This is a genomic window from Sedimenticola hydrogenitrophicus, assembly GCF_029017505.1.
GTDB lineage: Bacteria > Pseudomonadota > Gammaproteobacteria > Chromatiales > Chromatiaceae > Sedimenticola > Sedimenticola hydrogenitrophicus_A.
This window is the reverse complement of the sequence record NZ_JAQGEI010000004.1, coordinates 1-57,671: the sequence shown is the minus strand read 5'-3', so window position 1 is coordinate 57,671 and position 57,671 is coordinate 1. Positions and strand designations below refer to the sequence as shown.

The following is a 57,671-nucleotide window of genomic DNA, read 5'->3' as shown; positions in this document are numbered from 1 at the left end:
GATCACCGGCTGTTCAAGCGGCATTGGCCTCTGCGTAGCCAGGGGCCTGAAACAGCGAGGTTACAAGGTGATTGCCAGTGCCAGGAAAAGCCGGGATATGGAGCAGCTCGCTGCGGCCGGGTTGGATGCCGTGGTGCTGGATCTCGCCGACTCCGGCAGTATCCAACGCGCCGTCGACCGGGTGCTGCGCATAACAGATAATCGACTCTACGCGCTTTTCAATAATGGTGCCTACGGTCAGCCGGGGGCGGTCGAAGACCTGAGCCGTGAGGCGTTGCGCGCCCAGTTTGAAACCAACCTGTTTGGCTGGCACGAACTGACCTGCAGAATCATCCCGGTGATGCGCGCGCAGGGCGGGGGCCGGATTATTCAGAACAGTTCGGTACTGGGCTTCGCCGCGTTACCGTATCGCGGCGCCTATATCGCCAGCAAGTATGCCCTGGAAGGTCTGAGCGATACCCTGCGCCTGGAACTGCAGGGCAGCGGGATATCGGTCAGCCTGATCGAACCGGGACCGATCGAAAGCCGTTTCCGGGCCAACGCCTACGTCATGTGGCAACGCTATGTCGATCCGACCGGCAGCCACCATCAGGCCGCCTACCGGGCGATGCAGGAACGGCTGACCCGGGATAGTCCGGCGGTGCCGTTTACCCTGCCCCCGGAAGCGGTGCTGAAACGGGTAATCCATGCCCTGGAGAGTCCCCGGCCACAGATCCGTTATTACGTCACCTTTCCCACCTATCTGTTCGGCACCCTGAAACGACTGCTCCCGCATCGGCTCATGGACTGGGTGCTGAAGCGGGTGTGAGGATTCGGGAAGTCGCCCCTCGTTGGGGTTGCCTTGATTCGGAGCAGAGCCCCGGGGAATCTGTAGGATGCGGTGAGTGAAGCGAACCGCATCAAAGGGGCGCTGCCGTTTCCAGCGCGGTTTGGTGCGGTTCGCAAGCTCACCGGCACCCTACGTCCCACAAACACCCGCTGAATGACAGATGAGCTCCCGCCAAGGTACCAAGAGCGCGGAGTTTAAACTAGAGCACCTGCTCTCCCCGACACTCTTGGCATCGCTGCAGTCGTTGCCCGGAATACTCGATCTAACGCTGGGCGAAATAGTCCGCCAGGAATCCGGCAAAGTCGCCGCTGTCCTGCTGCTCCATCTCCTGTTGCCGGATCAATGATGTCTCGGACTCACGCAGCAACATCTGATAACGCTGCGTATCCGGGACAAAACCGTTGAAATAGTCCCGATGCTGCAGCGATTTACGCCGGGCAAAGTGAAAGAACCCCTCGCCCTGCTCGCGCATCTCCTGCAGCATCCGCGCGGAAGGTGTGCGTTCCGGTTCCGCAACGCACGCCCGCTGCTGCACAAGCGCCTGACGGTAGGGTTGGTCCCCGTCCCATTTATCCAGCAGTTCGCACACCGGCTCCATCGCCTGCAACAGCTCCCCGGCCCAGGCATTCAACCGGATATCCCGCCCCTGACGCGACAGGTAGAGTAACGGATCACGCCCCCGGTGTGCGGCGCCACCGATGTTCTGATCGATCTCCCGGCGTTCCTGTACATTGATCGGCGGACTCTCCAGCAACAGGCAGTACACCATGAAGGCACGCAGGAAGTGGAGCTGTTCCTCACTCACGCCCAGCGGGTGAAAGGCATTGACGTCCAGGGAGCGCAGTTCAATATAGCGAACCCCGCGGCGACGCAGGGCCAGTGTCGGCTTCTCCAGCCCCTCCAGCACCTGTTTGGGACGCACCGTGGAGTAGTATTCGTTTTCGATCTGCAGGATATTGGCATTCAACTGCTCATATCGGCCGTCCACCTCCACACCGATCTCCTCCCACATGGGACAGGGGGTTTCGATGGCATGGGTCAGGCTCTTGATATAGCCCTCCAGGCTGTTGTAGTTGGCCTTGATGCCGACCCCTTTCTCCTTGCTGTTGGTATAGCCGATATCCCCCATGCGCAACGAGGTCGCATAAGGCTCGTAATAGGTGTGCCGGTCGAACTCCCGCAGCGCGGTCGGCTTGTTACCCAGGAAGGATTTGCATACCGCCGGCGAGGCACCGAACAGGTAGGGGATCAGCCAGCCGAACCGCTGCAGGTTGCGGATCAACCCCAGATAGGCGGCGTCGGCGAAGTCTCGCTGCGCCAGCCGGCTCTCCCGGAACTCCCGATAAAGGGGCCAGAAGGCGTCGTCAAAGGAGAAATTAAAATGCACCCCGGCGATCACCTGCATGGTCCGGCCGTAACGATGACCAAGCCCGCGCCGGTAGACATTCTTCATGATCCCGGCATTGGAGGTGCCGTAATAGGCCAGGGGGATGTTCTCCCCTCCATCCAGCACGCAGGGCATGCTGGTGGCCCACAGGTACTCATTGTCCAGGTGGTCGTAGACGAATTTCTGGGTGTCGCGGAGAAACTCCAGGGCCTGCCCGGTACGCGCGAAGGGTGGCGTTATCAGCTCGGCGAGGGCCTCGGAGTAGTCGGTAGTGATATAGGGATGGGTGAGTGCCGAGCCCAGTGCCGGCGGGTGCGGGTGCTGCGAGATGCCGCCGTCCTCCGAGACCCGCAGGCACTCCTTCTCAAGACCTACCGCCCCACCGGTGGAGAGATAGCGTCCGATATCATCCGGCAACTGGCGGATACGGTTTTCTACTGATCGATACAATCGTTTGGTCCCAGGTATGGTCTGTTCTGGTTGTTCGTCCCACCGGCACCGGAAACGACGCTGGATTGTCTGGCAGTGAGGCTGCTGGCATTATAAGGGCCTGTCAATAAATAACTATCACATCTTGCTGGTCTTTTCGTCCGCCTTCGGCGTTACGGCAAGGCTTACATAGAGCGGCTATGCGCGCCTCGCCGTGCCTTGAAGGCAAACGAAAATCCGGCGCAATACATAGCAGTTATTTCTTTCCAGGCCCTAACCGGCGGGGCGGCCTTCTGTCCGATGCGTGATCGCTACTGCCGCAGGACACCCCCTGGGTGTTTTGCGTTTACCCTCAGGTTGGGCAAAGATAACCGAAAATCAATAGCCAGGATAATCCAACTTTGAAGATATCTATTTTTTTCGCCCTGCTTCTGGCCTTCGGTCAGTTGCAGGCAGGGGAGCATCCCGGGCAAATCCAGCCACAATCCCGGACGCAAGGTCAAACTTCCGCCACCCTCTCCCAAGCCGGCGGCGAAGCCTGGAGCGGCCTGGACCGCAAGAAACTGAAACTGCGTTCCGCCTCCGCGCTGATCGTGGACGGTAGTGGCAACAAAATCTACAGCAAACAGAGCCAGACCCCGCTGCCGATCGGCTCCATCACCAAGCTGATGACGGTCATGGTCATACTCGACGCACAACTGCCCCTCGATGAGAAGATCCGCATTACCAAGCAGGACCGCGACCTGATCCGGCTGACCGGTTCAAGGCTTCGCTATGGCGCCACGCTGAGTCGCGGCCGTCTGCTCGAGCTGGCGCTGATGGCGTCAGAGAACCGGGCCGCCAGCGCCCTGGCGCGGACCTATCCCGGCGGCAGCGGGCGGTTTATCCAGGCGATGAATGCAAAGGCCAGACAACTGGGGATGAGTGACAGCCGGTTCACCGATGCGGCCGGACTGGATGCGGGTAACGTTGCCAGCCCCGAGGACCTGGTCAAAATGGTCAGGGCGGCCAGCGAATATCCGGAAATCGTGCAAGCCACCACCCGCCTGAAGCTGGATGTCCGCCCCTACCCCCGGCTTGGGCCGCTGACCTATGGCAATACCAATCGCCTGCTGAAGAACCGGGCCTGGGAGATCTCCCTCAGCAAGACCGGTTATATCAATGAGGCGGGGCGCTGTCTGGTGATGCTGGCCAGGGTCAACGGCCGTGAACTGATCTTTGTGCTGCTCAATTCATTCGGCAAGCTGACCCCGTTCGGCGATGCCAACAGGGTCAGGAAATGGATCGAACGGGGTGTTTCGGGATAGGGCTAGGGCTCGCGCAAGAATAATTCCGAAGTACCGAGGGCGTTCCTGGGCCCCGCTGGCAAGGCACGCTTTGCAGGGAATGACCGCTCCCGGCCATCCATGGCCTCCGCGGCATAAGTCCATCCATGGACAAAGCCGCTCCCTTGGCAAAAAGCGAACAAATCCGCCGGGAGCGGATTTGGACGGCCGCAGGCCGGCCCGAAGGGTGGACTCCAGGGATGGAGTCCACAGCGCCGCCAGCGGGGTCCAGGGGCGACCGAATACCGGAACTTATTCTTGCGCGGGCCCTTAGTTGACCATGGCCGACCGGGTCTGCCCGCCGATGTAGTCGGCCAGGATATGCGCCGCCTCGTTGAGCATGATGCGGGCGACCGGATCATCCCGGTCGGCCGCCGGATCGGCACGCTCGGCACGCTCCGCCTCCTCATCCACATCATCGGGTTCCGGGTCGAGGCCGATGGCCGTCAGGAAACGATTCTTCTCCGCCTTGCGGCGTTGTTCCCGCTGGTTCCACTCGATCTCCCGATCCTTCTCCAGCAGCGACACCGTCTCCTCGGCCTTGATCTCCTTCAGCATCGCCTCAACTTGCGAGAGGTAGATGAAGCCGGGGTCCTCCTTGATGCGTAACTGATGCATCTGGCGATAGCGCTCCAACGGCCCCAGGCCTTCTACCTGATAGTTCACCGCCGCTATTTTGGCCCAGGGGAGTGAATTCTCCAGGCTCCGCTCGCCCTGATCGTCAGACTGGACCGCGGAGGGATAAACAATATCCGGGACAACGCCCTTGAACTGGGTGCTGCCGCCGTTCACCCGGAAAAACTGCGCCATGGTGAGGCGCAGACGTCCCAGGTTTTTGTCGCCGTAGCGGACAAACCGTCCGAGATCGACCAGGGTCTGCACCGTTCCCTTACCAAAGGTGGGCTCACCGATGATAATCCCGCGGTGATAATCCTGTATCGCCCCGGCAAAGATCTCCGAGGCGGAAGCGCTGTGCCGGTCGACCAGGACCGCCAGCGGTCCGTTATAGACCTGCTCGGGATCGGGATCGCGCTCGATATCCAGATCGCCGGAGGCGTTCTTCACCTGCACCACCGGGCCGGACGGGATAAACAGCCCGGTCAACTCGGTGGCTTCAACCAGGGAACCACCGCCATTTCCACGCAAGTCGATGACAATGCCGTCCACCCCTTCCGTTTCCAGTTCGTTGATCAACCGGCGTACATCGCGGGTGGTGCTGGTGAAATCCTCTTGCCCCTGGGAGTAGCCCTGGAAATCCCGGTAGAAGGCGGGGACATCAATCACCCCGATACGCAGGTTTCCTATCCCGCCCAGGTCCGTGATAATGAACTTCCTGGCCGCCTGATCCTCCAGCTTGATCTGATTGCGCACCAGCGTCACCTGTTTGGTGCGGCCAGCGGACCCCTCGTCCTCGGGTAACAGCTGTAACCGCACGGTGGTCCCCTTGGCACCGCGGATAAGATCGACCACATCCTGCAGCCGCCAGCCGATCACGTCCTCGATCTCCCCGTCGGCACCCTGTCCGACCCCGACGATCCGGTCCCCCGCACCGACCTGTCCGCTCAGGGCGGCCGGGCCGCCGGCGACGGTGCGCTGCACCACCGTATACTCGTTCTCGCTACTCAGCACGGCGCCGATCCCTTCCAGGGAAAGCCGCATGCTGATATCAAAATTCTCCGACACCCGCGGCGACATATAAGAGGTATGGGGCTCCAGGCTCAGGGTGTAGGAGTTGATGAAGACCTGGAACACATCATCCGTATCCATCTGCCGGGTGCGGCGCTGAATGCCGGTATAACGCTTTTCCAGGGTATCCCTGATCTCATCCAGCGGTTTCTCCTTCAGCTTCAGGTTGAGGATGTCGCTTTTCACCTTCTTGCGCCAAAGCTCATTCAGTTCCGCGGCATCGGCGGTCCACGGGGCATCCTCGCGATTGAATTGATAGCTTTCGTTGATGGTGAAATCGTAATCCCGGTCCAGCAGCTTCAAGGCGTATCCGACCCGTTCATCAACCCGCTGGCGATAGACCCGGAAGATATTGAACGCGGAATCGAGCCGGGCATCCTTCAGATCGTCATCCAGCTGGTCACTGACCACATTGAAGCGGTCTATATCGCCCTGGGTGAAGAAACTCCTGTTCGGGTCCAGCACCCCCAGATAGCGATTCAGGATCGCCCGGGACATCTCATCGTCGAGGAGCTGCTTCTTGTAATGATATTCGTTGATCACCTTGAGAATGATCAGGGTGGATTGTCGTTGCGAGCGGCTCGGCTGCAGCTCTTCCGACGGAACTTCGCGGACGCTGGCCAGGACGGGCAGCAAGCCCAGGAGCAGGAGCAATGCCGAAAGCAGTAGATATCTGATTTTCATAGAGTTAGGTCACATCCGTTAATCACCCGTTGGACCTTGGTTTTGTCCATTAGGTTTCATCACATCTAAATGCAGTGTAACACGACGTTATAAGAAGTGGCGGGGAAGTGGCGGCATAGGGGGATGCAGCGCCTCGAGCAGCGCCAGGTACTCCTCGTCTTCGGGACCGATATAGCCGTGGCGAATAAGAAAATCGATAATCACCAGATTGCAGTTCAGCTTGAACTCACTGCTGTGCTTCACCAGCTCCATCACCTGTTCTACCGGCCAGAGATAGAATGACTGCACCTCGCCATCCATGCAGCGCGGGACAAATTCCTCGGGCAATTCAAGGTCATAACAGAAAAGGGTATCGGGCTTGAAGCCCGTTTCCGTATCCATATGGTAGGTTACCGCCCCCACCGGAGTCGCCTGATGAGCCAGCTGCGCGGGGATCCCCGCCTCTTCCCAGCACTCCTTGGCCAGGTTCTCGACCAGCGAGAGGCCATAAGGCAGCCCCCCCGCCGCCAGATTGTCCAGTCGGCCGGGGAAATGCCTGCGGTCGTCGGCACGGCGTCCGATCCACATCTTCAGTCCCGCCCCGGTGCGGACGAATCCATTGACATGCTGGCCGTAGGCGCGGATGCCGAAACAGGGCGCCATGGCGCGGTCGATCAGCAGCAGCGGTTCCCGTCCACCCTCCGCCACGGCCGCGTAGCGCTCGCCGTGAAATTGACCCAACACGCCCTGGGCGATCAGTTGTTCGAGGACCCCGGCCACCAGGGCGGAGCGTTCCTGCAGCCCGCTACCCCGGCAGTTGAGGGCGACAGCCTGCCCGGTCACGGAAAAAATCTCCGGCCAGGATCGCAGCAACCCGGCAAATGCGGGCCGTACCCGCCCAACCGGTTGGTTCTCTATCGCAAAGGGGATGAAACCGCTTGCGTCATGGTCGTTGCAGGCGGCCACATGATGCATAAAACCCATACCAGTGCTCCGTCAATGTGATAATTGCGATTTCAGTGAGCTTGTCAGCGTTCATGGCAAGGCGCGCCTCGCCGGCAATGGCCGGCTCCCTTGGCAAGAGGCGCAACGCCGTCCATGGGCGCTGACAAGCTCACCCTTCGGGCGTCCCTGTGGCGTCCCGCCGCCGCGTTGCAGCGCTTGACAAGGGAACCCGCCATTGCCTGCGCGCTGCGCCTTGCTGCAAAACGCCACAGGGACGCTGAATCCGTAATTATCACATTGACGGAGCACTAATTTCCTGGACAGGCCGGCTTTTCATGCCGGCAAACTGGCTCACAGCTTACCAACAAACCGGATACAGGAGTGGTAATCAATCCACAACAACCGCACCGACGATGCGACTCTCCCAGCGGTTGAGCTGGCCGCCATCGGTCAGCCGGATATCGGTGCGCAGCGCCGCCGTTTTTCCGGCGCCCAGGGTTCCCGGGAACCGGTATTCCCCACGCACGGCCACCCCGCCGCCGCTCCCCCGCTCGCCCAACTGTATGCGAATATTCCGGGCCGCGACAGGGGTCGGGTTTTGCAGCTGGATCACCACCACGCCCGATCGGTCGATCCCCAGCCGGCTCCTCAGATAGCGTTGCGGATTGGCCGGCAGGTCCAGCCGGACCAGCGCACTGGACGCCGCCTTGCCGGTCGCGGTCGAAGCCCCCGAGGCATGCTGAAAATGGGAGATGGCCGCCGGCCGATCCCCTCCCCGTAGCGCCAGTCCACCCAGCAGGTAATGGGCATCCGCCGTCGGCAGCAGCTCCAGGCTGCGATTGAGATCCTGGCGGGCGCCGGATCGGTCCCCCAGTTCGGCCTTGAGTGCACCGCGTCTCAGGAAGTGACGGAAGAAACCGTCATCCAGGGCCACCGCCTTGTCATAGGCGGCCAATGCCTTCGGATAGGCCTTCTGTTGCCCCAGGGCATCGCCCCTGAGTCCGTAAAACAGCGCCTCGCGCGGCTCCAGGGCAATCGCCCGGCCAGCCAGTTCGAGCGCTTTGCCAGGCTGTTTCTTCCCCAGGGCAGCCAGCCCTTCGCTATACGCCTTGTAGGCCGGGGCGGATTTTTTCAGCACACCGACTATCCGCCGGTAACGCTCCGCCCCCAGTTCCCCGCCGTTGCCGAGTTCTCGTGCCCGCTGGCGGTTCTTCTCCACCCGTTCGGCGGAGGGGGGATGGCTGGCGAACAGCCCGCTCAGCCAGTTCTCCTTGCGATCCCTGGAGAGCCGGACAAAGGTCTCCTGAAGCCCGACCGCGGCCAGCGGATCGTAACCCGCCTGGGCCATATAGCTCATGCCGTAATAATCTGCCTCCAGCTCGGCACCCCGGGAATAGCTCTGGTTGAGCAGGTTGGCCCCGATCGCTGCCCCCCCCACCGCCAGCTGCGAATAATCGCTGTCGCGGGTGGCAACCCCGGCCGCCAGCAACACGCCCTGCAGCACCACCCCGCGCTCGATGCCCTTGGCGCCATGCCGCGCCGCCGCATGGACGATCTCATGCCCCAACACGGCGGCCAGTTCCGCCTCATTGTTGAGCTCCAGCAGCAGTCCGCGGTTGACCGCGATCTTGCCCCCCGGCAGGGCCCAGGCATTGGGAGTGGAGTCGTTCAGCACCGCGAATTCGTAGGGGAGTTTGCGATCGCTGACGGCCGCCAGGCGCTGCCCCACCTGTTGCACATAGCGGGTTACTTCCGGTTCCAGCTTGTAATCACCGCCCTGCATCTGCCGACTCGGCGAATACTGCTCGCGGCCGATCTCCAGTTCGGTCCGTTCCGAGATCAGCGAGAGCTCACTTTTGCCGGTGACGGGATTGGTGCCACAGCCGGCGAGACCGGCCAGCAGCAGCGCACCCCCCACCCCCCTCAACACGATTTTAACGAATCCAGACCGTCCATTCATGTTTCACCCTCGTTCCGTTTGGCCTCGTCCCAGGCCGCATCCATGACCGATAGAGCCGCCGCCAGCGGCGTTCCCTGCTCTTGCAGGATAGCCTCCATGGCGTTGAAACGCGCCTCAAATTTATCGTTGGCCGCCCGCAGCAGACTCTCGGCATCGAAGCCGAGATGGCGCGACAGGTTGACGCAGCTAAACAACAGGTCGCCCATCTCGTCCGCGACTCGCGTCTGCGCCGCCCCGGCCCGGTTGAGTTCGGCCTCCAGTTCCGCCAGCTCCTCCCGCACCTTGGCCAACACACCTGCCCGGTCCGGCCAGTCAAAACCGACCTTGGCCGCGCGCTTTTGCAACTTGCTCGCACGCAGCAGGGCCGGCAGGGCCCGGGCGACGCCCGCCAGGTGACCGACCCGCCCCTCCGCGGCACCTTTGCGCCGCTCCTCGGCCTTCAACTGTTCCCAGGCGACACTCTGCTCCTCGGCATCCGCCACCCGGGCATCGGCAAATACATGGGGGTGCCGCCGGACCATTTTTTCGCAGATGCCGCGGACCACGTCATCGAAGTCGAACTGCCCCTGCTCACTGGCGATCCGGGCATAAAAAACCACCTGGAACAGCAGATCCCCCAGTTCCCCGCACAGCTCCCGCATATCACCCCTGGTGATGCTGTCGGCCACCTCGTACGCCTCCTCGATGGTATGGGGAACTATAGTCTCCAGGGTCTGCTCCCTGTCCCACGGGCAGCCGTCTCGGGGGTCACGCAGTTGCGCCATGATCGTTACCAGTCGCTGTATGCTCATCTCTTTTCCGGATAATCGCCACGGGTGGCGGAACGGATGGAAAACAGCCCGATTCCAGGCCGTTCATGTCGCTTGAAACTTATGCCGTCAACCAGCGGTCTTTATATAAAACCCACGGTTTTTTTACAAACATACACGGCAGCCCTAACAAACATAAACAACATAAACTAAGCTTCGTGTGTAAGGTAGTGCCGAATACAAATCGGATAATACTAACAACAAGGTTACGCTGACTGCGCAAAAAGATATCAGGCAGCGGGCAATCTGGGCGAGGAGACTACTGACACCATACTGCGGTAAATGCGGATGGCAGTACCGTATAACACTATCAGGAGGGACGACTCCATGACCATCTTTGACCATTATCAGGGCCGCTACGAGGCCGTCCAGGAATCCGAAATACCCCTCGAAACCTATCTCGATCTCTGCAAAGAGGATAAATCGGTATACGCCTCCGCGGCGGAACGGCTGCTTATCGCAATCGGCGATCCTGTTCTGGTCGACACCAGCAAACACCCGCGCCTTAGCCGCATTTTCTCAAACAAGGTAATCAAGACCTACCCCAGCTTCAACGGATTTTACGGAATGGAAGATGCCATCGAGTCGGTGGTATCTTTCCTACGTCACGCAGCCCAGGGTCTGGAAGAGAAAAAACAGATCCTGTACCTGTTAGGCCCAGTGGGTGGTGGCAAGTCGTCCCTTGCCGAACAACTCAAGTACCTTATGGAGAAAGTACCCTTTTATGCCTTAAAAGGTTCTCCGGTCAATGAGAGTCCACTGGGCCTATTCGACCCCGAGGAGGATGGCGAACTGATCCTCGAACGGTATGGCATCGCGCGCAGATACCTGGACCATATCCCCAGTCCCTGGGCGGTCAAGCGCCTGCGCGAATACGGTGGCGACATCTCCAAGTTCAAGGTGGTCAAGCTGTGGCCGAGCCGGCTCAGCCAGACCGGTATTGCGAAAACCGAACCGGGCGATGAAAACAACCAGGATATCTCAAGCCTGACCGGCAAGGTGGATATCAGAAAGCTGGATGAGTTCTCGCAGGACGATCCGGACTGTTACAGCTTCTCGGGCGGGCTCTGCCAGGCCAACCAGGGTCTGCTGGAGTTCGTGGAGATGTTCAAGGCGCCGATCAAGGTGCTGCATCCGCTACTCACCGCCACCCAGGAGGGCAACTACAAGGGCACCGAAGGGATCTCCGCAATCCCGTTCGAGGGTATCATCCTCGCCCACTCCAATGAATCCGAATGGCAGAGCTTCAAAAACAACAAGAATAATGAAGCATTTCTCGACCGGGTGAATATCGTCAAGGTGCCCTACTGCCTGCGGGTCACCGAAGAGATCGAAATCTACAAAAAACTGATTGCCAACTCCAGCCTGGCCGACGCCCCCTGTGCGCCGGACACCCTGAAGATGATGGCCCAGTTCGCGGTCCTGACCCGGCTGAAGGAGCCGGAGAACTCCAATATCTGGAGCAAGATGCGGGTCTACGACGGTGAGAACCTGAAGGATACCGATCCGAAGGCGAAAAGCCAGATGGAGTACAAAGACTACGCCGGTGTCAACGAGGGCATGAGCGGCCTCAGTACCCGTTTCTCCTACAAGATACTCTCCAAGGTGTTCAACTTCGACAATACCGAGATTGCCGCCAACCCGGTGCACCTGCTCTACGTGCTGGAGCAGCAGATCATGCAGGAGCAGTTTCCGCCGGAGTTGCAGGAGAAGTACCTGGAATACATCAAGGGACACCTGGTACCCGAGTACATCAAGTTCATCGGCAAGGAGATCCAGACCTCCTACCTGGAGAGCTATTCCGAGTATGGCCAGAATATCTTCGACCGTTATGTCACCTATGTGGATTACTGGTTGCAGGATCAGGAGTTCCGCGACCCGGATACCGGCGAGTTCCTCAATCGGGCTGCCCTCAATGATGAGCTGGAGAAGATCGAGAAACCGGCCGGCATCTCCAATCCAAAGGACTTCCGCAACGAGATCGTCAATTTCGTACTGCGGGCCCGGGCCAACAACAACGGCAAGAACCCGAACTGGACCAGCTATGAGAAGCTGCGCACGGTGATCGAAAAGAAGATGTTCTCCAACACCGAAGAGCTGTTGCCGGTGATCAGTTTCAATGCCAAGGCCTCGACCGAGGATCAGCAGAAACATGAGGACTTCATCAGCCGGATGATAACCAAGGGTTACACACGCAAGCAGGTCCGCCTGCTGTCCGAGTGGTACCTGCGGGTACGTAAATCGAACTAACCAGCGAGGTGACGCGAGCGAACAGCCGATAATGTTTCAGCGTAAGGAAGTAATCTATGGCCATGATCATTGACCGAAGACTTGACGGGCGCAACAAAAGTGCCGTAAACCGTCAGCGTCTGATGCGCAGATACAAACAGCAGATAAAAAAATCCGTATCGGATGCCATCAATAAAAGATCCATCACCGACACCCAGTCCGGTGAAAAGATCAATATCCCTGCCCGGGACGTCAAGGAACCGATCATCCATCATGGCCGGGGCGGGATACATGAGCAAGTACACCCGGGCAACAAGCAGTTCAGCCAGGGAGACCGGGTCAAGCGCCCGGAACAATCTGGCCAGGGCGGGGGCGGCAGCCAGGCATCCAACACCGGTGAAGGCGAAGATGACTTTGGCTTTGAGATCTCCAAGGAGGAGTATCTCGACCTGCTGTTTGAAGAGCTGGCGCTGCCCAACCTGGTGAAGACCAAGGTGGTGGCGCAGTCCGCCAAGACGCTGGTCAGGGCCGGATTCTCCAACACGGGTGTCGCATCCAACCTGAATCTGCTGCGCACCATGCGTCGCGCCAAGGGGCGTAAAATCGCCATTGCCTCGCCCTACAGCAAACGCTGCCGGGAGCTTGAGCAATTGCTGCAGCAAGAGCTCGAGAGGAAGCCTCACAACGAAGAGAAGATCAAGAGCCTGCGGGAAGAGCTGGCACTGCTGCGCGCGCGCATCGAATCCATCCCCTTTATCGATACCTACGACCTGAAATTCAACCAGTTCATTCCGCAGCCCAAGCCGATCACCCAGGCGGTCATGTTCTGCATCATGGATGTCTCCGGCTCCATGAGCCAGGCCACCAAGGATATCGCCAAGCGGTTTTTCATCCTGCTCTATCTGTTCCTCAGCCGCAGCTATGAAAGGACCGATGTGGTGTTCATCCGTCATCACACCTCGGCCAAGGAGGTGGATGAAGAGGAGTTCTTCTACTCGCGGGAAACCGGCGGCACCATCGTCTCCAGCGCCCTGAAGCTGATGCGCGATATCGTCCGTGACCGCTACCCCACCGAGGACTGGAACATCTACGCCGCCCAGGCCAGTGATGGCGACAACTGGGAAGACGACAGCGCCACTTGTCGCGATCTGATGATCGATTCGATCATGCCTTATCTGCAGTACTACGCCTATGTGGAGATACACAATCAGGAGCACCAGGGTTTATGGAGAGAGTACGAGAAGGTCGGCGAGATGTTCGAGACCTTCTCCATGAAACAGATTCGTGACACCGGCGAGATCTATCCGGTTTTCCATGAACTCTTTAAAAGGCAAGATGCATGAAAAATTGGCAGGACAGACAATTTTCACGGCCGAAGGCCGCCCGTCAGGGCTCGCGCAAGAATAATTCCGTAGTACCGAGGGCGTTACTTGGCCACACAGGCAAGGCACGCTTTGCAGGCAATGGCTGTTCCCTTGCCAAAATGCGTAACGCCGACGGAGGGGTCCAGTGGCGACCGAATACCGGAACTTATTTTTGCGCGAGCCCTAAGGGTGCGGCACAGGGATGTATCGCATGAATAGCCCCGGCGGCAAACGCAGCGCCGATAGCAAACGGCGGACCGATCCCCCCCCCGGGCGACGGCTCTTATCCACCGAGTCGGACTGGACTTTCGATCTGATCGAGGAGTACAACGAGGAGATCGAACGTATCGCCAAGGAGGTCTATCACCTGGACTGCTACCCGGTACAACTGGAACTGATCTCCAGCGAACAGATGATGGACGCCTACGCCTCGGTGGGCATGCCGATCGGCTATAACCACTGGAGTTTCGGCAAACAGTTCGTCATTACCGAAAAGAACTACAAACGGGGCCAGATGAATCTGGCCTACGAGATCGTCATCAACTCCAATCCCTGCATCGCCTATCTGATGGAGGAGAACACCATGACCATGCAGGCGTTGGTGATTGCCCACGCCGCCTATGGCCATAACAGCTTCTTCAAGGGCAACTACCTGTTCAAGATCTGGACCGATGCCGAGGCGATCATCGATTACCTGATATTCGCCAAGAACTACGTCGCCGAATGCGAGGAGAAGTATGGCATCCAGGAGGTGGAGGAGATCCTCGACTCCTGTCACGCGCTGATGAATTTCGGCGTCGACCGCTACAAACGCCGCGCCGGCGAGACCCTGGAGGATGAGCCCCGGGTACAGTCGGACCGGGAACTGATACTGCAGCACCACGTGAATGAGTTGTGGCGTCAGTTGAACATCAATGAGCCGGAAAAGAAGGAGAATCAAACCAAGCGGATTCCACCTGAGCCGCAGGAAAACATCCTCTATTTCCTGGAGAAAAACGCGCCCCTGCTGAAACCGTGGCAGCGCGAGATCATACGCGTCGTGCGCAAGGTCGCCCAGTATTTCTATCCGCAGCGGCAGACCCAGGTGATGAACGAGGGCTGGGCCTGCTTCTGGCACTACACCATCATGAACCACATGTACGACGAGGGGTTGATCAACGATTCCGCCATGCTGGAGTTCATGCACACTCACACCAATGTCATCTCCCAGCCGGAGTTCGACAGCCCCTACTATTCCGGCATCAACCCCTATGCACTGGGTTTCAAGATGATGATGGATATCCGACGCATCTGCGAAGACCCGACGGAAGAGGATCTGCAGTGGTTCCCGGACATCGCCCATACGGACTGGCGGGAGACCCTCGACTTCGCCATGCGCAACTTCAAGGACGAGAGCTTTATCGGCCAATACCTGTCACCGCGTCTGATTCGTGAATTCAGGCTCTTCGCAGTGCTGGATGACGACCGGGAGGATACCCTGGGTATCTCAGCCATTCACGATGAAGTGGGCTATCGGGCGGTACGGGAAAAACTGAGCGCCCAGTACAATCTGAGCAATCGGGAGCCCAATCTTCAGGTGTTCAATGTGGATCATCAGGGGGACCGGACCCTGACACTCAGGTATTACCAGGATAAGAACCGGCCACTCTCGGACACCACCGAAGAGGTGATCAAGCACCTGCACCGGCTGTGGGGCTTCAAGGTGGAGATCGAAACCGTCGAGGAAGACGGCCACACCGAGATCACCCACCGCTGTCCCAAACCGGTCAGCGAGGAACTGACGATCAGTTAACGCCGTCCTGCTGGTTGTAGCACACCACCCCGGATTGAGCGACAATCGGCCGATGAAATCCCCCGTCTCCCATCCCTGGCAACGCCCCGACATCCTGCTGATGCTGATGGCCGCCGCCGTACCCATCAGTTTTGCCGCCTGGCAGGCGCTGCTGAACAACTTCGCCATCGAGATGGCGGCCTTCACCGGCAAGGAGATGGGCATACTGCAGAGCCTGCGCGAGATCCCCGGATTCCTCGCCTTCGGCGTCATCTTCCTGCTGCTGCTGTTCCGGGAGCAGACCCTGGCCTTTATCTCCCTGCTGCTGCTTGGAATAGGCACCGCCCTGACCGGCTTCTTCCCCTCGGTGATCGGCCTCTACCTCACCACCATCGTGATGTCGATCGGCTTCCACTATTACGAGACCCTGCAGACCTCGCTCGCCCTGCAGTGGCTGGACAAACAGGCCTCCGCCGAGACCCTGGGACGGCTGATCGCCACCGGCTCGTTTGCCGCCATCCTCACTTTCGGCGTGATCTGGCTGGGCAATGACCTGTTGCAGCTCGACTACCGCTGGCTCTACCTGCTGACCGGTGGCATCACGGTGGCCATCGCCCTCATCGCCTGGCGGGCCTTTCCGCGCTTTCCGCAGCACACCGAGCAGCATAAGCACATGGTACTGCGGCGCCGTTACTGGCTCTTCTACGCCCTCACCTTCATGTCCGGTGCACGGCGGCAGATCTTCGTGGTATTCGCCGGCTTCCTGATGGTGGAGAAATTCGGCTACTCGGTCAGCGATATCGCCCTGCTGTTCCTGCTCAACGCCTCGCTGAATGTGCTGTTCGCCCGGCGCATCGGCCGGCTGGTGGGGCGAATCGGTGAGCGCAACGCGCTGCTGATCGAGTACAGCGGACTGATCCTGGTGTTCAGCGGCTACGCCCTGGTCGAGCAGGCCGGACTGGCGGCCGGGCTCTATGTCCTGGATCACCTGTTCTTTGCCATGGCCATCGCCCTCAAGACCTATTTCCAGAAGATCGCCGCCCCCCAGGATATCGCCGCCACCGCCGGGGTCAGCTTCTCCATCAACCATATCGCGGCAGTGGTGATTCCGGCCAGCTTTGGCCTGCTCTGGCTGGCCTCCCCGGAGCTGGTGTTCTACTCCGGGGCGGCCATGGCCCTGGTCTCGCTGCTGCTCTCGCTGCTGATCCCGGATACCCCGGAGATCGGCTGTGAACACCGCTTCTCCCGCTTGGTGACGGAACGCTGAACCGGCGTCCGATCGATTGACAGATCTGTTTCTTTGACTAGAGTTGACGATTCGTCAGTGACGAATCGTCAATTTACTCCTGAATCCCAGGTTTTTTAATCATGAACCCAAGACTCCTCCATACCGAACAGCTGCTGGCGCGTGAACAGGAGTTGATTGAAACCGCCCTGAGTATCATGGCGCGTGACGGCACCGCCGGGCTGACCATGGACAAGGTCGTGGCCAGGGTCCCCTATTCAAAGGGGACTGTCTACAATCACTTCTGCAGCCGGGAGGACCTGCTAACCGGCGTCTGCAACGCCGGCATGGAGACCCTGGCAGGGCTGTTTGCCCGGGCAGCCGCCTTTCCGGGCAGCACCCGGGAGCGGCTGCTGGCGATCCACTACGCCTACCTGCTGCACGCCCAGCGGGATCCCACCAAGTTCATGTTGGTCATCTCGGCCAAAACCGCGAACCTGATCGAGCGCACCTCGGAGCGCCGGCTTGCCGCCCACTACGAACTGGAGGGACGCCTGATGGCCCCCATGCTCGAACTGGTGGAGGAGGCGATCGCAACAGGCGAGCTGACCCCTCCCGCCGGCATGAGCCGGCAGCAGATCGTATTCACCAACTGGGCCGGAAGTTTCGGCGTCATCTCCCTGCTGATCAACAGCAAGGACAAGTGCAGAGGCAGAACGGGACTGGATTCGCAGGTCGAAATCTTCAATCATGCCCACCTGCTGCTGGATGGTTTACGCTGGCGACCGCTGAGCCGGGAGTGGGATTATGCAGCAACACAGGAACGAATCATGCGAGAGGTCTTCCCGCGGGAGGCCGCGCAGGTTGACAGACTGACCGCAGGCGAACGCCGGCCGACGGGATAAACCGGCCGGCAACCGGTCGTTATGCCGGCATGACCGGCAGGCGTGACGAGCAGTTTCCCGGATCACCCTGTAGCACGCAGACATAACGCGTATTCAGGTGCAACACATCAAGGAGAAAGACGGCATGCACCAGAAGTTGACACAATCGATTCTGAAACATCCGATTCTGGTCATACTGGCCAGCCTGCTGTTGGTCGCCCTGGCGGTGCCCGGCGCCCAGCACCTGGTGTTCAAGAGCGACTACCGGGTGTTTTTTGGCGAGGACAACCCGCAGCTGAACGCCTACGAGGCGATCCAGAAGATCTACAGCAAGAGCGACAACGTGGCCTTCATCATCGCCCCGAAGGATGGCCGGGTATTCACCGGCGAGCGGCTGGAGGCGATTCGCGAGCTCACCGAGGCCTCCTGGCAGATCCCCTACTCCACCCGGGTCGACTCCATCACCAACTACCAGTACAGCTATGCCGACGGCGACGAACTGATTGTCGAGGACCTGGCCCTGGAGCCGCTGGCAATGGATGCGGCCACGCTGGAACGGGTGCGCGGCATCGCCGTCAATGAACCGCTACTGAGGAACAAGCTGATCTCGCCCCAGGCCCACGTGACCGTGGTCAACACTACGGTACAGCTTCCCGGGATCAACCCGGTACAGGAGGTACCAGAGGTCGCCGCCAAGGTCCACCAACTGCGCGACCGGTTCGTTGCCGGGCATCCGGACCTGACGGTCTATCTTTCCGGCCTGGTGATGATGAACAACAGCTTTGCCGAGGCCTCCCTGAACGACAGCGCCACCCTGGTGCCGGTGATGTTCCTGATCGTGATACTGACCATCGGCCTGCTGCTGCGGACCATCACCGGTACCCTCTCCACGGTACTGGTCATCATCTTCAGCATCGCCGCCACCATGGGTATCGCCGGCTGGACCGGCTTCTACCTGACCGGTCCCTCGGCCAGCGCACCGACCATGATCCTGACCCTGGCAGTCGCCGACTGCATCCATATACTCACCACCCTGTTCCACGAGATGCGCCTGGGGGTGGAGAAACGCCAGGCCATTCTCGACAGCCTGCGTATCAATTATCAGCCGATATTTCTCACCAGCATCACCACCGCCATCGGTTTCCTGAGTATGAACTTTTCCGACTCCCCGCCGTTCCGGGATTTGGGCAATCTGGTCGCGTTGGGGGTGATGCTCGCGTTCGTGTTTTCCGTCACCCTGTTTCCGGCGCTGCTGGCGCTATTGCCCCTGAAGGTGAAACCACACCGCGCGCGCGGCGACCGGATGCTGCACTTTGCCGACTTTGTGGTGCGCGGCCGTCGCTGGCTGCTGCCAGCCACTTCCCTGGTCATGCTCTCCGTCATGCTGTTCCTGCCGCAGAACCAGCTCAACGACGACTTCGTAAAGTATTTCGACACCTCGGTGCCGTTCCGCCAGGCCACCGACTTCATGCAGGAGAACATCTCCGGCATGACCACCATGGAGATCTCCATCGACAGCGGCGAGTCCAGCGGTATCAACGACCCCGCCTTCCTGGCCAAGCTGGAACGGTTGAGCGACTGGTTGCGCGCGCAACCGGAGACGGATCATGTCAACACCCTGAGTGACACCCTGAAACGGCTGAACCGCAACATGCACGGCGACGATCCGGCCTGGTATCGCCTGCCCGACAGTCAGCAACTGGCGGCCCAGTACCTGCTGCTGTACGAGATGTCCCTGCCCTACGGCCTGGATCTCAACAATCAGCTCAACGTGGATAAATCCTCCACCCGCCTGGTCGCCACCTTCGAAAACCTGACCAGCAACGGACAGATCGAACTGGAGCAGCGGATCCGTCACTGGCTCGAACTCAACCTCCCCGAATACCGCGTGGACATCGCCAGCCCGTCCCTGATGTTCGCCCATATCGGTCAGCGCAATATCCAGAGCATGCTGCTGGGCGTCACCGTGGCACTGGTATTGATTTCGCTGCTGCTGGGTATCGCCCTGCGTTCGGTCAGGTTCGGACTGATCAGCCTGCTGCCCAACCTGACACCGGCGGCGGTCGGCTTCGGTGCCTGGTATTTCATCGATGGTCAGGTGGGATTGGCGCTGTCGGTGGTGGCCGGCATGACCCTCGGTATCGTGGTGGACGACACGGTGCATTTCCTGAGCAAGTACCTGCGCGCGCGCCGCGAACGCAACGCCAATCCCCATGAAGCGGTGCGCTACGCCTTCAGCAGTGTCGGCCGGGCGCTGTGGATCACCACCCTGGTGCTGGTGTGCGGCTTCATGGTGCTGGCCCAGTCCACTTTCAAGCTCAATGCCGACATGGGACTGCTGACCGGCCTGACCATTCTGATCGCGCTGGCTATCGACTTTCTGTTCCTGCCGCCGCTACTGATGAAACTCGACACCCATCCTCTCACCACCAAAGGAGCAATAGAGCATGAGGAGGCAAAGAATGCCGCTTAGATTATTCCCGGGAATTTTCCTGGCACTGGCGCTACTCGCCGTACAACCGCTGCTGCATGCCGAGACCGCGGAACAGAAAGGCCACGCCATCGCCGCCGAGAGCATCTCCCGCGATAGCGGCTGGGGTGACATGAAGGCGGATATGCAGATGATCCTGCGCAACCGACAAGGCGAGGAGAGCCTGCGGGAGATCCGCATGCAGTCGCTGGAGCAGGCCAACGACGGGGACAAGAGCCTGACCATCTTCGACAAGCCGCTGGACGTGAAGGGGACGGCGTTCCTCAGTTTCTCGCACGCCGTGGGTGCGGATGACCAGTGGCTCTACCTGCCGGCGTTGAAGCGGATCAAGCGCATCTCGTCACGCAACAAATCCGGCCCCTTCATGGGCTCCGAGTTTGCCTATGAAGACCTCAGTTCGTTCGAGATCGAAAAGTACTCGTACAAGTACATCAAGGATGAGTCGGTCAACGGGCTGGACTGCTTCGTGGTGGAACAGTACCCGGCGGACGCACACTCCGGTTACACCCGCCGCCTGGTGTGGATCGACAAGGCGGAGTACCGGGTGCAGCGCGTGGAGTTCTACGACCGCAAGAACAGCCCGTTGAAAACCCTCTCCTACAGCGGTTATCAACAGTATCTGGACAGATACTGGCGGCCGGAGCGAATGGACATGATCAATCACCAGAACGGCAAGAGCACGGAACTGCGCTGGACCAATTATCACTTCGGCAATGGCCTCAACGAGGCGGATTTCAATAAAAACAGCCTGAAACGCGCCCACTGATATGCATCCGCATACCAAGTTGAAACGCTGGCTGACAGGCGCCCTGCTCGCCTTGCCGGTAATGGTCTGCGCGGAGAGCCGGCTGGAGACCAGCGGTAAGGCGGGGCTCGAGTTGCGCCTGTTTCCCCAGTCGCCGCAGTTTGCCGAACAGTACGACACGGCCAATCTCTCCGGATTCATCGAGCCGCAGTTTTTCTACAGCTGGAACGACGAGGCGGACTACGTGAAATTCATCCCCTACCTGCGCTGGGACCAGCACGACCGGGAGCGCAGCCACGCCGACATCCGCCAGCTGACCTGGAGCCATGTCGGCGAGGACTGGGAGCTACACAGCGGCATCAGCAAGGTGTTCTGGGGCATCACCGAATTCCAGCACCTGGTGGATACCATCAACCAGACCGACGGGGTCGAGGATATCGATGGCGAGGACAAGCTCGGACAACCCATGCTCCACCTCTCGATGCCTCGGGCGTGGGGGGTCCTGGATCTGTTCGCCCTGCCCGGTTTCCGCGAACGCACCTTCCCCGGGGCCGACGGACGCCTGCGTAGCGGCCTGGTGGTGGACAGCGGCCAGGCGGCCTACGAGTCCGCGGCCGGCGACAACCATCTGGACCTGGCGGCGCGCTGGAGCCGCACCCTGGGGGACTATGATATCGGCCTGCACTGGTTCCGCGGCACCAACCGGGAGCCGCTGCTGCGCCCCGGCACCGATGCCGGCGGCAACCCGGTCCTGACCCCCTACTACGAGCAGATCAACCAGTTCGGCATGGACCTGCAGGCCACCCTGGATGATTGGCTGTGGAAACTGGAGCTGCGTTGGCGTGACGGTCAGGATGACCCTTTCTGGGCGCTGCAGGGCGGCTTCGAGTATACCCTGTACGGCATCGCCGAAAGTGACGCCGACCTGGGCCTGCTGCTGGAGTACGGCTGGGACGAACGGGGCCGCGACGCCACCGCCCAGGTGCAGAACGACCTCTTCTTCGGCACCCGCATCGTCCTCAATGACGCCGCCGGCAGCGAGTTGCTGGCCGGTATCGGTTATGACCTGGACTACCACAGCCACAGCCTGCAGTTGGAGGCCAGCCGTCGCCTCGGCGGCGGCTGGAAGGCCAGTCTCGACCTGCGGCTGTTCTCCGGCGACGAGCTCAATGACCCGCTCTCGGCCCTGCGCCGGGACGATCACCTGCAGCTCACCCTGGAACGCTATTTCTGATTTCCCGCCGATTTTGTCAATTCAAGCGGAAAATATTCAGCTCCTGACACTTCAGCCGCTAAATTAAAATTAGAGAGACGGGGATCCACTACGGGGTCGGAGTCAAACCACGCCTACATATGGAAACATATGATGGTGCCGAGTGGATTGACTCCGACCCCCCGATCATCGGGAGCCGCCATGGGAACCATTGATATCCAATACCGGTTTGGCCTGAAGAACGGACACTCCGAAACCATCGATATCCGGCTGGATGACCGGACACTGGACCGGATCAATCTCAACGGGACACCCCCGCCAGAATGGACTGAATTGGGCTTCCAGCAGTGCCCGCTCTGTCCGCTGACAGGCCCGAACCATCCCCACTGTCCGGTCGCCCTCGGGCTGGCGGATATCGCCCACCGCTTCGACACTATCGTCTCCTATGACGAGATCGATCTGGAGGTGGTCACCCGGGAGCGGCGGGTCACCCAGCAGACCACGGCCCAGCGCGCCATCAGCTCGCTGCTGGGGCTGATCATCGCCACCTCCGGCTGCCCGCACACCGCCTACTTCAAACCCATGGCGCGCTTCCATCTGCCGCTGGCGTCCGAAGAGAACACCATCTACCGGGCGGCGGGGATGTACCTCCTGGCCCAGTTCTTCCTGAGAAAGGAGGATTCGGTCAGCGATCCGGGGCTCACTGGCCTGCGCCGGATCTATGAAAACCTGCATCAGGTGAACCTGCATATCGCCCGGCGTCTGAAGAGCGCAACCCTCACCGACTCCTCGGTGAACGCCATCGTCCTGCTGGACAGCTTCACCAGCACCCTGCCCTACGTGATCGAGGATCACCTGGACGAGATCACCTACCTGTTCACCGCCTACCACAGCGACGCCTACCAGCAGATCCTGGCCGAGATCGCTCCGGACACCGACCCGCAATAGCCGCCCCCGAAACCGGTACCCCTTTATCCTGTCGCGGCGGGCACGCCCCGCCCTATGAATTGGTCAGTTCAACCCAGCACCGAATCCCAGTCCTTCCACACCGGCTCGAAGCCCTGCCGGCGGATCATCGCCGCCACCTCTTCGGGGGTCCGTTCATCGCTGATCTCGAACTGCTCCAGCGCCTCCTCCTCGATGGCATAGCCGCCCGGCTCGGTCTTGGAACCGGCACTCATGGAGGTGATGCCCAGCTTCAGCAGGTGATCGCGGAATGCCGGCCGCTCCCGGGTGGAGAGGGAGATCTCCACGTTCTCGCTGTAGATCCGGTAGGCGCAGATCAGTTGCACGAAATCCCGGTCCGTGACCTCCACGTTGGGTGATTGCACCCCGGCCGCCGGGCGCAGGCGCGGCAACGAGACGGAGTATTTGGTCTGCCAGTACTGGCGCTCCAGATAACCCAGGTGCAGGGCGACAAACGCCGCGTCGGTACGCCAATCCTCCAGCCCCAGCAGGGTGCCGAGGCCGATGCGGTGAATCCCGGCTCGTCCCAGCCGGTCCGGGGTCTCCAGCCGGTAGACGAAGTTGCCCTTCTTGCCCTTGGGATGGTACTGCCTGTAGTTGTCCCGGTGGTAGGTCTCCTGGTACAGCAGCACGCTGTTGAGTCCCTTTTGGATCAGCCGCTCGTAATCGGCCTGATCCAGCGCCTGCACCTCCATGGTGAGGTTGGCGAAATAGGGCCGGATCCACTCCAGCACCTGTTCGAAATAGTCCACCCCGACCGTGCGGTTGGCCTCGCCCGTCACCAGCAGCAGGTGCTCGAAGCCGTGCGCCTTGATCGCCTCCACCTCGCGCAGGATCTGCTGCTGATTGAGGGTGCGGCGCGCCAGTTTATTGTGCACGCTGAAACCGCAATAGGTGCAGATGTTGTGACACTCGTTGGAGAGGTACATCGGGATATAGAGCTGGGTGGTGTTGCCGAAGCGCTTGCGCGTCAGCCGGTAGCTGAGTTGCGCCATGCGCTCCAGGTAGGGCACCGCCGCCGGCGAGACCAGGGCGCAGAAGTCATCCAGGTCGCGCTTGCCCTGCTTGTTCAGCGCCCGCTCCACATCGGCGGCCTGCTTGCCGTTGATGCGCTCCGCCATCCCTTCCCAGCTGTGCTGCTCAAAGATCGGTAAAAAGCTCATCACGTTCTCACTCCTGGCCGAGGAAGGCGGTCAACGGGCTGCTCGCCTCGGCCGATTTACGCACACTGCCCATCCTCGCTTCGTAGGCCATGCGCCCGCACAGGGTGGCCAATTTGAACGCTTCGGCCATGGCCACCGGATCGCCGGCCACGGCAATGGCGGTATTCACCAGCACCGCGTCGGCGCCCATCTCCATCGCCTCGGCCGCCTGGGAGGGCGCACCGATTCCGGCATCCACCACCACCGGCACACCGCTCTGCTCGATGATGATCTCCAGCATGGCGCGGGTCTGCAGCCCCTGGTTGGTGCCGATGGGCGCCCCCAGGGGCATCACGGCGGCGGCACCGGCGTCCTCCAGGCGCTTGCACAGCACCGGATCGGCATTGATATAGGGCAGGATGATGAAACCCTCCCTGGCCAGGATCTCGGTGGCGGCCAGGGTTTCAATGGGATCCGGCAACAGGTAGCGCGGATCGGGATGGATCTCCAGCTTGAGCAGGTTGGTCTGCAGTGCCTCGCGCGCCAGTTGCGCCGCCAGCACCGCCTCCTTGGCGGTGCGTACCCCCGAGGTGTTGGGCAGTAGCTTGACACCGGGGATCTGCAGGTGGGAGACCACCTCGTCCTCCTGCTCCTGCAGCCGCACCCGGCGTAGCGCCACCGTCACCAGCTCACTGCCGGAGGCGACCACTGCGTCGTGCATCAGTTGGTTCGAGCCGAACTTACCGGTGCCGAGAAACAGCCGCGACTGGAAGGTGTGTCCGGCAATGTGTAAAGGTTCAGTTTTCATGGTTTACCCGTTCCTTGAATAATAGAGAGACGCCGCCCCGCTCAGCCGCCCTGCACCGGGGCGATCACCAGCACCCGATCCTGGTCCTGCAGCGGGTAATCGGACCACTCCTCCTGGCGGATCACGGTGTCATTCACCGCCACCGCCACCTGGCGACCGCCGCTCAGGCTGGCGAGTAGCGACGCCAGGGTCTGCCCGGAATCGATCCGGGTCTCTTCATCATTCACATAGATATTCATGCCCGGTCTCAGGCCTCTTTGTAGATCTCGCTGCCACCGGCGGTGAACTCCTGCGACTTCTCGCTCATGCCCACCTCCACGGCCGCCGCCAGGTCGTCCAGACCCTTCTTGTTGGCATACTCGCGCACATCCTGGGAGATCTTCATGGAGCAGAACTTGGGTCCGCACATGGAGCAGAAGTGGGCCACCTTGGCCGACTCCTTGGGCAGGGTGGCATCGTGGTACTCGCGCGCTCGTTCCGGATCGAGCCCCAGGTTGAACTGGTCCTCCCAGCGGAACTCGAAGCGCGCCTTGGACATGGCGTTGTCGCGAATCTGCGCACCGGGATGCCCCTTGGCCAGATCCGCGGCGTGGGCGGCGATCTTGTAGGTGATAATGCCCTCGCGCACATCCTCCTTGTCCGGCAGGCCCAGGTGTTCCTTGGGTGTGACATAGCAGAGCATGGCGCAGCCGTACCAGCCGATCATGGCGGCACCAATCCCGGAGGTGATGTGGTCGTAGCCGGGGGCGATATCGGTCACCAGCGGGCCCAGGGTGTAGAAGGGCGCCTCGTAGCACTCCTGCAACTCCTTGTCCATGTTCTCCTTGATCATCTGCATCGGCACATGGCCGGGGCCCTCGATCATCACCTGGACATCGTGCTCCCACGCCTTCTTGGTCAACTCGCCCAGGGTCTCCAGTTCGGCGAACTGGGCCTGGTCGTTGCCGTCGGCAATGGAGCCGGGGCGCAGCCCGTCGCCCAGGGAGAAGGCGACATCATAGGCCTTCATGATCTCGCAGATCTCGTCATAGCGGGTGTAGAGGAAGTTCTCCTGGTGGTGGGCCAGGCACCACTTGGCCATGATGGAGCCGCCGCGGGAGACGATGCCGGTGACCCGCTGGGCGGTCATCGGCACATAGCGCAGTAGCACCCCGGCGTGGATGGTGAAGTAGTCCACCCCCTGCTCCGCCTGCTCGATCAGGGTGTCGCGCATCACCTCCCAGGTCAGGTCCTCGGCGATACCGCCCACCTTCTCCAGCGCCTGGTAGATCGGCACGGTGCCGATCGGCACCGGCGAGTTGCGCAGGATCCACTCCCGGGTCTCGTGGATGTTCTTGCCGGTGGAGAGGTCCATGATGGTATCGGCGCCCCAGCGGATGCCCCAGGCCATCTTCTCCACCTCTTCCTCGATACTGGAACCGAGCGCGGAGTTGCCGATATTGCCGTTGATCTTGACCAGGAAGTTGCGGCCGATGATCATCGGTTCCAGCTCGGTGTGGTTGATGTTGGCGGGGATGATGGCGCGGCCGCGCGCCACCTCTTCACGGACAAATTCCGCGGTGATCTCTTTTGGGATGGCCGCACCGAAGCTGAAACCGGGATGCTGTTGCTTGAGCAGTCCCTGCTCCCGCGCCTCCTGCAGGCGCATGTTCTCACGCAGGGCGATGAACTCCATCTCCGGGGTCACGATGCCCCGGCGGGCATAGTGCATCTGGGTCACGTTGTTGCCAGATTTGGCCCGGCGCGGCTCGCGCAGATGCTCAAAGCGCAGGGTATCCAGTTGCGGATTCTCCTTGCGCTGGCGGGTGAACTGGGAGCTGACTCCGGACAGCCGTTCGGTGTCGCCCCGCTCCTCGATCCAGGTGCGACGGATCTCCGGCAGACCCGCCCGCAGATCGATCCTGGCATCCGGATCGGTGTAGATACCGGAGGTGTCATAGACCAGCACCGGGGGATTCTTTTCCGCGCCAAAGCTGGCCGGGGTGTCGGTGAGGGAGATCTCACGCATCGGCACCCGGATATCGGGACGGCTCCCCTGCAGATAGATTTTACGGGACCCGGGAAACCGCTCGACCGCCATATTGTCGGTATCGACCGAGTGCAGTGATTGCGTGTTGTCTGTGGATTGCATTGCGTTTCGTCCTCCATTAAGGGGATGGGTCAGACGAAACGGGGGCTTGAACAAAAAAGGAAGGAGTGTCGCTCTTGTTGAATCTGCCTAACAGAGCCAGCTTCCCTACGCCGGTATGACCCGGATCAGGTTCAAAGGGTATTTCTCAGCCACCTCGCGGCGGCACCCCCGCTTCTATCAGGGCGGAGTATCCGCCCACTTGCGCCTCATGGTACAACAAACCGCGGCGGCGCGGCAACGTACAAAAAGTGCTGGATTAGCCACCGAATGCCGCCAGCACTGGATACCTTTCATAACGCCGCGAGGAGTGGTGCAAGAGGAGTGGTACAGGGATGTACCGATAACGGAGCCGAGGATGCAATGCACCACTCCTCGCGGCTAATAACCCCAAGTCTTGAGTCGTGCGCGACCCCGGGGCGGGCACCGGGAGTCGGCCGCTAAAACTCCAGCCGCATCAGCAGCTCCGCCAGGTCCGGTTTCCAGCCGAACTCACTCAGCCGGACCCGGTTGTTCAGCACCACCACGTCCTCCTCCTGCAGCCGCTGCTTCTGCCGCTCGGCCTGGGGCGAGCCGGCCGGAAAGGCGATCCGCCCATCACTCCTGAGAACCCGGTACCAGGGTACCGTCAGCTCGTCCGGTACTTCGCCCAGCGCCCGGCCAACCAGGCGGGCGCGCCCCGGCAGACCGGCCAGGTCGGCGACCTGCCCGTAACTGGCCACCCGCCCTTCCGGTATCGCCTCCACTGTGCGCCAGATGCGTTGATAGCTATTCACCTGCCTACCCATTTCCCGGCTCCATTCAAGTCGTTAATGTTAGCCGCGAGGAGTGGTGCAAGGAAGCACCGTTTACGGACCTAAGGATGGAATGAACGCAAATGAACGCAAATTTGGTTATTCGCTCCACGAGGTCTCCCGGTGCCGGATTGGTAAAGGATCATTACTCTCGCCATCTGTCAGCGGGTATAGCCCGCCCTATGGTTCAACTCTACCCGACGACCGCATCCAAATTGGGCAAGAACGAACACAAATAAATTGGCGTCCGAATCACCCAAGGACTCTTTTGTTGCAGCGCACAATCATAGGCGATACACTCAGCGGAACAAGATCAACCGTTCGCTGGGAGCGACCCTATGACGCGTCGAGTGGTGTTCAATCAGAAAGGAGGCGTGGGCAAATCCACCATCACCTGCAACCTGGCGGCCATCAGCGCCGCGCGTGGCCGGCGCACCCTGGTGATCGACCTGGATCCGCAGGGCAACTCGACCCGCTACCTGCTGGGCACCGACCCGGCTGACCTGAGCGACACCCTGGTGGATTTTTTCAAGGAGATCCTCTCCTACACCTTCAAGCCCAAGGGGCCCACCGGTTACATCCACGAAACGCCATTTGAACATCTCTACCTGATGCCGGCCCACCCGGAACTGGAGGAGCAGCAGGGGAAACTGGAGTCCCGCTACAAGATGTTCAAGCTGCGTGACGCCCTGCAGACCCTGGAGGGGTTCGATGAGATCTATATCGATACCCCGCCGGCCCTCAACTTCTACACACGTTCCGCGCTGATCGCCGCCAACGCCTGCCTGATCCCGTTCGATTGCGACGACTTCTCCCGCCACGCCCTCTACACCCTGCTCGGCAATGTGCGGGAGATCCAGGATGACCACAACGGCGAGCTAGCGATAGAGGGCATCGTAGTCAACCAGTTCCAGGCCCGTGCCCGGCTACCCCAGACCCTGGTCAACGAACTGATCGCCGAGGGGCTGCCGATCCTCGACACCTTTCTGTCGCCCTCGATTCGCATTCGGGAGTCCCATCAGAGCGCCCGCCCCATGATCCATTTCGATCCACGGCACAAACTGACCCGGGAGTATGAAGCGCTGTATAGCCTGATCAGTTCGTAACCTGGATGGAGCCCGCCCACGAAAGCCTGACAGACAGGCACTCCCGGACGGGCGGAATCCAGGGCATGACAAGGCGTTCGTTCTAGTTGTCGGATTGCGCCTTCGTGGGCGCGGACGCTAACTGATGGGAGCTACATCCAGGCTACAGCGCTACCTGCCAGGCTCCGGCAGACGCGCCGAGAGATCCTGGATAAAACCCCGGGAAAAATCATTCATCCCCCGTCGCCGCGCCTGCCGTATCGTCTCCCAGGCGGCGGCATAGGCGCCTTCCCGGTAGAGCGAGCGCGCCCAGTGTTGCCAGAGCGGAGCGAAGTTGTCATCCAGAGCCAGCACCTCGGCGAACCGGGCATTGGCCTCGGCAAACAGTGTGGCACGCCGCGCCGCCTGCGCATCACCCGCCTGCTCCCCCAATAGTGAATAGAGCGTGCCCGAATCGGTCAGCAGGGCCGGTTTCTGATAGGGGTCGTCGATCAGCGCCAGGGCCTTGTCAAGGTAGCCGGCGGCCTCCGCCGGCTGGCCCCTGACTACCAGCACCTGGGCGAAGCCCCAGTAGACCTGGTAGTTGTCCTGGTCCAGCAGCCAGGCCCGGTTGAACTGCCGCATGGCCGCGTCCGCGTCACCCAGCCGCAGGATATCGACTGCCTGACGCGACCACTCCCGGCTGGCCCGTTTCAGGTTGCCCCGGTAACGGTATGAAATCTGTCTGATAAAGGCCGCATCTTCCCGCTGCAAATAATCGGAGCGCACCAGCCCTGGCTGACCGTACATCGGCAGGACCTCGATCGCCTCCTTCTCCGCCACCGTCATGCAGCCGCTCAACAGCAGCAGTAGCAGTAAAACAGGGATTCCGTGCAGGTACATTCGGCATCCCATGCTACGCTGCCCGGTGTAGCATGCCATCGATGATCGCATCAGCCCTGTTCACGCAGGCGCGCGATACGCTCTTCTATTTTCGGATGAGTGCGGAACAGATCGCTCAGCCCCTTGCCGCCGGCGATGCCAAAGGCCGCCAGCTGATCCGGCAGTCCCCCGGTCTGCGGCACGCCGCCCAGCCGGGCCAGGGCGTTGATCATACTGGTGCGGCCGGCCAGTTTGGCGCCCCCCGCATCGGCCCGGTACTCGCGCTGGCGCGAGAACCAGAAGACGATGATGCTGGCCAGGATACCCAGTACCAACTCAGCCACGATGGCGGTGATCCAGAAGGCGGGGCCATGCCCGCGCTCGGTCTTGAACACCACCCGGTCCACCAGATGCCCCACCACCCGGGAGAGCACGATCACGAAGGTGTTCACCACCCCCTGGATTAGCGCCAGGGTCACCATATCCCCGTTGGCCACGTGGCTCACCTCGTGCCCCAGCACCGCCTCCACCTCGGCGCGGTCCATCTGTTGCAGCAGCCCGCTGCTGACCGCCACCAAGGCATTGTTGCGGTTCCAGCCGGTGGCGAAGGCATTCATCTCCGCCCCGTCATAGATCGCCACCTCCGGCATGCCGATGCCGGCCTGCTGCGCCTGACGTTGCACCGTGCCCACCAGCCACTGCTCGGACGGGGACGCGGGGGTCTCGATCACGCGCAACCCCATCATGCGCTTGGCGGTCCACTTGGAGATGAACAGCGAGATCAGCGAACCGCCAAACCCCAGGACGGCGGCAAAAATGATCAGGGCGTTCATATCCAGGCCTACACCCTGCTGGTCCAGTATCCGCTCCACCCCGAGCAGGCGTAACGTTACCGAAAGCACCGCGATTACCGCCAGGTTGGTGGCGAGGAAGAGGACAATGCGCTTCATCTGTCGGAACTCCTTAATAGGCCGGCTCAGGAGATAGGGGTGGGGGGGACTGTTTTCAAGAATGTAGCAGGGGCTTGATATAAGAAGCAACGGCTCTGTTCCAGCAGCGCAAATCCCGCCCCCGCACATCCGGTGCTTCGCGGTACAACTTCCTCCCCATACCGGGTGCATGACAAAAAGCCCCGCAATGCGGGGCTTTTTGTTTGGCTCGCTGTCAGGAACCCGTTCAGCCGGCCTTACGACGCCCGGTCATGCTGAAGCCCAGGAGACCGGCACCCATCAGCAGCAGGGTGGCGGGTGTGGGGACGCTACCGTCGCCACCACCGGTCTCAATTGCCAGTTTGGTCTGGATAGCGCTGGAGAAACCATTGAAATCGGTCGCATGGATGGCGAAACCGTCAGAGGTGATGACATTGGCGGCGTAGAAGTCGTTGATGAACTGCGCACCGATGGTGATGCCATTGACGGTTATGCCCGCGGCAGCCGCCGCATCCCTGGCCGCCTGGGTATCTGCAATACCGGATTGGCCATCACCGGATACATCCATAATCAGGTTGGTGCTTTCAAAACCGTTATCGCCGCTCAGGAGGCCGGTGGATTTGATCATGCCCGAACTGATCACGGTGCCGCCGCTACCGGGCCGTATAAAATTATCCAGCGTATCCGCGAATGAGTTGATCGCCGCCAGTGAATCCAGCAGGACGAAGGAGTCCAGGGCCGTGGTAAATGCCGAAGAGGCAAAGAACACCACGTTTACCGCGATGGCACCCAGATCACCACCATCGGTGCTCAGGATATTACTTTGGATAGTGGCGTCACGGAAGGCGTTGGCGTAGCCATCCATCATCAGGTTGTACTCGTTGGTGTCGACACTGCCGGATACATCGATCACCAGCGACAGCTCCAGATCCACCGGAACGGCCATCGCCTGTGTCGCACCGAACAGGAGTGGTATGGAGAGTATTGCCCCCCATAACTTCTTCATTTTATTCATTCTAGTTTTATTCATTCTAGTTCTCCCTTATCCAGATAACCGGACAGTCACAAATCAATCCGCCAAATCAATGCAAAAATCCATAAGGCAAAATTGATACCAATTAATATTTTTTACCTGTTATCAGCAAGTTAATCACCATCCACCACAGCCGCATCCACACAATGTAAAAAATACTGACAGATTCTGAGGGGTTACCCGGATGACTGTCACCCACCGCCGGGGTTGCATTTCGTCTATCCGCACCGGGGGTCACGGGAGCGTGATGCGGCAGCCGCCCGGGGACAATACCAACAGTCGTTCGGTATGCTATGCTGCTGTGAAACTTTATAACCGGCGCCTGTATGGCATGTACTTCAGTTACCCCTTGCAGCGTTGCCCGTTGCGCATATGATCAACACGCTTCGGCGGACAACTCCTGGAACGTACCGGTGCAGCCCGCGGTTTGCCTAAAGGATTGAATAATGGCCCTCACCGTCACACCGGCTTCCACCCGCCCCACCGGGAAACATCGTGGTGATTCCCTCCTGCTACTCCTTTTACTCCTCTTTTCTCCGCTCTCCGGTACCCCGGCCAGGGCAGCCACACCACCGGAAGCGCTGAAAAATGGCGGCTTCTGGAGTATCCAGCTTGAAAACGACCTCTGGGGCAGTGGCGACGACCAGCTATACAGCCACGGCACCGAGGTCGCCTACTTCTCTCTCAACAGGCCACCGGGCTGGCTGACCCGACTGGGAGAGGGGCTCCCTTTCTTCCGGACCGGCGATGTGAGCGCCGTGCAGTATGCCGTGGGCCAGAAAATCTTCACCCCGCAGGATACCGACAGCCGCACCCTGGTCAGCAACGATCGGCCCTATGCCGGCTGGCTGTACGGCAATGCCACACTGTGGTCGCGCTATGTGGATGAAGCCGATCTGCAGGTGGACAATCTGCTAGGAGTCACTGTGGGCATCGTGGGTCCCAGCGCCCAGGCCGATGACGTACAGAGGAAATTCCATGATCTGTTCGACGGCACCAACCCCAATGGCTGGGACAACCAGCTAAGGGATGAACTGGGGATTCTGCTCACCTACACCCGCCGCTGGCAATATTTCCATACTCTTCCCGGCGGTCTCGAATTTGAAACCGCGCCCCATCTGGTCGGCGCCCTGGGCAATATATATACCTATGCAGGCGGTGGCATGATGCTGCGTCTCGGCAAGGGGCTGCGCAACGATAACGGCCCGCCCAACATCGCCCCCGGCTTCCCCGGCACCCCCTACCTGAGACCGTCCCGAGAGGCCAACTGGTACCTCTTCGCAGGGATCGCGGGCCGCGCCGTGGCCCGCAACATTTTCCTCGACGGCAACACCTTCAGGGAGAGCCACAGCGTCGACAAAGAACCCCTGGTGGCCGACCTGCAGCTCGGTTTCGCCTTCCATATCGACAACATACGACTGGCCATCAGCAATGTCTGGCGCAGTCGTGAATTCGAGGGACAATCGGGGCACGCTCGGTTCGGCGCCATCAATATCTCTTATTTCGTGCCTTATTGATCCCCGGGCGACGCCCCGGTGAATATGCTCAGGCGTCGTCGGCGACCACAACCCTATCCGGCTGGAGCAGCGGCGACGGCTTGCCGATATGGTAGCCCTGGGAATAATCGATTCCGGCATCCGCCACCGCGGCCATCACTTCGGCGCTCTCGACAAATTCACCGATGGTACGGATACCCAGCTGCCGCGCCAGCAGGGCAATGCTCTGCACAAACGCCATATCCCGATGGTCGTTGATCATATTGGCGATGAAATCGCCCTCGATCTTGATGTAGTCGACCGGGAAGCGCTTGATGTAGTGAAATGAGGAGAAACCGGAGCCGAAGTCATCGATGGCGAACTTGTAACCGTCGATGTGCAGTCGGTTGACGAACTGCTCCAGCATACCGACATTGCGCACGGTATCGCGCTCGGTCAGCTCGAATACGATCTGCTCCGGACGCAGTCCCGCGGCCTCAACCTGACCACGGATACCGTCAAAGAACTCATTCAGCACCAGCGCCTTGGGCGACAGGTTGACAAACAGGAGCCCGTCGTAGCCCTGTTCGGCGGCCAGGCTGAAGGCCTTCTCCATGACGATCAGGTCCAGCTTGTGGATGATCCCGAGCCGCTCCGCCACTTCGATAAATTCACTCGCGGCGACCAGGCGCCCATCCGGTAGCCGGATCCGGCTCAGCACCTCATAGGCGTGGATAGTGCCATCGCCCGACTCCACGATGGGCTGGAAGAAGGGCACCACCCAGCGCTCCTCCACCGCTTGGGTGACCAGTTGAGTCTTCTCGCTGATCTCGCGGAAGGTCTCCAGCAGGTCATCCTGGCCGGGAATGGCCAGCCGGTGCTTACCCTGGGCCTTGGCCTTGTACATCATGTGATCGGCGAACAGGAACAGGTCGTTGGCGTTGTTGGCATGATCCGGGTAGATACCCACGCCGATGGAGACAGATGCGCGCACCGGCTCATTCTCATCCGTGGTATAGAGCACGCTGTCGGCCGCCTCCAGGATGCGCTCGGCCGCCACGTAGGGACTGTCCTCATCCAGCTCGTTGAGCAGGATGACGAACTCGTCGCCTCCGTAACGGGCAAAGATGTCACCGACCCGCAGGCCACTCTTGATGGTGCCGGCAAAACTCTGAAGAAACTTGTCGCCAACCAGGTGCCCGAAGCTGTCGTTGATCGACTTGAAGTTGTCGAGATCGATCACCAGCAGGGCGAAGCGGTGACCGTGGCGTTCGGCGCGCCCGGTCTCGTATTCCATCAGCTCCCGAAACACCCGCTGATTATAGAGGTTGGTCAGGGGGTCGCGGGTGGCGTAATACTCCAGATCCTTGGTGTACTTGGAGATCGCCTTCACCGAACCGATCACATTCAGCAGGGTGGAGAGGATGCTGTCCACCACCAGGGCGCGGGTCGGGTCATCCGCCAGCTCGGCATGTACCCCGACGCCGACAATACCGCCGATCTTGGGTTCGTCCACGATCAGCGACTTGACCTGGACCCGCAGATCCTCCACCGTCAGCTGGAGCGATTCCACATGGGTGCGCGCCACGTGGTGATTGATGCGGTCGATGGGCGAGCCGGCGAAACGCGGGTGCCCGTCCAGGGTCTCTCGCGCGATGTTTTCCAGCACCTCCCGGGTATCCCCCCCGGGAGGTGAATGCCAGAACACCTCCAGGTCGAACACCTCGCTGTCCACCTTAAACACCGAAAACAGCGCATAGGTGGGGATGATCTGGTTGATCTCCAGCAGCAGCTGGCGGACATAGTCCTGCCAGTCGCGCACCACGTCGGAGGTGATCACAAAACGTTCCAGCAGACGGATCTCGAATTCCAGCAGGTCCTTGTCCACCGCCACGTCGCGCAGCTTGGTGACCAGGGTGGTGACCTCGTCGAACACCTGGCGCAACTCCTTAAAGGCGGGACGTGGCGCGGCGTCGCTCAGCGCCCGCAAATCGGCCACCCGGTTGATATTGCCGATGTGATTGCGCAGCCCGGCCAGCGGCACCTCGATGCGCCGGGTGATGAACAGGGCGACCAGAAACGCCACCACCAGGGGCAGGGGTGCGAGCAGGGCAAACACGGTCAAAAACTGGGAGCGTGCCTTCTCCAGGGTCGGCCTCAGGTCCTGGCGGAATTCGATGACGCCGAGCGTGTCGCCGACCTCCGCGTTGCCATGACACCTCAGACAGACCTCGCTCGCCCGCAGGGGAAACAGGTCCCTGATACCGCCGGTCTGGTGCAGCGTGAGCCGCTGGCCGTCCCGGAACAGGGTCTCCAGCGAGGCATCGAACGGCGGTTGCTCGATCTCACCGTAGCGGGCGCTCACCAGCGGGCCGCGGTAGATCTCCAGGCTGTAGCTGGTGTCGTCGGTGCTGTCGCGCAGCCCGGCCAGGAACTGTTCCAGCTCCTCCCGTGACCAGCCCCGGCTCATCACCTGGTACATGGCTGAAAAGACTTGGCCGGAGACGATACGCGCCACCTGCCGGGCATCCTGGCGCAGCGACTGGTCATAGACCTTGGAGACCACCAGGTAGGAGACCCCGAACAGGGCCAGCGAGACCAGGACCGCTGCGGTAAGAATAAAACTTTTTATTGACCGGGCCGGATTGAAGAGTGCACGCACAGCAGGAGATATCCGTTGTTTAGGGAATCAATGAATTCCCTATCGGTCGGCTGAGGAATTTCTTTAGTGCTTATTCGGGCCCGGAGGTGAATCGTGGGGGCACGGTGATCCACCCGGCAACTCCACGTCCAGGAGTCTGTCGGGCTTCATACCAAGGGGTCGGAGTCAGGCCGCCCCGTCCTGCCGGCCTAGTCTGCAGGTTTGCGCGGTCTGACTCCGACCCTTCATATTCTAGAACGAAGTACCCTGGTCTCCACGGATCCGGTGCACGTACTCCATCTCCGGCCCGGCGGCTTCTTCCGGTACCAGCTCGATCAGCAGGTCAATCAGTTCCAGCGCCGTCACCAGGCCCGTGAACGCTCCCTCGCGGTCGGACACCAGCAGCCAGCTTTGCTGATGCTTCTGCATCAGCTGCAGTGCGGTCTTCAGCTGTACATGCTTGGCACAGACCAGCGGATTCCGCTGGAAGAGATCGGCCACCCGGACTTTATCCGAGTCGGCCGGGGAGCGGGTACCGTTCAGCAGGAGGTCACGCTCGCTCAAGGTGCCGGCCAGGCGTCCCCCTTCGATCACCGGCAGGACCCCGGTACTGGCCTTGTGCATGGCCATAACGGCATCCTGCAGCGTGTCGGTGGCGTCGATGGTCGGGACCCTGCGTATCGCGATATCGGTAATTTTCATGATCTCTGCTCGTTGACCGATGCCATATTCCGTGGCGCCCATTCAATCCGCACCCGCTAACCGGATGCCGGCGTGCCGGGTTCCTCGCATGGCCCGCTCCTTGCTTGATAATCATCCTGATCAGGAATGCGCCAATTCTTTCAGGCCCGCGGTTGAGATCCACCATCTCTGGTTGATTTGGACCGCCCCTGCAGACAAAAACCACGAGAGGAGATGTCATGATGCTTGTGCAAAGATTAGCACCGATCTTTTTGGTCAGTGGCATCATATTGACCACCACAGCGGTCCAGGCGGCATATCACGGCACTTCGGGCGGCAACAGGCCGGAGACCGGCGGCAACCCGGAAGGCGCGGCCTCGGTGACCATTCACGCGCCCAAGGACGGTAGCGAACTGCAGGCTGACCAGCCCGTGCAGATCAGTTACCAGGTGACACCCGGCCCCAAGGGGGACCATGTGCACTTGTATGTGAACGGAAAAGAGGTGGCCATTCTGCGCCGCCTGGAGGGCACCCATGAGACCAGCCCGCTGAGTGCCGGGCGCCATGAACTGGCCATCAAGGTCGTGAACCGGGCGCACGTGCCGATCGGCGTGGAGGCCTTGGTCACGGTGGATCTGTTTTGACCGGTGGCGATCGATAGCCTGATCTATTCCCTGATCCAGGTGTTGCATAACCTTGGGGCGGCGCTGGTACTCGGCGCCCCGGTGTTCTGGCTGCTGCTCGCGCCGCCGCTCCAGCGAGCCCGCCCGGTGCTGCTGATCCTGGCGGTGGCATGGGCCCTACAGGGCATTACCGGCGCCGGTTTCGGCAGTGCAAGCTGGTGGCTTTACGGTCGCTTGCCCGACCTTCATCCCATCGCATTCGCGGCGCTGCTGATCAAGATCGGCTGCGTGACCTGTGGGCTGTTGTTCACGCTTTACCTGATCTTCACAGCGCACGGCGCACCCGGACGCCTCTCCTGGGGGGCGCTCGCGGTGTTGGCGGCCATCGCCTTGTCCGCCGCGGCAGTGTTGCGTTGGAATGCCTGAGCGCAGGCACGACCTGCGGCCTGTTTACTTTGGCCGGCGGTGAATCCGGCGCGGCGGGGCAACCAACACTCAACACCTTTCGCGTCGCTGCTCACCCGGCCAACGGTTGAAAAAAACGCATGGGGAACAGCCGCTTGTTCCCTCCGCTGGAACCACCCGGCCGATTTCCAATCATAACCAATGGAGAAACCGTGTGATGCACAGTCTGATCAAACAGCTCAAGGATTTCCTGAACACCTACCTGCTGGTGGAGCTGTGGCGTGGCCTGCGGGTTACCGGACGCTACCTGTTCAAAGAGAAATTCACCGTCCAGTACCCGGAGGAGAAGATTCCCAAGTCCCCACGCTTCCGGGGATTGCACGCACTGCGCCGCTACCCCAATGGCGAGGAGCGCTGTATCGCCTGCAAGCTCTGCGAGGCCACCTGCCCGGCGTGCTGCATCTATATTGAAGCGGGACCGCAGGGCGAGGACGGCATGCGCCGCACCACCCGCTACGACATCGACCTGTTCGTCTGTATCTACTGCGGCTACTGCGAGGAAGCCTGTCCGGTGGATGCCATCGTGCTGACCCGTTTCAGCGAATTCTGTTTCGAGAGCCGCGAGGGTACGCTGATCCATAAACAGCAGCTGCTGGAGATGGGTGACCGGTTCGAGGCGGAGATCGCCGCCGACCGGGCCGCCGACGCCCCCTACCGTTAGGAGTCTGTCGGGCTTGACGCTGATCTACGCGAAAAACCCGACAGACTCCTGGCGCGGAACCCGCCCCGACAGCTGTTCATCCAGGGAACGGCCGCTCCTGCCGCTCGTTCACCGATTGCGTGCGCAACGTGGATTCCGGCGGGACGTGATAATCCACCGCAGGGATATCACCGATAACTATTACCTTGACCTCGAACGCCTGCAACTTTTGTGTCAGGAGCATCAACAACGCGCGTCCCGAATCGAACACCCGGATGACCCGGCTACAATCAATCACGCACACCAGCAGGCGGTCATCCACCTGGGCACAAACGCCCAGCATCGGTCTCGTCAGCGTCAGGTCGAGATTACCATCCACTGTGATTTGCAATCCTTCCCCATGCAAAATATATGAAATATCCATTCCCATAATAACGTCCTCTGTTGTAGTCGGATTTACCTAGTTAGTGTCCGTCCAGAAACTACAGAAATCATCATTCCGGCGAATGCCGGACAAAAGCGCGAAGCGCGTTGAACGCCTGAAAGTCGGCCCGAAGGGTGAGCGAAGCGAATCATCCAGTATCTTGTTGAATCCCCTGGACCCCGGCCTTCTCCGGGGTGACGACAATTTAAATTACGTGCGTTTCTGGATGGACACTAGTTATGCTCATTTCCCTTGCTGGGCGGCGTTATTGAACCAGGAGTGACTTTGCCGCGAATTCGGCCCCGGGTGGGCCTCCAGCATTCCCTGGATTCATCGCTGAACCCTGGTTTCATTGACCACATCGATCTTCGGTGGTTCCGTATTCAGGTGATATTTATGGATTCGATACCTGAGGGTCTCGCGCGTGGTTCCCAGCGCGCGCGCGGTGGCGGTGACATTGTAACCGTAGCGCTCCAGGGCGCTCTGGATGATAAAGCTATCCATCTCATCCAACGCCATCGATCCATCCAGGGGAATCGTCAGACGGGCACCATCAATGCACGGCCGGTCGGGCGCGCCGCCGGGTGCGCTGTCGAGCTGCAGCCAACGGTCGGGAAACAGCTCCCCGTCGGACAGCAGCACGGCCCGCTCGATCACGTTGCGCAACTCGCGCACATTGCCCGGCCAATCATAACCGCGCATCCTGCGATAGATTTTCTCGGGAACAATCTTTACATGGCGCCCGGCCGAGGCATTGAACTCAGCAATTATCAGGGGCAGCAGATCATCAAGATCTTCAAGTCGTTCACGTAGCGGTGGAAGGTCCAGGCGAAACACACTCAGACGATGGTAGAGATCACTGCGGAAGCGGTTTTCCTTCACCTGCCGCTCCAGGTCACGGTTACTGGCAGCCACCACCTGCACGTTCACCTTAACCTGGTGTTCGCCCCCCAATCGGTGCAGGGTCTTGCCCTCGATCGCGGTCAACAGTTTCGCCTGGAGATCCATATCCATCTCACCGATCTCGTCAAGAAACAGCGTACCGCCATCCGCCTGCTCAAGGAACCCGCGATGACGCCCCTTGGCGCCGGTAAATGCACCGGCCTCATGTCCGAACAGTTCCGACTCCAGCAGATCCCTAGGTAACGCGGCACAGTTGACTTCGATAAACGGTCCATCCGACCGGGGGCCGGAGTGATGGAGTATGCGCGCCACCAACCCCTTGCCGGTGCCGGTCTCGCCGGTGATGACCAGGGCACTGAAGGGAACTTCAACAATACGACACAACATCCTGCGAACCTGTTGCGCGATCTTGCCGCGGCCGACAAAGGCATCCGGCAGATAGGCGCGCCCCCCCATCTTCGGTTGATCATGCAGCAGCTGCCGGACACGCGCGCTGCGCCGGGCATCATTCACTATGGTCCTCAACCGCTCCGGGTCACAGGGTTTTTCCAGGAAGTCATAGGCACCCAGGCGCAATGCCCTGACCGACTCCGGGACGCCGCCGAAACCACTCAGGAATACCCATTCACCCGTGTGCCCATGCTGGCGCGCCAGCTCGAACAGATCAATTGAGTTGCCGTCGGGCAAGAGGGTATCCGCCAAGGTAACCAGGGGATCGCGGTCCTGATCGATGAGCTTGTGTCGCGCCTGCTCGAAGTCCGTTGTCAGATCCACCTCCCAATCCAGATGGCGAAAATATCGTGCCAGCTCCACTCCCAGAAATTGATCGTCTTCGATAATCATGAGCGAATCAGTCATATCTCTCCTCCTGAGGCAGGAGCATCAAAACGTGGATGATCGGAGCTTCGCCCCAGGTCAGCGGTTTGGCCGGCCATACCTGTTGCAATCTGTATCGCAACACCAATCGATTCGGCTCCTCACTCTCCATTGTTGTCAATCAAGCGCATCCCTTATTAACGGGGACAAAAAACTTCCCCGTAATGAATACAGGGATCGATCACTGAAGCGGATTGCCCTTGGGACGAATGGGCCCGGGTCCATGCCCGCCGCGTGCCGCAGTCGGGCAGTATGTCCATTCGCCGGCGGGGACTCTATCGGGTTTCAGTGAGCCCGTTCGCCTCGCTATCGAATGGTGACCGCCTGACTGAAAGCACGACCCATTAATGTGGGTGGGTTACGACCCGGTACGGGCCAGAGTTTCCCGTTGCCAATGATCTCCTGACTTGGTTGAACTGGATCGCAAGCGCCGAACAAGTTTGATCATCTCCTTCATGAACATGACTCCGACCATACCTTTTTGCAGTCGCACCACAAATCCCTGAATCCTGAACCTCTCCGGTTCGCTGCCATCAGCGGATTCAAGCAGGACTTCAACGGGAGTATAGGCACTAAAGACATGCCAATCCTTGCACTTGATCGCCGCGCCCGAGAGGCTGATATCCATTAGCTGGCCATCAACCCGGCCCCGGTCAGTTAGCCTTAAGACCACTTTCCGATCCACTTCAATGCGTTGACCTATTCTGTGTTCCATTCACTCCTCCTACTACTCGGTTACTTCTTATATAGTTATTGGGGCTATAAAAGGACCCCCTCTGTTAATTATAAGTCAGCTGCGGATTTTTCAACCCCGGACTCGCCGATTTTGTGATGCGTCTATCCGTCGCACTTATAAAATTTGCGGGCAAAGCCGGCGCGGCGAAGTAACCGTGGCCGACCAGTAAACATTACTACTCACCATAGGCGACAGCCGGACACTCTGCTGGATTTTTTTACCTCGAGCCGATCATATTGACGACATAACAAGCCCGCTGCCGACTGGCTTCACGGAAGATTTTGTTGCCTGTCCGGAATCCACCCGCGACGCGGCGACAAAGCGTGCGCGGACCACGCCCCCAGCCCCGGAAAAGGGGGAATTCTTCATTGGTGTCCTGAATGGGATTCGCCGGCGATACCGCGGCCACCAGGGTGAGCCGGTCATCCGCTGAAGAGACCAGGATCTTGCCGCCACCCACCACCCTGAAGCTGCGCCATCAGCCGGTCGTGCTGTTCGGTAAAGTCCCGCACCCCCTGGTCAACGAGTCCGGCGGTGATGCGGTTCAAATCGATGCCCAGCTGATCGAACTCCTTAATGACCCAGCGCGCATCGTCCCGCCCTTCCTCGATGGTCGCCGCCGGCGTGCCGTGGTCGGCAAACCCATCCGCGGTCGCCTCCCCCATGCGCGAGATCGTGAGGGGTCCGATCAGGGGCTCCACGTACCGCACATCCGAAGCGGCGGTATCCCCGGTGCCCGAGCCAGCACCCGTATCAGCCCAGGCGATGCGTTGGGGTCGGGCCCCGTGAGACTCCAGGCGGCTCCAACGGTCACTGCTCAGCAGCGCAAGGAAGGAGGCATAGGCGAGCTTGGCATTGGCCACGGCCGTCCTGCCGAGCAATGCCGCCGCGACACCGCCAGCCTTCGACGCCGCCTCCTCCTCGCTCAATTTTTTAAGCTGTCGGTCAACCGCCAGATCGATACCGTGGAGGAAGAAACTCGCCACCGAGATCACATCGTTCAGCGATTTGCCCTCTGCAAACCGGCGCTCCAGTGCACGCATGTAGGCATGGAAGGCATCCCAGTAATCCTGCAGTCCGAACAGCAACGTGATATTGACGTTGATGCCGCGGTAGAGCAGTTCTTCGATTGTCGGCATGCATTCACTGGTGGCGGGCAACTCGATCAACAGATTGGGCCTGTCCACCAGACTCCACAACTCCTGTGCCTGCCGCAGACTGCCCGAGGGATCACGGGCAAGGTGGGGGGCGATCTGCAGGTTCGCATACCCCTCCTCCCCCTTGCTCGCCAGGTAGACCGGGCTGAGCAGATCGCAGGCCGCCGTCACATCGGCGATGACCAGGTCACGATAAATACTCTCCGCGGAACCGCCACGTCTCCAGCCGTCCTGGATGCGTGCCTCGTATAACGGGGAATCGCTGATATTCGCCAGATATACCGCGGCATTGGCGGCCACGCCGCCGAGTCGCTGGTGGGCGATGCGCTGCTGCAGCGAACCGTCCTCGAGCATGGCCCGCGACAGGTTATCCAGCCAGAAGCTCTGCCCGTATTTATTCAGTTGAGATAGCCGGGACATGGTCACCCCTCGGTTGACTTGAGTTATAACCGGTATTCGGCACGACAGTCCGCTATGTAATCTGCAATTCAAGTGCCAAGCACCGCCGCACCGGGTCAGCGTTTCGCCAAGTGGATCACGCGGCCCCGACGCCAGGAAAACCGGGGCTTAGGACCCGCGCAAGGATAATTCCGTAGTACCGAGGGCGTTCCTGGGCCACGCTGGCAAGGCACGCTTTGCAGGCAATGGCTGTTCCCTTGCCAAAAAGCGTAACGCCGCCAGCGAGGTCCAGGGGCGACCGAATACAGGAACTTATTCTTACGCGGGTCCTTTTGCACCATATCCGGTTGAAAATAACCCAAGCCCGCAGGAACCCAATATCCGACTGAAATCCGCCGCCTGTTTGATTTTTTTGGCGGCGCCTGGAGGAGCGTCTGTCAGGGAAGCTCCCCCGGAGCCAGGCCATCGAGCGACTCGGAATTGGCCGGTACGCGGAAACGCACCAGGGCGGTCTTGTTATCATCTGAATCGATACGCAGGCCATTCGTTCTGCCATCCGTATCCCGTTCCACGCTCACTGCGACAACTCCCCTGATGATGTGGTCGGCATGGGTCTGATCGTCACGCGCAATTACCACCATATCGGTCCGCTGGCCGTGTCGTTCGACGATGATTTCACCCAGTTCGAGATCGCGTATCGCCTTTTCGGTAGCGTCCGTCAAGCCCGCCTCCAGGTTTCCGGTATCAACCACCCAGAGACAGATCAACCAGCCGCGGTGGGTGCGGCTGAAGCCTTCACATAAATTTCGCCACTGCTCATGCGGTATGGTTTCGAATTCTTCCACGATATCTACCTCCTTCGGATGGAAGTGAATGGGGTTCCGGTGAGATCCCGGCATCGGCTCCGGAGCGGGCTGACTCGATTCCCTTACGCCTTCCGCCAGCATTCCCCGCTATAGTGCCATTTGGATGCCCGGGCGTTGCGCCTGGTTCCGCAATCCACCGGCCGGCGCGGATCCGGGCGTCAACCGGGCGGTGCGCCCGTCGACTCCGAATTGTTCAGTCCGGCCGTCAATGCCAGGCGGAAAGCGTCCTCGAAGGGGATATCGATCGGCTCCACCCATGAGCTGGGTACATACACAGTGTAGCCCCCCACCTGATAGCTCAACGGCAGGTAGACCGCCACCATCCCTTCCGACAGCGACAACATCTCCATGGCGGCGGCCTGATCGGCCGTCTGGAAGCCGATCAGACGCAGCTCGGTGATGGATATCATGACCACCCGGTGCAGATTTTCCTGCCGTTGATCGACCGAAAAATAGTTGGTGAAATCACGCAACGAGCGGTACACAAACTTCACCAGGGGTATTCGTACCAACAGCCGTTCACCCAACCGAAACACCTGCTGGAACAGCCAGAGATCGGCGACCAGGCCGATCAGATAGAGCAGGACCAGGCCGAACCCCAGGCCGACCCCCGGCAGGTAGTAGCTCTCGGAAACCACGGCAACGATGACCGATCGGATGCCGGTTTCTGTGCTGATGACCAGCCAATAGATCAGATAGAGTGTCAACGCTACCGGCAACAGCGTCGCCAGGCCCTTGAGCAGGATATTGGATATGTGGTGCATGTCGCGCTCTCATCGATGGAAGATGCCCGTGCGTGGAGGCATCGGTTGGTCTGGCGGAAGCTGCCGTTGGCACGGGATTTCAGATCGGGCAAAGGCCGCCGCGCACCCCGCTCACCCCGCATATAGCCTGCCAGCCATCGCGGTCGGGAAAGGCCAATCCGGCGCGTCCCGCTCCTCGAGGACGCGGGCGTCTCTATGGGACCGCCGCGCGCTGGCATGAAACTTGATGCCCCTTTAATCGGTGATCCGGAAAAAGGAGTGCCACCCGGTATCCGGGTGGACAGGGTATGGAACCGAGGAGGAGATATGAAAAAGACCGACCAGATGCGACGTAGCGTGCTCAAGGGTATTGCCGTTACTGTCTGCTATTGTGGCGCACCGCAACTGCTGATTGCCCAGGAGGCATCGAAAGAAGCAAAAGTACCCAAGGAACAGGCCAAGTACCAATCAAGTCCCAACGGCGAGATGCGCTGTGGCAACTGCATGCATTTCCTCGCCGACACCAGTACCTGTCGCTTGGTCGAGGGACCGGTGGAAGAGTCGGGTTACTGTACCCTGTGGGGCTCCGCCACCAAATAACCCGATCGTTGCAAAAATCAACCTGTAGGAGCGGCGCCTCGCCGCGAAATCGGCCCGGGGGCGGGCCTCCTACAGGGTGCACTGCTGGACTCCACCAGCAGTGCATTCCAGGAAACCATGCAACCTATCTATTTCATCCGGCAGATATACGGAGTGAAACAAATCATTGGGTCATGATTAATGCAACTATTGGGTTAATACCTGGGACTTGGATTAGCCGTTCCGCGCGGAACGGAGCCGCCTGTTGACGAAGCCCGGTACCCCGGCCGGGAGCGGAGGCGGTGGATATGCTCCGGACATGGGTGATTTAAACCGCTCCGCGGTGTGGGGCGGGTTTGCCCGGCGTCACGCCGCCCCGCCCGAGCTATCCGCAACAGCCTGAAATACCCGCACTTGCCCTGGGTCGATCCGGCCCGGATGAGAACGCCGCCAGCGCGGAACAGGGTTGGCACAAATAACGCAAGAATATAGCCCCACAATAAGCCGGAATGAGTATCTCCATTCCGGCTTATCTCCCTATAGGCCATAGGAGAAACAATCATGAAAGTGACTATTGATATGCCGATGGTGCAGCGCTGCTCTGTCGATGAGTGCGCCTATAACCATGATTCCTGTTGTCATGCCAAGGCCATCACCATTGGTGATGGGGTGCATCCCGGTTGCGACACCTTCCTGAGTGGATCCACCGGCCACACCCGGGCATCGATCATGGCCGGGGTGGGGGCCTGCAAGGTCGGCGATTGCGAATACAATGACGATCTCGAGTGTTCGGCCGACAGCATTGAGGTGGCTATCACCGGTGACACGGCAGAGTGTATGACCTGCAAGCTGCACTGAGAACCGCGGCGACCGTTACGGCCAACCGCGTGACACCGTAGGGGCACCCCCCCGTGGTTGCCCGTTTCATAGTGACGGCCCCAAATTCCGGGCAGGCACGGGGGGCCTGCCCCTACATTGCCCGCGCCGTCATACCCGGTTGTGGCGTCCCATACACCGTAGAGGCCCCCCCCGTGGTTGCCCCTCTCGCCGTCGCGCTCAAGCCTTTGACAGCGCCCGGTCAACATCCTCAAGCAAGTCGTCCATGTCCTCCAGTCCCGCCGACAGTCGGACCAGGCCTTCACTGATCAGGTGCTCGGCCCGCTCCTCGGGGCTGTACACGGAATGGGTCATGCTGGCCGGGTGCTGCGCCAGGCTTTCCGCATCCCCCAGACTGACCGCGCGGGTGATCAGGCGCAGCTCGTTCATGAACCGGCAACCGGCCCGCAGGCCGCCCTTGAGTTCGAATGCAATCATCCCTCCCGGCGCCGCCATCTGGCGCTCGGCCAGTTCGTGTTGCGGAAAAGTCTCCAGTCCCGGGTAATGACAGATCTCCACCTTGGGGTGTGCCGCCAGCAATCCGGCGATTCCCCGGGCGTTCTGGCAATGCCTGTCCATGCGCAACGCGAGCGTCTTCAACCCGCGCAGGATGAGGAATGCATCCTGCGACGACAGCACCGCTCCGGTCATGTCCTTGAGGCCGGAGAAGCGCACCTGATTCAGCGACTCCGCGGGTCCGACGATGGCGCCGGCGATCAGGTCACCGTGCCCGCCAAGATACTTGGTGGCGGAATGCACCACGTAATCCGCGCCGAGCTCGAGCGGCCGCTGCAGGTAGGGGGTGCAGTAGGTGTTGTCCACCACGACCTTGGCGTCACAGGGCCTGGCGATGGCCGCGATGGCCGCGATATCGACCAGCCGCATGTTGGGATTGGCCGGCGACTCGAAGAACACCAGCCGGGTCCTGTCGCTGATTGCTTTCGCCAGGTTTGCCGGCTCGGTCAAATCGACATGGGTTATCTTTACGCCAAACCGGGTCAGGCCGTGATTGAAATAGGCATAGGTGCAACCGTAGAGCGTCTTGTCCGCGATCACCTCATCGCCCGGCTGCAGCAGGGTCCAGAGCAGCGAGGTGGTGGCCCCCATGCCCGAGGCGGTGACCAGCGCCGCCTCCCCGCCCTCGAGATCGGCGATGCGCTGTTCCAGCAGCGCCGTGGTCGGGTTGCCGACGCGGGAATAGACATACCCCGCCTGCTCGCCGGCAAAGCGGGCGCTGCCGTCGCCCACGGCCGGAAAGGTGTAGGTCGAACTCAGATAGAGGGGGGGATTCAGCGCCCCATGGCCCGCGTACGGATCGTAACCGTGATGAATCGCCCGGGTGGAAAAGCCCGCTTTGCCTTGTGTTGATCCGCTCATGGGTCTGCATCATTCCTAAGTGTGTCTGATCGAAATAATATTCGTCTATCTGACGAGTAATCAGTATATTGCTCGTCATTCATGGATTACCATGAAATGGTTTTCGGCATATAAGGATCGAAATGACACTCGACCGAATCGACATCGAAATTGTCAGGCTGTTACAGAACAATGCTCGGCTATCCAACAAACAGATCGCCGCCGAAGTGGGACTGGCGCCCTCCAGCGTGCATGAACGGTTGAAGCGGTTGTGGGAAAACGGGGTATTGAGCGGAACCCATGCCGAGGTGGACCCGGCGAGCCTGGGCATCGGGCTTGAGGCCCTGTTCATGATCGAGCTGGCCAAACACGAAAGAACGACCGTCGATCAGTTCATGGATGACATGTTAACCATCCCCGAGGTGCGCTCGGCTCACCTGATCACCGGCCGGTATGACCTGGTCATCCACGTCGCTGTACGCGATACCCGGCATCTGAAGAACCTCGCCCTGGACCAGTTCACCAACCGGCCCGGCGTCACCCGCATCGAGACATCCATCATCTACGACACCCGGGTAAATCATGAGCTGCCGGATCTGCGGAACAGCCATCAGGAGTAGTACCCGCCGCATGCCCTCCGGCAACCGTTAGCGGTTGCGGCACAGGACCACAGGTGTCGGAGTCAACCCGGCTCTCCACTGTGTATCATTTCACCGGACCGGGCCCGGTTTGACTCCGACACCTCCGTGGTTGACGCCTCCGTGGTTCAGGGATATTAATTTCTCCACACAAACCCTTGACCCTGTAGTCGACTACAGGGTTTATACTGTCGTAAAATCGTCGCAGGGCGCTGCCCATCGCGACCCATTTCACGGGGACAGATCATGGAAAACCTCACCATCGGCAAACTGGCCAGGCAGGTAGACCTGGGGGTCGAAACCCTGCGCTACTACGAGCGCAGGGGACTCATCGAGCCCCAGAGCCGCACCGATTCCGGTTACCGGCTCTACAGCGAGGATGCCCGGGAACGCCTGCAATTCATTCGCCGCGCCCAGGTGCTCGGCTTCTCGCTGGACGAGGTGGCGGAACTGCTCTCCCTGAGCGACCGCCCGGAGCAGAGCGCCGCCGAGGTGAAACGGCTCACCCGCGCCAAGATCGCCGACATCGAGACCCGCATACTCGATCTGGAAAGAATGAAGTCCGCCCTGTCGGCGCTTGAAGAGCAGTGTCCCGGTCACGCTGGCACCACCGCGGAATGTCCCATCCTCTCCGCCCTGAATCAGCAAGCGCCCGAACCCGTGAATGGAGATATCGCATGAGCCAGCTTGAACTCGGCATCAAGGGAATGACCTGCGCCAACTGCTCGGCACGGGTGGAGCGCACGCTCGGCAAGCTGGAGGGGGTGAGCGAAGCCCCGGTCAACCTTGCCACCGAGCGGGCCAGCATCCGCTACGACGCATCGCTGATAACACAAGCCGCACTGATTGATGCGGTACGTGACGCCGGCTATTCGCCGGTGGTCGATGAACTGGAGATCGGGGTCGGCGGCATGACCTGCGCCAACTGTTCCGCGCGGGTGGAACGCATCCTCAACAAACTGCCCGGGGTGATCCAGGCCAGCGTCAACCTGGCCACCGAACGGGCCACGGTGCGTTTCGTGCCAGCCACCCTGGGACAAGACGAGATCGCCAGCGCCATCCAGGAGGCGGGCTACGAGCCACGCCCCCTGGAGGAGGATGGCGACGCCGAGGCACGGGAGGAGGCAGCCCGCGAGGCGGGCCGCCGGGCCATGCGCCACGACCTGTTGCTGGCGGTGGCCCTGACCCTGCCGGTGGTGATTCTGGCCATGGGCCCCCACTTTCTGCCCGGCTTCCAGGAGATCCTTGACGCGCTGGCGCCACGGGGCCTGTGGGAGTGGCTCCAGGCGCTGTTGACCACGGTGATCATCCTCGGTCCAGGCCGACGCTTCTTCCGTCCCGGCTGGATCGCCTACCGTCACCTGTCACCCGACATGAACAGCCTGGTGATGACCGGCACCGGCGCCGCCTGGCTCTACAGCTTGCTGGTATTGCTGCAACCCGGACTGTTCCCGCCGGACGCACGCAACCTCTACTTTGAATCGGCGGCGGTGGTCCTGACGGCGATTCTGATGGGCAAGTACCTGGAGGAGCTGGCCAAGGGGCGCACCTCCGCCGCGATCCGCAAGCTGGTGGGACTGCAGGCCAAGACCGCCCGCGTGCTGCGGGACGGCGTAGAGGAGGAGGTACCGCTGGGTCAGGTACAGCGCGGTGACCGGGTGGTGATCCGGCCGGGCGAGCGGATCCCGGTGGATGGTGATGTACTCGAAGGCGAGAGCTACGTCGACGAGTCGATGCTCACCGGCGAACCGGTGCCCGTCGCCAAGCACCCGGGCGACAGCGTGGTGGGTGGCACCGTCAACCAGCACGGCCAGTTACAGGTCACGGCCACCCAGGTGGGCAAGGGGACCGTACTGGCGCAGATCATCCGCCTGGTGGAACGGGCCCAGGGGGCCAAGCTGCCGATCCAGGGGCTGGCCGACCGGGTGGTACGGGTATTCACGCCGGTGGTCCTGGTCATCGCAGCGGTCACCTTCACGGCCTGGCTGGTGCTGGGGCCCGACCCGGCGATCACCCTGGCGCTGGTGAGCGCGGTAGCGGTGCTGGTGGTCGCCTGTCCCTGCGCCATGGGCCTGGCCACGCCGGCCGCCATCATGGTGGGTACTGGCCGGGCCGCCGAGCTGGGCGTGCTCTACCGCAAGGGAGAGGCGCTGGAACGCCTCTCCCACGTGACCCGGGTGGTGTTCGACAAGACCGGAACCCTGACAGCGGGCCACCCCGAACTCACCGACCTGGAGGCGGTGGATGGCGACCGGGATACGGCCCTGCGCCTCGCCGCGGCCGTCGAGGCGGGCAGCGAGCACCCGCTCGCCACCGCCATCGTGAACGCGGCGCGGGAGCAGAACCCCGCCCTACCGGCGGTGGAGGCATTTAGCGCGATCCCCGGCTATGGTGTCACCGCCCGGGTGGAGGGACAACTGGTTCAGCTCGGCGCGTTGCGCTACATGGAGCGCGAAGGGATCGATGTCGGTGCCCTGGCCGCCAACGCAGACGGCTACTCAAGCGACGGCAAAACCCCCATCTACCTCGCGGTGGACGGCAGCGTGCGTGCCGTGCTGGCGGTCGCCGACCCGCTGAAGGCCGAGGCGGCCGCGATGGTGGTGGAGCTGCACCGGCGGGGACTGCAGGTGGCCATGATCACCGGCGATACCCGCAAGACCGCCGAGGCAATCGCCCGCCAGGTCGGCATCGACGAGGTGCACGCCGAGATCCTGCCGGACGGCAAGGCCAACACCGTCCAGGAGATGCAGGCCCAGGGCCAGAAAGTAGTATTCGTCGGTGATGGCATCAACGACGCGCCGGCGCTGGCCCAGGCGGATGTGGGTATTGCGGTCGGCTCGGGAACCGATATCGCCATCGAGGCGGCGGACGTCACCCTCACCCGCGGCAACCTCGGTGGGGTGATCACCGCCATCGATGTGGCCCGGCGGACACTCTCAACCATTCGTGGCAACCTGTTCTGGGCCTTCATCTACAACATTCTGCTGATCCCGGTGGCAACCGGTATCTTCTACCCGACCTTCGGCCTGCACCTCGATCCGATGGCGGCGGGCGTGGCGATGGGGCTCTCCAGCGTCTTCGTGGTCGTCAACAGCCTGCGGCTGCGCCGCCTGCGCCCCACCCGGCTGGGCGACCGGGCTCCTTCGGCCACCCAGGCAACGCAGGGGAACATCCCCCGCGCCAGCCAGGCGACTACCTAGTGTTCATCCAGAAACGCACGCAATCTAAATTGTCGTCACCCCGGCGAAGGCAGGGGTCCAGGGGATTCAACAAGTTACTGGATGATTCGCTTCGCTCGCCCTTCGGGCCGACTTTCAGTCGTTCAACGCGCTTCGCGCTTTTGTCCGGCATTCCCGAAAATGACGATTTCTGTAGTTTCCGGGTAGGCACTACCTAGTCAATTCAATGTAACAACCCCTAAGCGGAGGCAATAACGATGGAAACAAAACTGAAGGTAACCGGCATGACCTGCATGCACTGCGTCGGCGCGGTAAAGAAGGCCCTGGAACAGATTCCAGGCGTCGAGGCGGCGGACGTCAGCCTGGAGCAGGCCCAGGCCGTGGTGACCGGGAGTGCCGATGTCGCATCCCTGGTGGCGGCGATCACGGAGGAGGGATACAGCGCCGAGGCGCAATAACACCCCGGCCGCAAGCCGGGCGGAGGGCCCTCCCGGTTCCGGGAAGGGCCCTCCGTTCAGCGGGGGTTTGCACAATTGTTCAGAATTCGCGGTAGAGGGGCTGGCACCTTCTGTCGAGGGACGCCGTTAACCCATCCATGGGGGCTCGCTGCCGCCATCCCTGGCGGCAGACGCCCTCGGCAGAAGGCACCAGCCCCTCTGGACAAACGTGTAATGCTCCCCGTTCAGCGCCCCTCCCATCGCTCCCCCCCAGGCAACTCCCCAAATTTCAAAGGGTTGTCTCTACGCCCGGGCGTGCGACACTGGGCCCATGAATCTCAGCAACAGCTATTCCGAACTGCCCGGGAATTTTTACGCCCACGTCCAAACCGCCCCGGCCCCCAAGCCCCACCTACTGGCCTGGAATGAGGACCTTGCCCGGCACCTCGACCTGGATGAACTGACGCAGGACAGAGCGCACCTGGCGCGTATCTTCAGCGGCAGCGAACCCCTGCCCGGTGGCGTCACCATCGCCATCGCCTATGCCGGCCACCAGTTCGGCAATTTCGTGCCCCAACTGGGCGATGGACGGGCCGCCCTGATCGCGGAGGCGATCAGCCCCGTCGACGGTCGGGCCTACGATATCCAGCTCAAGGGGTCCGGACTGACCCCCTTCTCGCGCAATGGCGATGGCAAGTCTCCGCTGGGACCGGTGATCCGCGAATACCTGGTCAGCGAGGCGATGTACCGGCTGGGCGTCCCCACCACCCGCTCCCTGGCCGCCGTCGCCAGCGGTGGGAGGGTCATGCGCGACCGGGTCCACCCCGGTGGCGTTCTGACACGGGTGGCCGCCAGCCACCTCCGGGTGGGTACCTTTGAATACTTCGCCGCGCGCAATGACCGGGACGCGCTGCAAAGTCTCGCCGACTACGCCATGGCACGCCACTATCCCGAAGCCGTAGCGGCCGAACGCCCGCTGCTGGCCTTCTTCTCGGCGGTGGTTGCCGCCCAGGCCAGGCTGGTCGCGCACTGGATGGCGCTGGGGTTTATTCACGGCGTCATGAATACCGACAACACGGCCATCTCGGGGGAGACCCTGGATTACGGCCCCTGCGCCTTCATGGACGAATTCCATATCGACAAGGTGTTCAGCTCGATCGATCACCGCGGCCGTTACGCCTACGGCCGGCAGGCGCACATGGCGCAATGGAACCTGGCCCGACTGGCCGAATGCCTGATGCTGCTGGATGGCACGGTGGATGAGTATGAAGCCCTCCTGTCGGCCTTTCAGGGGGATTTCGAGGCCCGCTACGCGGCGTTGATGTGCCGGAAACTGGGTTTCCCGGAGCCCATCGAAGAACATCAGGAATTGGTGACTGCCTGGCTGCAACGACTGCAGAACGAACAACTGGATTACACCCAAAGCTTCCGTCAACTGGCCTCAAGACTGGACGCCAATGACCCACCCCTGTTTGATGATTTTGAGGCGCGTTGGCTGCAACAGATCGACCGGCAGCCCGGAGGCCGCGAGCAGGCGGCCCGGATCATGGCGACCAGCAACCCCCGGTTCATCCCGCGCAACCACCAGGTGGAGCGTGCCATACAGGCCGCCTATGAGGATGACTTGAGCATATTCAACGAACTTCAACAGGTACTGTCGGCTCCGTTCCAGGAACACCCCGGCCTTGAGCACTACGCACTCCCGCCCGAGAAACATGAACGGGTGTTGGCTACCTTTTGTGGCACCTAGCAGCGCTCTCTCATCCCTCAAGCCTCTTTTTCAACAACTGTTGCGCAACCCGGGATTCGTGCGATTTACCTACGCCCGCTGAACAGCTCTGCCCTGCCCTTTCCAGGCGGTACAGCGGAATCACCCCTCTTATGGAGGAGCGTCAAATTAAGGAAAATTACAATATCCTGACTTTTCAAACGATCGCATCTTTCCGTCCTGTGTCCACGGACAGTGGACACTTTAATACAGAAATGCACGAGGCAAGTTTCAAGATTCGCCCGCCTTGGCGGTCACGAACTGACTGTCAGCTCAATCCACCGCAAAGAGGAATGACTACACATGCTGACAATGCCCTCTCACACGCAGCAACAGGGGCACAATTTTTTGTAGGGTGGATAAGCGACAGCGCATCCACCGCGGTCGTTCCCTGGATAAAGCAAAGGTGGATGCGCCTACCGGCTTATCCACCCTACGAAACTGCATCGAAGGCGTAGCCGGCCCCCAGATCAATTCCCAAACACCCCCTTGAGCTTGTCCATAAAACCACCCTCTTCGCTCCCCTTCTGGTCCGACGGCTTCGAGCCGCCGGCGGAACCACCCTTGGCCAACGCTGTTTGGCAGGGGTTGTCATCGGAGGTAGCCTTGTTCCAGAGCCCCTCCAGCAGCAGCGAGGTGCCGCCGGTGGCGATCGCCCCGTACAGTTTCAGGCCGGCCTTGGCGGTGCCCTTGGCATCCAGTCCCATCTCGGGCCGGCTGAGGGGCCCCGTCAACCGGGCCGCGCTGACCAGGTCGCCGGCGGTAATCCCCAGGTCCGCGGTATCGCCCCGGGGCATCGGCTTGAACCCGACGTCCAGCAGCTCGTTTTTCAGGTCGATGGTGCCGGCACTGACGATACTCATCTGCCGGGTCAGTATGGCGACCCGCTTGTCATATTCGGCCACGCCATTGCTGAATTGCAGGTTGACCACCGCGCACTCCATTTCGGTGTAGGGCTCTTTATCGGCTAACGGGTTAAGCGCCCTGAAAAGCTGGTTCAGCAGGTCGCCGCCCACCAGGTCGAGATGGCGGTTATTGATCTTTCCCTCGCCGACACTGATCAACAGCCGACCGTTCAGGCCCCCCATCAGGGCGGCGACGGATTCGCCCCGGGCCTTCAGGTCGATATCGATAGAGGCCGGCCCCTGCTGCAGCGGCGCCTCTTCGCGGGAGCCGAGCAGCAGCGTCCCAAGCACCACATCCTTACCTTCAAGACGCAGGGCCAGAGAAGCGGGACTGCGGTTGCCGTTCAACTCGGCACTTCCGGTCACCCGGCCGCCACCGGCCAGCATTGCCAGCGGCTGGATGGTGAGCACGCCGCCTTCAAGTCGCAGGGTGGCATCCAGATCGTTCAGCGTATAGCGATTACCCAATACCTGCTTGCTACTGAAGCGGACATCGGCCGTGAGACCCTGCGGCGCATCCAGCGGCAGAGGTGCGGCCGAGAAGAGCTTGCCACCGGCCTCCTGTTTATCCGCCTCCTTCTCGTCGCGGCGCAGATCCAGCCGGTCGGTGGCCAGGGTTGCCTCCAGATGGGGTGGCTGCGCGAGCCGGTCGAACATGAGCGACCCGGTCAAGCTGTCCTGGTTGTGGGTGAGCTGGAACCGCTCCAGGGTGATCCGGGAGAGCGCCCCGACAACCTCGCCCTCCCCCTGCCACTGCACCTTGCGCTCACCGAGGGCGAGCTTCAGATCGAACCGCAAATCACCCCCGGAGGTCATCGCCGCCAGGCTCTCCAGCTCACCCTCCACGACCAGGGGCTCACCGTTGTAGACACCTTCAATGGAGAGGTCAAAGGGAGCGACCAGGGTGTCGGCCGAGGCGTGCAGCCGGTCGATGGTCAGCTCGAGCGGATCGCCCGTCGCCGACAGAAAACGGATACGGGCAGTCTCGATCAACAGATCGCTAATTTCGGGAAGGGCGACGCCAGCGGACGGCGCGGCCTCACCGGGATCACTTTTCTTGAATTGCCAGTTGGCCTCTCCCTTGGCGTTGCTCTCCAGGAGGATATCGGCCTGCCGCGCGATCAGCCGCGTCACCCGGACATCACCGCTCAGCAACGGCAGCAACTCCACTTGCACCGCCAACTGGCCAATCGAAGCCATCCGCTCCGTCGAACCCCAGGGGGCGTTGGCGAGCGACACCCCGCTGACCTCGATACTGGGGCGGAGCGAAATCGACAGCTCCAGGTCCCCCTCGATCGTCAGCTTGCGCCCGGTGAGCGCCTCCACCTCTGCCACCACCTGGGGCTTGTACTGGTTGAAATCGAGCGACATCAGGATGCCGATCAGCACCAGCGGTGTCAGTATCAGCAGGAGGATCAGGATGCGGAGGATGGTTGTCTTGGTATTCATGGGGGATTCACATTATATTGAATGGTGTTTAATACGCGTAGGGTGGATAAGCTTGCGCATCCACCGGAACATGTTGGAAGCGCCGATACCGTTCTCGGCACGCAGAGTGATGGAAGAACCGGGAACGACGCAATCCATACTTACTCGCTCAAATCAATGTCAACAAGGCACTCATGGGCACGCTGCACCCGTGGGCTCTGACAGGGGATAAGGTTAGCGCATGACATCCACGAGTGCTTTTTGCAGTGTCTCAGGCAGCAACTTTGCAGCCGCCTGGTAGTAACGCATAAACTTTCCACCAACGCGCTCTGCCGCATCCATGGCTGCCAGCGGGGTCCAGTTGCGACCGAATACCGAAACTTATTCTTACGCGAGCCCTTAAGCCCATCATGCGACTGAACGGTCACGCACGCTTCGCATACCATCGAAAACCGGGCCGGCAATGCTATCCGGAAAATCTCCCGGTATAAGGCCCGATACTTGCCTGATAACCTCATCGACCGATTCCATCATCTCGACAACCAGCCGCTGTGCCATCTTTTCATTGAAACCTACCCGCCTGGCTGTACTGGCGAAGTGCCGCGGCTGAATATCTGCCCAACGATAGTGACGGTTATGCCCGCTCAGCGCCATTGCCATCCTGATCTTCTGCTTCTGTAGCTGCCTGGAGGCCAACAGGGGGTGAGCCGACATGATGTCGTAGAGCGGCGTCAGACGGAATCGTCCCTCCGCCTCAATAAACACACTGAAATTTTTCGCATGCCCGTCGATGCCCGCCAATAACCAGAACAGCACCTGGCTTTTGAAGAATAGTGCCCGGTCGCGCTTCGCCTCCCGTGATTGCTGGAGAAACCGCATGATCGGCTCAATGCCCGGCCCGCCATCACTTTCATACTTGATGTTGGGTGAAACACCGAGCGCCTGACACATATCTTCCTGGGGAAGGCGCATGATCCACCCATCGCCATAACGACGGTCAAAGCGCTCCACGACAAGCACCTTCGCCCCGTCAAAGCGGGCCACCTCGGCATGGCATACCGGTAACCCGAAAGCCGCCGCGATCTTCAGACAAAGCCATTCATTCTCACAGCTTTCACGTAGATCCATCCCGGAATGTTCAATCACACCAATCGGCAGTTTAAAGATGTGGGTCGTGGGCGTGGCGCCTGCCGGAAGGAGCCAGGCATCGTGTTTCCGCAACAGTGCCGTTTTCTCCTGGGCACCGGCAATGGAAATTCGAAAGTCATCGCCATCCTCTGCATTCATACCCAGGGGTGCGTTCCGGTAGTTGTTCAGCAACCGTGCAATCTGCCCATCAGTCAGCGGCGCCCCCTTGATGCAACGCACAGCGGGTGGGGACTCATCACTCGGGATGATTTGCACCGCGCCCACACAATCCATTCCAATCGCCGCCAACAGATCGAACGGGTGTGAAGTCACCGCCTTGAATCGTGCCTGGATCCGTTCACGGATTTGCGGATTGTCCGGCAACAGGTTGTCAAAATAATTGAAGACAACCTCACCGGTGTAGGGTTGCCGGCGTAAGCGCATCGAGAGTGAAACCGGGCGCGCCCCTTTCGTTTCCAGCCAGCTTAAGCTATAGGTAAAGGCCAGTGCCCCAGTGGCACTCTTGGTGAGTTCACCAACCTGGATGCCGTTCATCCAAACACCCAGCGACCGGCTCTTGCTCACCATGGCTCACTCCATTGTTCCTTATCCCCCTCGACCACGGATTCACCTTTCGGCACGAGATGCACCTCGAGTTCCAGAGCGGAAAGGAGTCGAAACAGGGTATCCAGGCGCACGTTATCGGGCCTGGTCTCAAATTTTGAGACGGTATCCTGGCGAATAACCACTTCTTCCGCCACCTCGGTTTGCGACAGGCCACGCGCCTTACGCAGGTCCCGGTAGTATGCCGCCAGATCTTTCGGGGAATGAATCAGCATGATGGTCTTCTCCGTGCCGGAAGATTCGGCACCGTTTTACACGCGATTGCAGGTATTGATGAATATATACGCAATTGCGTGTAAAAACAATAATACACGCTTTTGCGTGTATTTACAGGCATCAACAGGTTCTCCCCATCACACCAGGCTCTCCAGATAGGGCTGCATCACTTTATTGACACGGCAGATCTCCGCATAGCGCATTAGC

Annotated in this window: 48 protein-coding genes and 1 riboswitch (1 of these 49 running past the window's edge); of the genes, 23 read left to right on the top strand and 25 right to left on the bottom strand. The window is 60.7% G+C overall.

What is annotated here, in order from left to right; genetic code table 11:
- On the top strand, window positions 1-808 hold the 3' portion of the coding sequence (locus tag O9K64_RS03575) for an SDR family oxidoreductase (protein WP_275096712.1). Its footprint begins 71 nt before the window's first position; 808 of the gene's 879 nt are visible here — the last part of the coding sequence; the start codon falls outside the window, past its left edge; its stop codon occupies window positions 806-808.
- A 283-nt stretch (window positions 809-1,091) separates the two neighbouring features.
- Here the strand turns inward: O9K64_RS03575 and gshA are convergent, their stop codons facing one another.
- A complete protein-coding gene (gene gshA, locus O9K64_RS03570; protein ID WP_275096711.1) occupies window positions 1,092-2,666 on the bottom strand; it encodes a glutamate--cysteine ligase in 1,575 nt (524 codons plus the stop codon).
- Between the two features lie 380 nt (window positions 2,667-3,046).
- Here gshA and O9K64_RS03565 point away from each other — a divergent pair, with 380 nt between their 5' ends.
- Window positions 3,047-3,952, top strand: coding sequence for a serine hydrolase (locus O9K64_RS03565; RefSeq protein WP_275096710.1), 906 nt, complete (start codon window positions 3,047-3,049; stop codon window positions 3,950-3,952).
- 288 nt (window positions 3,953-4,240) lie between these two features.
- On the opposite strand, the gene O9K64_RS03560 is transcribed toward O9K64_RS03565, so the two are convergent.
- The 4 genes from O9K64_RS03560 to mazG form a co-directional block, all read right to left on the bottom strand.
- Window positions 4,241-6,340 carry a carboxy terminal-processing peptidase gene (locus tag O9K64_RS03560; protein WP_275096709.1) on the bottom strand — a complete coding sequence of 700 codons (2,100 nt, stop codon included), beginning with the start codon at window positions 6,338-6,340 and terminating at the stop codon, window positions 4,241-4,243.
- Window positions 6,341-6,427: 87 nt separating this feature from the next.
- Window positions 6,428-7,303, bottom strand: coding sequence for a DUF4743 domain-containing protein (locus O9K64_RS03555; RefSeq protein WP_275096708.1), 876 nt, complete (start codon window positions 7,301-7,303; stop codon window positions 6,428-6,430).
- Window positions 7,304-7,652: 349 nt separating this feature from the next.
- A complete protein-coding gene (locus O9K64_RS03550; RefSeq protein WP_275096707.1) occupies window positions 7,653-9,224 on the bottom strand; it encodes a M48 family metalloprotease in 1,572 nt (523 codons plus the stop codon).
- Window positions 9,221-10,015, bottom strand: coding sequence for a nucleoside triphosphate pyrophosphohydrolase (gene mazG, locus O9K64_RS03545; protein WP_275096706.1), 795 nt, complete (start codon window positions 10,013-10,015; stop codon window positions 9,221-9,223). The genes O9K64_RS03550 and mazG overlap by 4 nt, the downstream gene beginning before the upstream one ends.
- Window positions 10,016-10,360: 345 nt before the next feature.
- Here mazG and O9K64_RS03540 point away from each other — a divergent pair, with 345 nt between their 5' ends.
- The 9 genes from O9K64_RS03540 (at window position 10,361) to O9K64_RS03500 (ending at window position 22,903) form a co-directional block, all read left to right on the top strand.
- Complete coding sequence (locus tag O9K64_RS03540) at window positions 10,361-12,283, top strand: PrkA family serine protein kinase (RefSeq protein ID WP_275096705.1); 1,923 nt, start codon at window positions 10,361-10,363, stop codon at window positions 12,281-12,283.
- 56 nt (window positions 12,284-12,339) lie between these two features.
- Window positions 12,340-13,605, top strand: a complete 1,266-nt coding sequence (locus O9K64_RS03535) for a YeaH/YhbH family protein (RefSeq protein ID WP_275096704.1) — start codon at window positions 12,340-12,342, stop codon at window positions 13,603-13,605.
- A 232-nt stretch (window positions 13,606-13,837) separates the two neighbouring features.
- Window positions 13,838-15,418: a SpoVR family protein gene (locus O9K64_RS03530; protein ID WP_275096703.1), complete on the top strand. Its 1,581-nt coding sequence runs from the start codon at window positions 13,838-13,840 to the stop codon at window positions 15,416-15,418.
- A 52-nt stretch (window positions 15,419-15,470) separates the two neighbouring features.
- Entirely contained in the window at window positions 15,471-16,664 is a 1,194-nt protein-coding gene (locus tag O9K64_RS03525) for an MFS transporter (RefSeq protein ID WP_275096702.1), read from the top strand.
- 101 nt (window positions 16,665-16,765) lie between these two features.
- On the top strand, window positions 16,766-17,527 hold the full coding sequence (locus tag O9K64_RS03520) for a TetR/AcrR family transcriptional regulator (protein WP_275096701.1): 762 nt from the start codon (window positions 16,766-16,768) through the stop codon (window positions 17,525-17,527).
- A 124-nt stretch (window positions 17,528-17,651) separates the two neighbouring features.
- The gene (locus O9K64_RS03515; RefSeq protein WP_275096700.1) at window positions 17,652-19,979 is read left to right on the top strand and encodes an efflux RND transporter permease subunit; all 2,328 of its coding nucleotides are present in this window, start codon (window positions 17,652-17,654) and stop codon (window positions 19,977-19,979) included.
- On the top strand, window positions 19,969-20,763 hold the full coding sequence (locus tag O9K64_RS03510) for an outer membrane lipoprotein-sorting protein (protein ID WP_275096699.1): 795 nt from the start codon (window positions 19,969-19,971) through the stop codon (window positions 20,761-20,763). Before O9K64_RS03515 ends, O9K64_RS03510 begins: the two co-directional genes overlap by 11 nt.
- Window position 20,764: 1 nt before the next feature.
- Complete coding sequence (locus O9K64_RS03505) at window positions 20,765-21,976, top strand: hypothetical protein (protein ID WP_275096698.1); 1,212 nt, start codon at window positions 20,765-20,767, stop codon at window positions 21,974-21,976.
- Window positions 21,977-22,156: 180 nt separating this feature from the next.
- Entirely contained in the window at window positions 22,157-22,903 is a 747-nt protein-coding gene (locus tag O9K64_RS03500) for a DUF6901 family protein (protein ID WP_275096697.1), read from the top strand.
- A 68-nt stretch (window positions 22,904-22,971) separates the two neighbouring features.
- On the opposite strand, the gene thiH is transcribed toward O9K64_RS03500, so the two are convergent.
- From thiH to O9K64_RS03475, 5 genes are all read right to left on the bottom strand, one after another.
- Window positions 22,972-24,084 (bottom strand): 2-iminoacetate synthase ThiH, encoded by a 1,113-nt coding sequence (gene thiH / locus O9K64_RS03495; RefSeq protein ID WP_275096696.1) that lies wholly within the window; start codon window positions 24,082-24,084, stop codon window positions 22,972-22,974.
- A gap of 7 nt (window positions 24,085-24,091) precedes the next feature.
- Window positions 24,092-24,871 carry a thiazole synthase gene (locus O9K64_RS03490; protein WP_275096695.1) on the bottom strand — a complete coding sequence of 260 codons (780 nt, stop codon included), beginning with the start codon at window positions 24,869-24,871 and terminating at the stop codon, window positions 24,092-24,094.
- A gap of 41 nt (window positions 24,872-24,912) precedes the next feature.
- Window positions 24,913-25,110, bottom strand: a complete 198-nt coding sequence (gene thiS / locus O9K64_RS03485) for a sulfur carrier protein ThiS (protein ID WP_275096694.1) — start codon at window positions 25,108-25,110, stop codon at window positions 24,913-24,915.
- A gap of 8 nt (window positions 25,111-25,118) precedes the next feature.
- Entirely contained in the window at window positions 25,119-27,002 is a 1,884-nt protein-coding gene (gene thiC / locus O9K64_RS03480; RefSeq protein WP_275096693.1) for a phosphomethylpyrimidine synthase ThiC, read from the bottom strand.
- An 84-nt stretch (window positions 27,003-27,086) separates the two neighbouring features.
- Window positions 27,087-27,182, bottom strand: a riboswitch (TPP riboswitch).
- 257 nt (window positions 27,183-27,439) lie between these two features.
- On the bottom strand, window positions 27,440-27,775 hold the full coding sequence (locus tag O9K64_RS03475) for a methylated-DNA--[protein]-cysteine S-methyltransferase (protein ID WP_335342225.1): 336 nt from the start codon (window positions 27,773-27,775) through the stop codon (window positions 27,440-27,442).
- A gap of 356 nt (window positions 27,776-28,131) precedes the next feature.
- Here O9K64_RS03475 and O9K64_RS03470 point away from each other — a divergent pair, with 356 nt between their 5' ends.
- Window positions 28,132-28,899, top strand: a complete 768-nt coding sequence (locus O9K64_RS03470) for a ParA family protein (RefSeq protein WP_275096690.1) — start codon at window positions 28,132-28,134, stop codon at window positions 28,897-28,899.
- Between the two features lie 150 nt (window positions 28,900-29,049).
- Here the strand turns inward: O9K64_RS03470 and O9K64_RS03465 are convergent, their stop codons facing one another.
- From O9K64_RS03465 to O9K64_RS03455, 3 genes are all read right to left on the bottom strand, one after another.
- Window positions 29,050-29,760: a tetratricopeptide repeat protein gene (locus O9K64_RS03465; RefSeq protein WP_275096689.1), complete on the bottom strand. Its 711-nt coding sequence runs from the start codon at window positions 29,758-29,760 to the stop codon at window positions 29,050-29,052.
- A 50-nt stretch (window positions 29,761-29,810) separates the two neighbouring features.
- Complete coding sequence (gene htpX, locus O9K64_RS03460; RefSeq protein ID WP_275096688.1) at window positions 29,811-30,689, bottom strand: protease HtpX; 879 nt, start codon at window positions 30,687-30,689, stop codon at window positions 29,811-29,813.
- A gap of 226 nt (window positions 30,690-30,915) precedes the next feature.
- Window positions 30,916-31,698, bottom strand: a complete 783-nt coding sequence (locus O9K64_RS03455) for a DUF1194 domain-containing protein (RefSeq protein WP_275096687.1) — start codon at window positions 31,696-31,698, stop codon at window positions 30,916-30,918.
- Window positions 31,699-32,147: 449 nt separating this feature from the next.
- Here O9K64_RS03455 and O9K64_RS03450 point away from each other — a divergent pair, with 449 nt between their 5' ends.
- Entirely contained in the window at window positions 32,148-33,218 is a 1,071-nt protein-coding gene (locus O9K64_RS03450; RefSeq protein WP_275096686.1) for a lipid A deacylase LpxR family protein, read from the top strand.
- A gap of 28 nt (window positions 33,219-33,246) precedes the next feature.
- Here O9K64_RS03450 and O9K64_RS03445 read toward each other — a convergent pair whose 3' ends face one another.
- Together O9K64_RS03445 and O9K64_RS03440 are read right to left on the bottom strand one after the other, a co-directional pair.
- Window positions 33,247-35,838 carry a putative bifunctional diguanylate cyclase/phosphodiesterase gene (locus O9K64_RS03445; protein ID WP_275096685.1) on the bottom strand — a complete coding sequence of 864 codons (2,592 nt, stop codon included), beginning with the start codon at window positions 35,836-35,838 and terminating at the stop codon, window positions 33,247-33,249.
- Between the two features lie 231 nt (window positions 35,839-36,069).
- Entirely contained in the window at window positions 36,070-36,519 is a 450-nt protein-coding gene (locus tag O9K64_RS03440) for a CBS domain-containing protein (protein WP_275096684.1), read from the bottom strand.
- A gap of 218 nt (window positions 36,520-36,737) precedes the next feature.
- Between O9K64_RS03440 and O9K64_RS03435 the strand changes: the two genes are divergently transcribed.
- The 3 genes from O9K64_RS03435 to nuoI all read left to right on the top strand — a co-directional run bounded on the left by O9K64_RS03435 (window position 36,738) and on the right by nuoI (window position 38,247).
- On the top strand, window positions 36,738-37,142 hold the full coding sequence (locus tag O9K64_RS03435) for a hypothetical protein (RefSeq protein WP_275096683.1): 405 nt from the start codon (window positions 36,738-36,740) through the stop codon (window positions 37,140-37,142).
- Window positions 37,143-37,145: 3 nt separating this feature from the next.
- A complete protein-coding gene (locus O9K64_RS03430) occupies window positions 37,146-37,547 on the top strand; it encodes a hypothetical protein (protein ID WP_275096682.1) in 402 nt (133 codons plus the stop codon).
- A gap of 205 nt (window positions 37,548-37,752) precedes the next feature.
- Entirely contained in the window at window positions 37,753-38,247 is a 495-nt protein-coding gene (gene nuoI, locus O9K64_RS03425) for an NADH-quinone oxidoreductase subunit NuoI (protein ID WP_275096820.1), read from the top strand.
- Window positions 38,248-38,323: 76 nt separating this feature from the next.
- On the opposite strand, the gene O9K64_RS03420 is transcribed toward nuoI, so the two are convergent.
- The 6 genes from O9K64_RS03420 to O9K64_RS03395 all read right to left on the bottom strand — a co-directional run bounded on the left by O9K64_RS03420 (window position 38,324) and on the right by O9K64_RS03395 (window position 44,351).
- The gene (locus O9K64_RS03420) at window positions 38,324-38,656 is read right to left on the bottom strand and encodes a hypothetical protein (protein WP_275096681.1); all 333 of its coding nucleotides are present in this window, start codon (window positions 38,654-38,656) and stop codon (window positions 38,324-38,326) included.
- Between the two features lie 324 nt (window positions 38,657-38,980).
- Window positions 38,981-40,411: a sigma-54-dependent transcriptional regulator gene (locus tag O9K64_RS03415; RefSeq protein WP_275096680.1), complete on the bottom strand. Its 1,431-nt coding sequence runs from the start codon at window positions 40,409-40,411 to the stop codon at window positions 38,981-38,983.
- Between the two features lie 376 nt (window positions 40,412-40,787).
- A complete protein-coding gene (locus O9K64_RS03410) occupies window positions 40,788-41,144 on the bottom strand; it encodes a PilZ domain-containing protein (RefSeq protein ID WP_275096679.1) in 357 nt (118 codons plus the stop codon).
- 443 nt (window positions 41,145-41,587) lie between these two features.
- A complete protein-coding gene (locus O9K64_RS03405) occupies window positions 41,588-42,742 on the bottom strand; it encodes a transaldolase (RefSeq protein ID WP_275096678.1) in 1,155 nt (384 codons plus the stop codon).
- 416 nt (window positions 42,743-43,158) lie between these two features.
- Complete coding sequence (locus O9K64_RS03400; RefSeq protein WP_275096677.1) at window positions 43,159-43,566, bottom strand: DUF5335 family protein; 408 nt, start codon at window positions 43,564-43,566, stop codon at window positions 43,159-43,161.
- A gap of 179 nt (window positions 43,567-43,745) precedes the next feature.
- Entirely contained in the window at window positions 43,746-44,351 is a 606-nt protein-coding gene (locus tag O9K64_RS03395) for a DUF502 domain-containing protein (protein ID WP_275096676.1), read from the bottom strand.
- Window positions 44,352-44,657: 306 nt separating this feature from the next.
- On the opposite strand from O9K64_RS03395, the gene O9K64_RS03390 reads away from it, so the two are divergent.
- Both O9K64_RS03390 and O9K64_RS03385 read left to right on the top strand, forming a co-directional pair.
- A complete protein-coding gene (locus O9K64_RS03390) occupies window positions 44,658-44,930 on the top strand; it encodes a hypothetical protein (RefSeq protein ID WP_275096675.1) in 273 nt (90 codons plus the stop codon).
- A gap of 540 nt (window positions 44,931-45,470) precedes the next feature.
- Window positions 45,471-45,767 carry a DUF1540 domain-containing protein gene (locus tag O9K64_RS03385; protein ID WP_275096674.1) on the top strand — a complete coding sequence of 99 codons (297 nt, stop codon included), beginning with the start codon at window positions 45,471-45,473 and terminating at the stop codon, window positions 45,765-45,767.
- 198 nt (window positions 45,768-45,965) lie between these two features.
- On the opposite strand, the gene O9K64_RS03380 is transcribed toward O9K64_RS03385, so the two are convergent.
- Window positions 45,966-47,162, bottom strand: coding sequence for a methionine gamma-lyase (locus O9K64_RS03380; RefSeq protein ID WP_275096673.1), 1,197 nt, complete (start codon window positions 47,160-47,162; stop codon window positions 45,966-45,968).
- A 122-nt stretch (window positions 47,163-47,284) separates the two neighbouring features.
- Here O9K64_RS03380 and O9K64_RS03375 point away from each other — a divergent pair, with 122 nt between their 5' ends.
- From O9K64_RS03375 to O9K64_RS03355, 5 genes are all read left to right on the top strand, one after another.
- Window positions 47,285-47,761: an Lrp/AsnC family transcriptional regulator gene (locus O9K64_RS03375; protein WP_275096672.1), complete on the top strand. Its 477-nt coding sequence runs from the start codon at window positions 47,285-47,287 to the stop codon at window positions 47,759-47,761.
- Between the two features lie 264 nt (window positions 47,762-48,025).
- Window positions 48,026-48,460 carry a heavy metal-responsive transcriptional regulator gene (locus O9K64_RS03370; RefSeq protein ID WP_275096671.1) on the top strand — a complete coding sequence of 145 codons (435 nt, stop codon included), beginning with the start codon at window positions 48,026-48,028 and terminating at the stop codon, window positions 48,458-48,460.
- On the top strand, window positions 48,457-50,979 hold the full coding sequence (locus tag O9K64_RS03365; protein ID WP_275096670.1) for a heavy metal translocating P-type ATPase: 2,523 nt from the start codon (window positions 48,457-48,459) through the stop codon (window positions 50,977-50,979). The genes O9K64_RS03370 and O9K64_RS03365 overlap by 4 nt, the downstream gene beginning before the upstream one ends.
- Before the next feature lie 236 nt (window positions 50,980-51,215).
- Window positions 51,216-51,416 (top strand): CopZ family metallochaperone, encoded by a 201-nt coding sequence (locus O9K64_RS03360; RefSeq protein ID WP_260291208.1) that lies wholly within the window; start codon window positions 51,216-51,218, stop codon window positions 51,414-51,416.
- Window positions 51,417-51,726: 310 nt separating this feature from the next.
- A complete protein-coding gene (locus tag O9K64_RS03355) occupies window positions 51,727-53,145 on the top strand; it encodes a protein adenylyltransferase SelO (RefSeq protein WP_275096669.1) in 1,419 nt (472 codons plus the stop codon).
- A gap of 488 nt (window positions 53,146-53,633) precedes the next feature.
- On the opposite strand, the gene O9K64_RS03350 is transcribed toward O9K64_RS03355, so the two are convergent.
- The 3 genes from O9K64_RS03350 to O9K64_RS03340 form a co-directional block, all read right to left on the bottom strand.
- Window positions 53,634-55,517, bottom strand: a complete 1,884-nt coding sequence (locus O9K64_RS03350; protein WP_275096668.1) for an AsmA family protein — start codon at window positions 55,515-55,517, stop codon at window positions 53,634-53,636.
- Window positions 55,518-55,904: 387 nt separating this feature from the next.
- A complete protein-coding gene (locus tag O9K64_RS03345) occupies window positions 55,905-57,212 on the bottom strand; it encodes a type II toxin-antitoxin system HipA family toxin (RefSeq protein WP_275096667.1) in 1,308 nt (435 codons plus the stop codon).
- Window positions 57,206-57,463 (bottom strand): helix-turn-helix domain-containing protein, encoded by a 258-nt coding sequence (locus O9K64_RS03340; RefSeq protein ID WP_275096666.1) that lies wholly within the window; start codon window positions 57,461-57,463, stop codon window positions 57,206-57,208. The genes O9K64_RS03345 and O9K64_RS03340 overlap by 7 nt, the downstream gene beginning before the upstream one ends.
- Window positions 57,464-57,671: the final 208 nt, after the last annotated feature.

Bases quoted from the DNA above. Each gene is read 5' to 3' on its own strand.
- O9K64_RS03420 (WP_275096681.1), bottom strand. From the start codon at position 38,656: ATGGGAATGGATATTTCATATATTTTGCATGGGGAAGGATTGCAAATC.
- O9K64_RS03530 (WP_275096703.1), top strand. From the start codon at position 13,838: ATGAATAGCCCCGGCGGCAAACGCAGCGCCGATAGCAAACGGCGGACC.
- O9K64_RS03440 (WP_275096684.1), bottom strand. From the start codon at position 36,519: ATGAAAATTACCGATATCGCGATACGCAGGGTCCCGACCATCGACGCC.
- O9K64_RS03380 (WP_275096673.1), bottom strand. From the start codon at position 47,162: ATGAGCGGATCAACACAAGGCAAAGCGGGCTTTTCCACCCGGGCGATT.
- O9K64_RS03555 (WP_275096708.1), bottom strand. From the start codon at position 7,303: ATGGGTTTTATGCATCATGTGGCCGCCTGCAACGACCATGACGCAAGC.
- O9K64_RS03365 (WP_275096670.1), top strand. From the start codon at position 48,457: ATGAGCCAGCTTGAACTCGGCATCAAGGGAATGACCTGCGCCAACTGC.
- O9K64_RS03375 (WP_275096672.1), top strand. From the start codon at position 47,285: ATGACACTCGACCGAATCGACATCGAAATTGTCAGGCTGTTACAGAAC.
- O9K64_RS03510 (WP_275096699.1), top strand. From the start codon at position 19,969: ATGCCGCTTAGATTATTCCCGGGAATTTTCCTGGCACTGGCGCTACTC.
- O9K64_RS03525 (WP_275096702.1), top strand. From the start codon at position 15,471: ATGAAATCCCCCGTCTCCCATCCCTGGCAACGCCCCGACATCCTGCTG.
- O9K64_RS03540 (WP_275096705.1), top strand. From the start codon at position 10,361: ATGACCATCTTTGACCATTATCAGGGCCGCTACGAGGCCGTCCAGGAA.
- htpX (WP_275096688.1), bottom strand. From the start codon at position 30,689: ATGAAGCGCATTGTCCTCTTCCTCGCCACCAACCTGGCGGTAATCGCG.
- O9K64_RS03435 (WP_275096683.1), top strand. From the start codon at position 36,738: ATGATGCTTGTGCAAAGATTAGCACCGATCTTTTTGGTCAGTGGCATC.
- O9K64_RS03520 (WP_275096701.1), top strand. From the start codon at position 16,766: ATGAACCCAAGACTCCTCCATACCGAACAGCTGCTGGCGCGTGAACAG.
- O9K64_RS03455 (WP_275096687.1), bottom strand. From the start codon at position 31,698: ATGAATAAAACTAGAATGAATAAAATGAAGAAGTTATGGGGGGCAATA.
- O9K64_RS03370 (WP_275096671.1), top strand. From the start codon at position 48,026: ATGGAAAACCTCACCATCGGCAAACTGGCCAGGCAGGTAGACCTGGGG.
- O9K64_RS03395 (WP_275096676.1), bottom strand. From the start codon at position 44,351: ATGCACCACATATCCAATATCCTGCTCAAGGGCCTGGCGACGCTGTTG.
- O9K64_RS03360 (WP_260291208.1), top strand. From the start codon at position 51,216: ATGGAAACAAAACTGAAGGTAACCGGCATGACCTGCATGCACTGCGTC.
- O9K64_RS03415 (WP_275096680.1), bottom strand. From the start codon at position 40,411: ATGACTGATTCGCTCATGATTATCGAAGACGATCAATTTCTGGGAGTG.
- thiS (WP_275096694.1), bottom strand. From the start codon at position 25,110: ATGAATATCTATGTGAATGATGAAGAGACCCGGATCGATTCCGGGCAG.
- O9K64_RS03465 (WP_275096689.1), bottom strand. From the start codon at position 29,760: ATGTACCTGCACGGAATCCCTGTTTTACTGCTACTGCTGCTGTTGAGC.
- thiC (WP_275096693.1), bottom strand. From the start codon at position 27,002: ATGCAATCCACAGACAACACGCAATCACTGCACTCGGTCGATACCGAC.
- O9K64_RS03560 (WP_275096709.1), bottom strand. From the start codon at position 6,340: ATGAAAATCAGATATCTACTGCTTTCGGCATTGCTCCTGCTCCTGGGC.
- O9K64_RS03345 (WP_275096667.1), bottom strand. From the start codon at position 57,212: ATGGTGAGCAAGAGCCGGTCGCTGGGTGTTTGGATGAACGGCATCCAG.
- O9K64_RS03450 (WP_275096686.1), top strand. From the start codon at position 32,148: ATGGCCCTCACCGTCACACCGGCTTCCACCCGCCCCACCGGGAAACAT.
- mazG (WP_275096706.1), bottom strand. From the start codon at position 10,015: ATGAGCATACAGCGACTGGTAACGATCATGGCGCAACTGCGTGACCCC.
- O9K64_RS03500 (WP_275096697.1), top strand. From the start codon at position 22,157: ATGGGAACCATTGATATCCAATACCGGTTTGGCCTGAAGAACGGACAC.
- O9K64_RS03390 (WP_275096675.1), top strand. From the start codon at position 44,658: ATGAAAAAGACCGACCAGATGCGACGTAGCGTGCTCAAGGGTATTGCC.
- O9K64_RS03350 (WP_275096668.1), bottom strand. From the start codon at position 55,517: ATGAATACCAAGACAACCATCCTCCGCATCCTGATCCTCCTGCTGATA.
- O9K64_RS03340 (WP_275096666.1), bottom strand. From the start codon at position 57,463: ATGCTGATTCATTCCCCGAAAGATCTGGCGGCATACTACCGGGACCTG.
- O9K64_RS03505 (WP_275096698.1), top strand. From the start codon at position 20,765: ATGCATCCGCATACCAAGTTGAAACGCTGGCTGACAGGCGCCCTGCTC.
- O9K64_RS03385 (WP_275096674.1), top strand. From the start codon at position 45,471: ATGAAAGTGACTATTGATATGCCGATGGTGCAGCGCTGCTCTGTCGAT.
- O9K64_RS03470 (WP_275096690.1), top strand. From the start codon at position 28,132: ATGACGCGTCGAGTGGTGTTCAATCAGAAAGGAGGCGTGGGCAAATCC.
- O9K64_RS03535 (WP_275096704.1), top strand. From the start codon at position 12,340: ATGGCCATGATCATTGACCGAAGACTTGACGGGCGCAACAAAAGTGCC.
- O9K64_RS03550 (WP_275096707.1), bottom strand. From the start codon at position 9,224: ATGAATGGACGGTCTGGATTCGTTAAAATCGTGTTGAGGGGGGTGGGG.
- O9K64_RS03405 (WP_275096678.1), bottom strand. From the start codon at position 42,742: ATGTCCCGGCTATCTCAACTGAATAAATACGGGCAGAGCTTCTGGCTG.
- thiH (WP_275096696.1), bottom strand. From the start codon at position 24,084: ATGAGCTTTTTACCGATCTTTGAGCAGCACAGCTGGGAAGGGATGGCG.
- O9K64_RS03515 (WP_275096700.1), top strand. From the start codon at position 17,652: ATGCACCAGAAGTTGACACAATCGATTCTGAAACATCCGATTCTGGTC.
- O9K64_RS03410 (WP_275096679.1), bottom strand. From the start codon at position 41,144: ATGGAACACAGAATAGGTCAACGCATTGAAGTGGATCGGAAAGTGGTC.
- O9K64_RS03355 (WP_275096669.1), top strand. From the start codon at position 51,727: ATGAATCTCAGCAACAGCTATTCCGAACTGCCCGGGAATTTTTACGCC.
- O9K64_RS03490 (WP_275096695.1), bottom strand. From the start codon at position 24,871: ATGAAAACTGAACCTTTACACATTGCCGGACACACCTTCCAGTCGCGG.